The following is a 56,109-nucleotide window of genomic DNA, read 5'->3' as shown; positions in this document are numbered from 1 at the left end:
TCTTGGCGGTGATCTCGGCGATCTCGCGGGCACAGGCGAGCATCTTTTCGGTGGTGCTCTGCGCGTAGCTGGTGCGCAGGTTCATGGCTTCGGCCGGATCCTTGACGCCGGACAGGGCCTTGGCGTTGGCGACGCCTTCTTCGAACAGGGACTTGGCGGTGCCAACCTGCAGTTCCATGATGCGCTGGGAGTTCTCGATGGACAGCTGAGCCAGACGCATGGCGGCTTCGAGGTTCTTCTTCTGGATTTCGTTCAGTTGCTGTTCTTGCTTGGTAGCCATATTGATCCTTCCTCCACGAATTTTGTACTTTGGGCCTAGAGACGCCGGTCGGTTGCCGGTCGAGAACTCATGCGGAAAACAATATCACAGGCAACTGCCGCAAAAAGTGACAGACCTCAAAAAATCGCAGTTCGAACGACTGTATGTTGCACTGCAGCAACAGTCGTTCCGGTGCGAGCGTCATGCGCCGTCGGCGAGCCGCGCTCGCGCCTCGTCGGCGGAGTCCACGATCCCCGGGGCGAGATGGCGGGCGCTGAGCGCCTCGCCCAGCCGGGCTTTCAGGAAAGTGTTGGTGGCATAACGGGTTACGCGGCTGTAGCAGGTTTCCATGAGGCCCTCGATCATCGTCGCGTAGGCGTCGATGAGGGATTCGCGGATATCGAAGCCGTGGTAATTGACGATCACCGGCACCTTGCGGCCAAGGGGCAGAAGGCGCGCTTCGACGATCTGGCGGATGCGTTCGATGTCGGCGGCGTCGTGCAGGGCCAGGCTCTCGAAATCGACAAAAAAGATGTTTTGCGCGTCGTCGAACTGGAAGCGCGATTCGAGCGGCACGGCGGTGATGTCGGTGCGCAGCGCCATCGGCCCGTCCTGGAAGATGCGCGGGTCCATCGGCCGCGGGGTGCCGCGGATGACGGGCGCGAAATCCATGTGGGCGAGGATGTCCCGTTCGATGTCGATGCCGGGCGCGACTTCGATCAGTTCGACGCCGTCGGGGGTGAGCTCGAAGACGCAGCGTTCGGTGACGTAGCGCACCGGTTGCTGGCGACGCAGGGCTTCCTGGCCGCTGAAGGTGCGGTGCTCGACTTGGCCGACGAACTTGCGCGCGCGGCCTTCGGCGAGGATCTTCAGGCGCCCGTCCTGGAGGCCGACTTCGAGCCCGCCGGCGGTGAAGGTGCCGACGAACACCACTTTCTTGGCGTTCTGGCTGATGTTGATGAAGCCGCCGGCGCCGGTGAGCTTGGGGCCGAATTTGGAGACGTTCAGATTGCCCTGGGCGTCGGCCTGGGCGAGGCCCAGGATCGCGATGTCGAGGCCGCCGCCGTCGTAGAAGTCGAACTGACTGGGCTGGTCGATGATGGCGGCGGTGTTCACGGCGGCGCCGAAGTTGAGGCCGCCCTGGGGAATGCCGCCGATCACCCCGGGTTCGGCGGTGAGGGTGAGCAGATCGAGGATGCGCTCCTCGGTGGCCACCGCGGCGACGCCCTCGGGCATGCCGATGCCGAGGTTCACCACCGCGTTGGGGGTCAGCTCCATCGCGGCGCGGCGGGCGATGATCTTGCGCTCGCTCATTTCCATGGGTTCGAGGGATGTGACGGGCACCCGGATCTCGCCCGAGAAGGCCGGGCTGTATTGCTCGCGGAAGGTCTGCATGTGCCACTCGGGGCGTTCGGCCACCACCACGCAGTCAACGAGGATGCCGGGAATCTTGACCTGGCGGGGGTTGAGCGAGCCGGATTCGGCCACGCGTTCGACCTGGGCGATGACGATGCCGCCGCTGTTGTGGGCGGCCATCGCGATGGCCTGGGCTTCGAGGGTGAGCGCTTCCCTCTCCATCGTGATGTTGCCGTCCTGGTCGGCGGTGGTGCCGCGGATGATGCCGACGCTGATCGGGAACGCCTTGTAGAAGAGGTATTCCTCCCCGTCGATTTCCATGACGCGGACGAGATCTTCGGTGGTGCGGCTGTTCACCTTGCCGCCACCGTGGCGCGGATCGACGAAGGTGCCCAGCCCGACGCGGGTGAGGGTACCGGGCTTGCCGGCGGCGATGTCGCGGTACAGGTGGGTGATGACGCCCTGGGGCAGGTTGTAGCCTTCGATGCGGTTGGCGACGGCGAGCTCCTGCAGGCGCGGCACCAGGCCCCAGTGGCCGCCGATGACGCGGGCGACGAGGCCGTCGTGGCCCAGATGGTTGAGGCCGCGATCCTTGCCGTCGCCCTGGCCGGCGCCATAGACGAGGGTGAGGCCCTCGGGTTTGCCGCGGCCTTGCGGGTCGTGCTCGCGGGTGTCGAGGAAACGCTGCTCGAGGGCGATGGCGATGTTTTCGGGAAAACCGATGCCGACGAAACCTGTGGTGGCGATGGTGTCGCCGGAGCGGATCAGCTTGACGGCGTCGGCGGCACTGACGACCTTGCCGGTGTTGCGCCCCTGGGGGCGCACGAACGTGCTCTTGTTCTGGTTCATGGTTGGCTCCTCCTCGTGTGGCATCGCCGAACGATACCAAATGGATCGCGGCATCGGGAGGCGCCAGGCGGGGCTCAGAGTGTCCGGCGCAGCACCGGCAGGTGGTCGAGGAGGTAGGCGGCGATCAGCGAGAGACCGAACACGGCCAGTCCAACCAGCGGAATGGCCGCGGCGGGATGGAAGTCCAGCGGCCCGAGGCCGACCCGTTGCAGGATTTCGAGGAACAGCGGGTGGATCAGGTAGACGCCCATCGTGAGGCCGGCGATCCGCCCGGTGGCGCCGGGGCCGGCAAGCGGGCGCTGCCACGTCTTGAGCAGATACATGACGCTGGCCGACATGGGTATGACGGTGACGGACAGGTAGTCGTAGCAGTACAGCCCGTTGGCGAGGCCGGCACGGCTCGCCAGGGCGTAGCAGCCGGCGGCGGTGAGCAGGCTGCAGCCGATGAAGCCGCTCCAGGCCAGCGCGGGCGACACCGGACGGGTGTCGCTGGCGATGAGATGGCCGAGCAGGAAGTACGGCAGGTAGGACAGGAACCAGACGGGGAAGAAGCTCGCCGACTGGGCGTGCAGACGGCTGTGGATCAGGGCGAGTGCCGCCAGCACGAAGCCCATCGTGGTGAGCACGACGAGTTCGCGCCGCGAGGCGTGGGCTACCACCTTGCGCAGGAAGGGCACGAACAGGTAGAGCGGGATCAGCATGTAGAGGAACCACAAGTGGTAGTAGGGCTCGCCGCTGGCGAAGCGCAGGGCGAGCAGGCCCGGTGCGGGCGGCTTGCCCTTGGCGATGCCCTTGACCAGCGTCCAGCCGAGAAAGAAGGCCGACCAGAACAGGAACGGCCACAACACGCGGGACATCCGCTTGCGATAGAAGGTGCCGAGGCTCTCCTGCCTGGCGGGGCTGAGCAGCAGGGCGCCGCTGATCATCACGAAAACCGGCACGCACCAGCGGCTGAAGGCGCTGTAGAGATTGCCGGCCCACCAGTAGCCGGAGCCCAGGTCGGTGTCGACCACGCCGCTGACGGCGCTGTGGAGGATGACCACGGCCAGGATGGCGGCGATTCTCGCGTTGTCGAGCCAGATCATCGGGTGCGTGTTTCGTGGGCGGGTGAAAGCCGGGAGTGGCGAAGTCGGGAGTGGCCGGCATGGGCGCGGCGACGGATTTTATGCGCATGGGCCGCCCGGACGGAATGGGGTGCGGCGTATCCCGTGCGGTTTTTCGCAGCGACGCGCCGATTTGTTCCGGATGGGCTCAGTGGAAGTCGCGACTGCGGGGGCTCAGGCTGCCGAGCAGGGCCGAGCGGTCGACGATGCGCTTGGCGTGCAGGTGCACGACGCTGCCCTGGCGGGCGATCTGCCCGTAGATGCCGAGCAGGGTGGCGCCGAGGAGGATGCGGCGTTCGGCCTCGAGGAGTTCGGGGCGGACGATGACGTTGATCCAGCCGGTTTCGTCTTCGAGGGTGACGAACATCGTGCCCTTGGCGGTGCCCGGACGCTGTCGGCAGGTGACGATGCCGGCGCTGCGGGCGAGCTTGCGATCGGGGCAGTCGGCGATTTCGGCGGCGCTGAGGAAGCGCTCGTCGGCAAGGCGGCTGCGCAGGAAGGCGAGCGGATGGCGGCCGAGGCTGAAGCCGAGGCGGGCGTAGTCGGCGATGACGTCCTGGGTTTCGGCGGGGGCCGGGAGATCGGGCGGGGCGTCGGGAATGGGGGCGTCGTGGAGCAGGCCCGGCGCGGCCTGGCTGCCGGCGGCGGCCCACCAGGCCTGGCGCCGGTGTCCGGCGAGGCTGGCCAGTGCGCCGGCGGCGGCGAGGGTGCGCAGCTCGGCGGTGGACAGGTGGGCACGACGGGCCAGTTCATCCACGCGGGTAAAGGGGCCGGCTTCGCGGGCGCGGGCGATGCGCGTGGCGGCTTCCGGGTTGAAGCCTTTGACGAGGCGCAGGCCGAGGCGCGCGGCGGGGCGGGCGGGGTCGGCGCCGGAGGGTTCCAGGGTGCAGGTCCAGTCGCTGGCCTGGACGTCCGGGGGGCGGACCTCGACGCCGTGGCGGCGGGCGTCCTGGATGAGCTGGGCGGGGCCGTAGAAGCCCATCGGCTGGCTGTCGAGCAGGCCGCACAGGAAAGCGGCGGGTTCGAAGCGCTTGATCCATGCCGAGACATAGACCAGCAGGGCGAAGCTGGCGGCGTGGGATTCGGGGAAACCGTAGCTGCCGAAACCCTGGATCTGCCGGCACAGGGCCTCGGCAAACGCCGGAGCGTAGCCGCGACCGAGCATGCCGGCGGTGAGCCGGGCCTGGTAACGCAGCAGGTCGCCCTTGCGGCCCCAGGCGCCCATGGCGCGGCGCAGCTGGTCGGCCTCGCCGGCGCTGAAGCCGGCGGCCACCATGGCGAGCTGCATGACCTGTTCCTGGAAAATGGGAACGCCGTAGGTGCGCCGGAGCACAGGTTCGATCTCGGGCCGGGGATAGACGATGGGTTCCTGGCGGGCGACCCGGGCACGGGCGTCGAGGTAAGGGTGGACCATCCCGCCCTGAATCGGCCCCGGCCGCACGATGGCCACCTCGACGACCAGATCGTAGTAACAGCGGGGCTGCAGGCGCGGCAGCATGCTCATCTGGGCGCGGGATTCGACCTGGAAGACGCCCATCGCGTCGGCGCGGCAGAGCATGTCGTAGACCGCCGGTTCTTCGCGCGGGATGTCGAGGATGCCGAAGGGCGTGCCGCGCCAGCGGGCGATGTGCGCCAGGCTGCGACGGATCGCCGAGAGCATGCCGAGGGCGAGCACGTCCACTTTGAGCAGGCCGAGGGCTTCGAGGTCATCCTTGTCCCACTGAATGACGGTGCGACCCGGCATCGCGGCGTTCTCGACGGGCACCAGCTCGGCGAGCGGCCCACGGGAGATGACGAAGCCGCCCACGTGCTGGGAGAGGTGGCGCGGAAAGCCGACGAGTTCGTTGGCGAGTTCGAGCAGCAGTTGCACCCGGGGGCTGGCCGGATCGAGGCCGGCCTCGCGGATGCGCTCGGGCGCCACCTGGAGGCCGTCCCACCAGGCGAGGCGGCGGGTGAGCTGGTCGATCTGACCCGGGTCGAAACCGAGGGCCCGGCCCACGTCGCGCAGGGCGCTCTTGGGGCGGTAGCGGATCACCGTGGCCGCCAGGGCGGCGCGCTCGCGGCCGTATTTGCGGTAGATGTACTGGATGACCTCCTCGCGCCGGTCGTGTTCGAAATCCACGTCGATGTCGGGCGGTTCCTGGCGTTCGCGGGAGACGAAGCGCTCGAACAGCAGGGTGGCTTCGGCCGGGTCGACCGCGGTGACGCCGAGGGCGAAGCACACCACCGAATTGGCCGCCGAGCCGCGCCCCTGGCACAGAATTCCCTGGCTGCGGGCGAAGCGGACGATATCCTCGACGGTGAGGAAGAAGGCCTCGTAGCGGAGCTCGATGATCAGCGCGAGCTCCTTCCCGGCGCGCTGGCGGATGTCGGTGGGCACCCGATCCTGGCCGTCGGGCCCGGGCGGATAGCGCGCCTGCAGGCCCTGGGCGACGAGATGACGCAGGTGGCTGGCCGGGGTGGCGCCGGGGGGAACGATCTCCTCGGGGTACTCGTAGCGCAGCTCGGCGGGGCAGAAGGTGCATTGCGCGGCGATGGCGAGGGTCTCGGCGAGCCATTCGGGCGGATGACGACGGGCCAGCGCCGCGCGGGGCTGCAGGCGCCGTTCGGCATTGCCGGCGAGGCGGTAACCGGCTTCGTCGACGCTGACCCGGTGGCGCAGGGCGGTGAGCACGTCGGCGAGGCGGTGGCGGCTGGCGACATGCATCAACGGCGCGCAGGTGGCGACCACCGGAACGCCGGCCGCGGCGGCGGCCCGGGCGATGGCGTCGCGCCGGGTGTCGTCGTCGGGCCCGAGGTGGAGCGGGGCGGCGAGCCAGGCCTTGCCGGGAAAGCGTTGGGCGAGCCAGCGGGCATCGTCGGCCAGGGCCGGCGCGGGGGCAAGGCTGTCCGGCGCTACCAGCAAGGCCAGGCAGTCCGGCAGGCCGTCGGCCAGATCGGCACGGGTGAGGTGATAGCTGCCCTTGTCGGCGGCCCTGCGCCCGCGGCTGACGAGGCTGGCGATGCGGCCGTAGGCCCTGCGGTCGGTGGCGAGCAGGACGACGCAGGGGCCGTCGGCCAGGCGGAGACTGGTGCCGACGATGAGCTTGAGGGTGCCCTCGGGGTATTCCCGCCAGGCGGCCCAGGCGCGCACGATGCCTGCCATCGAACATTCGTCGGTGATGGCGAGGGCGTGGTAGCCGTAGGCGACGGCCTGGTGAACCAGCTCCTCGGGGTGGGAGGCCCCGGTGAGGAAGCTGAAACTGGAGCGGGCGTAAAGCTCGGCGAACGGAGGCGGGACATCGGGCATCCGTTAACTGTAAAAATAAACAGTTATAGATGCAAGCCCTACTTGAGGCGCGGGATGCCGTTCAGGGGCGTCCCGCGCGGCGCCCGTCAGGTGGCGAAGTCGAGGAAGGCCGCGGGCAGCACGCGTTCGGCGGTGACGAAGAGTTCGCGCTCTTCGAAGCGCACGTGATCGTGCAGGGCGAGGCCGAAGGGCGCGAGGCTGGCCCGGTCGCCTGCGCCGATGCGGGCGGCGAGCGCGCGCAGCAGGCGGTGTTCGTCGAGGGTGCGGGCCACCAGCGCGGCTTCGCCGGCGGCCTGGAGGCGCGGCAGCAGGTCGCCCTCCTCGGCCTGGAAGTGGGGCTCCAGTTCGTGGGCGAAGGTGCCGGGGACGGTGGCGATCAGGGCGTCGATGGCGTCGTCGTCGTGGGCGGCGGCGATGCGCTTGGCCAGGACCAGCGCGGTGTGATGATCGCGGGAGAGCTGGAGCAGGGCGGGGCGGCGTTTCATGGCGATGGCTCAGCGGAGACGGCGGTGGAGGGTGAAGGCGGCGCCGGCCAGCAGGGCGACGAGGCTGGTCAGGTCGAGGGCGCCACCGCCGCCACCACTGCCACTGCCGCTGGGCTGGACCGGCGCGTCGAGCACGGTCAGGGTGACGTCCTGGGCGCTGCTGCGGCCGGCGCTGTCGGTGAGGGTCAGGCGCAGGAGGTAGTCGCCGGCGATCGGGGCGGTGAAGGTGGTGCTCGGCGTGTCGGCGCCGAAGGTGCCGGTGGCGGGGCCGCCGAGCTGGCTCCACTTCCAGGCGACCAGCGTGGCGCCGGTGGCGGCGGCGCTGTCGCCGGAGCCGAGGGTGAGGGCGGTGCCGGCCAGGGCCGAGTCGGGCAGGGTGATCCGCGCGACCGGGTTGAGGGCGCTGCCGTCGATGGCTGCGGCCACCGCGGCGGCGCTGTCGAGCATGCCGGCGCCGCAGGTGCTGCTGGTGCAGTTGCACTGGCCGTCGGCGGTCACCGTGGGGCACGTCGGCAGAGTCGGGTCGACCGGAAAGCGGCTGGCGCTGCGCCGGATGCGGGTGGCGACCTCGGCCTCGCCGAGGGCGGGGTTGGCGGCGAGCATGAGCGCGGCGGTGCCGGCCACCAGGGGCACCGCGAAGCTGGTGCCGATGGTGACGTCGTGGATGCCGGTGTAGCCATTGGCGGTCGGGCCGTAAGTGCCGAAGTTGATGGTGTTGATGAAGGGGTACAGGCAGGGTTGGCCGGCGCCGGTGTAGACGCAGTTGCCGGCCGGCGCGCTGATGCCCACCTCGGCGCCGTAACTCGAATAGCCGACCTTGGTGCCGGTGTGGCGGACGCCGGCGACGGCGAGCACGCCGGGGCAGTTGGCAGGCTCCTCGACGGGACTGGTCTCGTTGCCCGAGGCGGCCACGACGAGGGTGCCAGCGGCGCGGATCTGGCCGATCGCGTCGATGTAGGCGGCACTGCAGGTGCCAGCGCCGGCGAGGCTCAGGTTGATGACCCGGGCGGGATTGGGGTTGGTGGGAACTCCCGTGACGGGCAGGCCGGCGGCCCAGCGCATGCCGGCGATGATGTCGGAGTCGAAACCGCCGCACTTGCCGAGGGCGCGCACCGGGAGGATGCGGCTGGCGCCACCGATGCCAGCGATGCCGCGGGCGTTGTTGCTCTCGGCGGCGACGATGCCGGCTACCTGGGTGCCGTGCCAGGAGCTGCCGTGGGTGGTGCTCGGGTTGCCGCACAGGCTGCGCAGGGCGGCGTTGGTCAGATCGGCCGACGACAGGTAGTCGCCCGGGTCGGAAGGGTCGGCATCGCGACCGCTCTGGCCGTCGCCGGAGAGGAGGTCGTCGGTGATGAAGTCGTAGCCGGGCACCAGCTTGCCGCCGAGGTCTTCGTGGTCGAGGCGCACGCCGGTGTCCACGACGGCGACGATCACGCCGGCGCTGCCGGGGCTGAGCTGCCAGGCGGCGAGGGCGTTGGTGGCGGCGGGTTGGGTGGGGCCGGCGGCCTGGAGATACCACTGGTTGGCGAACAGCGGATCGTTGGGCGCGGCGCGAATGGTCTTGATGCGGTCGGGCACGGCATATTCGACGTCCGCTTCCCGGGCGAGCCGGGCGGCGAGGGCGTCGGAGCTGAGCCCGCTGGCGCGCATCACGTGCAGGTCGGGCGCGGGCTGGCCGACCATCTGGGCGGCGATGCCCAGACGTTGGCCGAGGCGCTGCACGCTGTTGGCGGCCTGGATCTGCTTGAGCGGCGAAGCGGCCTTGAGCTTGACGATGACCCGTGCCTCGGCGGCGGTGTCGGCGCGCGCGGGGACGGCGGCCAGCAACCCGAGACCGAGGAAGGCGGTACAGAAGTGGAGCGCGGCTTTCATCGGAAACCCTTTTTCTGATCGAGATCGACGGTGCGGACGGCCGGATGGACGCGCAGCGCGGCGAGCGCCCGGCTGCAGTCCGGATCGGCGGGCGGGCAGTCGAGCTGGTAGGCGGCGCTGTGCGGGGCGATCGTCGCCACGAGCCGGACGCCGGCGCCGCTGGCCTGGGCGAGGAGGGTGAGGGTGGCCGGCGCCGCGGGGTTGATGGCTTCGCCGAAGCCGACGATCACCGCCGGCCCCCGTGGCGCCGCCGCCGTCGGGCCGGCGCAGGCCGGCATCCCCAGCAGGGCGCCCAGGACCAGCGGCAAGCCACCCGAGCGGCGCATCATCGTCGGGCCTTCAGCGCGGCGGACCGGGGCGGCGACGGGATTTGACCGGCGCCTCGGGCTCGGCGGGCTTGCCGTATTGCTTGAAGACGCGCTTGGCGTCCTGCTCGGCGCGCAGTTGGGTGCAGATCGACGGATCGTCGTCGTGGTCGCTGAAGTAGCCGTCGGCCTGGGCGCGCATCACCAGCTTGATGGCAGCGGCCTCGCTGAGTCCGAAGCGCTCGTAAATCAGGGTGGTCACTTCGTCCAGGTGTTCTTCGTAAGTCATTGTGATTCCAGTGCGATGAGGTGCGGTCGCGGCGCGGACGCTTGCCGGGCGCCGTCAGTCGCAAGGATAATGGCTTTTGCGATTCCCAACCCGACTGCGTCAGTCTGCCGAGGCTTTCCATGAGCACATCACCCGTCCTGTCCGCCCTTCACCGTTACCCCGTCAAGTCGATGCGCGGCCAGGCGCTCGATCGCAGCCCGGTCGGCCCGCGAGGTTTGCCCTTCGACCGCGACTGGATGGTCGCCACGCCGGACGGCCATTTCGTCACCGGCCGCCAGCAGCCGCGGCTGGTGCTGGTCGACGCGACGCCGGTTGCGGGCGGCGTGACCCTTTCGACGCCGGGGCGTGCGGATCTGTTCGTCCCTGACGCGGCCTTCACCGACGCCATCGACACCACGGTGTGGGGCGACAATTTTCCGGCCCGGCAGGGTGCGGCGGCGGCCGATGCGTGGATTTCCGATTACCTGGGCACGCCGCTCAAATTCTTGTGGACGGGTGCCCCGACCGCCCGGCGTGTGAAGGTGGCCCCCGCCGTGCCCTTGTCGTTCGCCGACGGGTTTCCACTGCTGCTGATCGGCGAGGCTTCACTGGACGACCTGTCCGGGCGGGTCGGCCGTGCCTTGTCGATGCAGCGCTTCCGTCCCAACCTGGTGGTGTCGGGCGCGGCGGCCTTTGCCGAGGACGGCTGGCAGCGCATCCGGATCGGCGAGGTGAACTTTCGAATCACCAAGCCCTGCGAGCGCTGCGTCTTCACCACCGTCGATCCCGAGGATGGCACCAAGGGCCGCGACCAGGAGCCGCTGCGTACCCTGGCCACCTATCGCAAGGCGCCCGCGGGCGTGATCTTCGGGCAGAACGTGATCGCCGAAGGCAGCGGGGAAATCCGCGTCGGAATGCCGGTCGAGGTGCTGGAATAGCCGGCGGGGAGCGCTTCCGGTGTTGGTAAAACGCGTCGAGAACCGCCCCGGAGCTTGATCTTGGTCAAGACCTCTGCACTTTTGGATACTGAAACATCTTGTCGCAATTTCATGGGTCGATGATTCGTCGGGTTCGTAGCCTGAGGAGTCGACGTGTTCGACAAGCTGAAAAAAAATGCGTGGCGTGTCGTGGCTTTGCTGGCCCTGGCGGTCGCAGCACCGGCCTTCGCCGATGATCCCCCGCCGACGCCCGAGGCCTTGGCGAAGATTCGCGCGGCCAACGGAGAATGCCTGAAGTGCCACTCCGAGGCGGGGCTCAAGCAGCCGCCCAAAGAGGGTCTCGACATCAAGAAGCTGCGCAATTAACTGGTCGATCCGGGTACCTACACGGTCTCCGATCACGGCCAGATGGCGTGTTCGAAGTGCCACGGCGACGGCTACGACGATCATCCCCACGCCCCCAAAGCCAAGGAAGACCTGGCCGAGTGCCAGGACTGCCACGCCCGCAAGGCGATGCGCATCGAGCGTCAGTTCGACAAGTCGGTGCACGCCGAGAACCTCAGCGACCGCTTCACCTGCGCCACCTGCCACGACCCCCATGTGATGACCCTGGCCGCCAAGCTGGGCGATCCACACAAGATCGTCGCGCAGGACAACAAGATCTGCCTCGACTGCCACGACTCCGACATCGCCTTCGCGAAGATGGCGCCCGAGAAGAAGAAGCGGCCGGCCATCGACGACATCCACGACTGGCTGCCCAACACCCGGTTGCACTGGAAGGCGGTGCGCTGCATCGAATGCCACACGCCGACCGACGACAAGCTGTCGCTCTCCCACGAAATCCAGAACAAGGACAAGGCGGAGAAGAAGTGCGCCACCTGCCATAGCGCCAACAGTTCGCTCAACGCGCGCCTGTATCGCCATCTGGCGAAGGAGGAGCAGCACAAGTACGGCTTCCTCAACAGCGTGATCCTGAGCAATTCCTACGTGGTGGGCGCGACCCGCAACCCTACCCTCGACATGATCCTGATCGGCCTGTTCGCGGCGACGGTGGTGGGGGTGGTCGGCCACGGCCTCGTGCGTGCCCTGATGAACAGCCTGCGCCGGAGGAAGAACCATGACTAAGCGCGTTTTCATGCTGCCCCTGTGGATCAGGCTGTGGCACTGGAGCAATGCTCTCGCGATCATCGTGCTGTCGGTGACCGGGATCAGCCTGCATTTTTCCGACCCCAACCTGCCGCTGGTCGAGTTCTCGCTGGCCGCGCGCATCCACAACGTGGCTGGCGTGTGCCTGGCCGGGCTGTGGGTGGCCTTCGTGATCGGCAACATCGTCACCGGCAACTGGTGGCAGTACATCCCCAAGCCGCCCGGCATCCTCGGGCGTTGCATCAAGCAGATGCAGTACTACGGCGGCGGCATCTTCAAGGGTGAGGCCGAGCCCTTCCCGCCGACACCCGAGGTCAATTTCAACGCGCTGCAGGCGATCACCTACTGGTCGATCATGTACCTCGTGCTGCCGGTGGTGATCGCCACCGGGCTGATCTTCCTCTACCCGCAGTTCGCCCCCGACACGCTGTTCGGCCTGGACGGCCTGCTGCCCGTCGCGCTCGTTCACTACCTGGGTGCGGCCGTGATCCTGCTTTTCATGGTGAGCCACATCTACCTCGGCACGATGGGGCCGAAGGTCTCGAGCCTGTTCAAGATGATGATCACCGGCTGGTACGAGCACTGATTTTTCAAACCAATAACGCCCCACAAGGAGAAACCGACATGAAGATCCGCAAGTTTGCCTTTGCCGCCTCGATTTCCGGCCTGTGCGCAGCCGGTCTGCTGCTGTCCGCCGACGCGCTGGCCCTGGATGCCGATGCCGCCCAGGCGCTCGCCAAGAAAGAGGGCTGCACCAAGTGCCACGCCGTCGACAAGAAGAAGGAAGCCAAGTCCCTGACCGAAATTTCCAAGTCGCTCAAGGGCAAGGCCGACGCCGAGGCCAAGCTGCTCCATCACCTCACCTCCGGCGAGATGGTCAAGTTCGAAGACGGCAAGGAAGAGGAGCACAAGATCCTCAAGACCAAGGACAAGGCCGAGATCAAGAATCTGACCGACTGGATCCTGTCCCTCGGCAAGTAAGCCAGCACAGCGGGGTGCCCATCTTGCAGGGCACTCCGGCCAGCATCAGCAGTAAAAGGGAGATCGAAAATGAAGTTCTTGCGACAGTTGTTCGCCGCGTGCGCATTGCTCGGGGCTCTGGCCGGCAGCTCGACTGCACTGGCCGCGGATGCGCCTTCCGCACCGGGCGCCAAGCCGCCCGCCAAGGATCTGGTGCTCAAGGGCGACGCCAAGTGCACGTCCTGCCACGATGAATCCGACGACGCCAAGCTCCTGCACATCGGCAAGACCAAGCACGGCACCGTCGCCGACGGCCGCGCGCCCAGTTGCACCAACTGCCACGGCGAGAGCGATCTCCATGTCAACAATCCGGCCAAGCTGAAAGAACGTCCGCCCACCGACCGCAGCTTCACCAAGGGTGCCAAGACGCCCGTGGCTGCGCGCAACGAGGCGTGCATCAGCTGCCACCGCAAGGATTCCAAGCGTTCCCACTGGGAGGGCAGCGCCCACGAGCGGGCCGATGTCGCCTGCACGTCCTGCCACCAGCTGCACACCGCCAAGGACAAGGTGGCCGACAAGCGCACCCAGCCCGAAGTGTGCTTCACCTGCCACAAGGAACAGCGCGTCCAGGTCAACAAGCCGTCGCACCACCCGGTACTCGAAGGCAAGGTGGCGTGTTCCGACTGCCACAACGCCCACGGCTCCGTCGGGCCCAAGCTGGTCAAGCGCGATAGCGTCGTCGAGACCTGCTACACCTGCCACATGGAAAAGCGCGGCCCCTTCGTGCATAGCCACGAACCGGTGAATGAAGATTGCGGCAACTGCCACAACCCCCACGGCACCGTCGCCGAGAGCCTGCTGAAGGTCCGTCCGCCCTTCCTGTGCCACCAGTGCCACACCCCGCACGGCGGCCAGCTCGCCCAGTTGCGCGGTCAGCTGCCGTTGCAGCCGACGGCCACCGCCAGCGGCAAGTCCGGCATCAACTACACCCAGGCGCGCGGTTGCCTGAACTGCCACACCCAGGTGCACGGCAGCAACAACCCGAGCGCGACCAATCCGACTCCGCAGTTCAACCTGCGTTGAGAGCAGTGGGGAGAACATCATGAGAACCGCGAAAACACATCCGGGTTTCAGCCTCAAGATCGTGGCGCTGGCCCTGCTGGCCGCTTTCGGCTCCGCCTATGCGGAAGACGACGAGGTTGCCGCCCTGATCCGCCCCGACAGCAGCGCCGCCGTCGGTGTCGCCGGACTGACCGGCGCCAACAACGAGCGTAGCTGGTTTGGCCAGTACAGCGGCTTGCGTCGCGACGACACCTATCTGCTGCTCGATCTCGATTACGTGAAGCGCGACGTCACCACCGGCACCTGGACCACCTTCCAGGGCCGCGATCTGGGGCTGGACACCCGCGAAATCCGCTTTGGCCAGCAGAAGCAGTGCGACTGGAAGTACTCGCTCGAATACAACGAGATGATTCGGCACGATCCGCGCACGATCAACAGCGGCCTCGCCGGCATCGGCACCAACGCGCTGACGGTAACCCGCATCGCCACGCCCGGCAGCGGCAGCGACTACAACCTAGATCTGAAGCGCAAGATTCTCACCGTCGGCGTCGAGAAGTGGCTCAGCGAATCGCTGCAATTCGAGGCCACCTTCCGCAACGAGGACAAGAACGGCACCCGCCTGTTCGGCAATGGCTTCAGTTGCACCCGTCCGACGAATCCGGCGACGAGTGGCGGGTCCGGCGCGTTGGCCCCCGGGGTCTGCATCCCCGCCGTCGGGAGCCAATTCGCACAGCTCATGCTGCCCGAGCCGATCAACTCGACGACGCAACAGTTCGAGGCCAAGCTGAACTATTCCAACGATAAGTTGTTCCTGAGCGGTGGCTATTACGGCTCGTTCTACAACAATCAGTTCACCTCGATGGGGGCGACGATCAATGGAAATCTGAATGATCCGCTGGGTAACCCGATCACGCCGCTGACGGATTTGCGGAATATCCTGCAGCTACCCATCGCGTTGCCGCCCGACAATCAGGCTCACCAGATCTACCTGACCGGCAACTACGCCTTCACGCCGACCACCAAGGCTAATTTCAAGTACGCCTTCACCCACGCCACCCAGACCGACAGTTTTGCAGCCTTCACCGGCGCGCCGAGCGGCCGCGGCAACTTCGGCGGTGAGGTGGACAGCGCGCTCTACCAGGCGGGCATCACCTCCCGACCGCTGCCCAAGCTGTCGCTGCTCGCCAACGTGCGCTACGAAGACCGCAACGACAAGACGCCCATCGAGTACTACAACCTCGAAAGCACCAAGGCCTTCACCAACGGCAACTACTCGCCCAAGCGCCTGGTCGGCAAGGCCGAGGCCAGCTACCAGTTGCCGGCAGGCTACCGTGCCACCGTCGGGGTGGATTACGAGTCGGTCGATCGGGGCGTGTTCGTACCGACGAGCGCGGTGGCCGGCCTCAGCGGCCTGCGCCAGAAAACCGAGGAGTCGGGTTACCGCCTCGAGCTGCGCCGCGCCATGACCGAGACGGTCAGCGGCGCCGTTGCCTATTCCAACAGCGACCGATCGGGTTCCAGCTGGCTGCAGCCCAACTCGGGCACAGGCGTCACCGCCGTCTCGGATGCGGCCATCTACGGTCGCACCGCGATCTTTCCGATGTCCATGGTCGATCGCAACCGCGAAAAGCTGAAGGCCACCGCCGACTGGTCGGCCACCGAGCGTCTGAGCGTGCAGTTCATGGCCGAATGGGGTGAGGACAAGTTCTCCGCGCCCACCACCAAAGGCCTGCGCGCCAGTTACATGGGCTTCTACGGCATCGATGCGGTGTATGCCCTGAGCGACGACTGGCGGCTCACCGGCTTCTGGTCGCGGGGCGACCAGACCATGCACATCGACCACTCGACCGGCTACATGGCCGCGCTGCGCAACCGCACCGAGACCTTCGGCCTCGGTGTGAATGGCAAGCCGAGCAGCCGCTTGGTCGTCGGTGGCGATTTGCTGCTGAGTGCCGACAAGGACAAGTACCAGCAGGATCTCGACGCCAGCGCCTCGGCGGCCAACCAGACCTTGCTGGCCACTTCCGGCGGCTTGCCCGATGTGACCTTCCGGCAATTCACGGTTCGAATGTTCGGCAAGTACGCCGTCGAAAAGAACTCGGCCGTGCGCCTGGACTTCATCCACCAACGCACCAAGCTCAACGAATGGACCTGGGGCTACAACGGCACGCCCTTCGTGTATTCCGACAACAGCACCGTCTACCTCAACCCGAGGCAGAGCGTGAGCTACCTCGGCGCGACTTACATCATCGCGCTGCCGTAAAACGGCCTGCCGCTCGCGGCCAGAACGCCCCCGGTCACCCCGGGGGCGTTTTGTTTCAGGTCGCGCGTTCCGCTGTCTGCCAAGCAAAAGCCCCCGCCGGAGCGGGGGCCTGGGCTGCGCCAAAATGCGCAGGAACGATCAGCGGGCGATCGGCTTGTAGCGGATGCGCTTCGGCTTGGCGCCTTCCTCGCCGAGGCGCTTCTTCTTGTCTTCCTCGTATTCCTGGTAGTTGCCGGAGAAGAAGGTCCACTGGGAATCGCCCTCGGCAGCCAGGATATGGGTGCAGATCCGGTCGAGGAACCAGCGGTCGTGGGAGATGATCAGCGCGCAGCCGGCGAATTCGAGCAGCGCGTCTTCCAGGGCGCGGAGGGTTTCCACGTCCAGGTCGTTCGACGGTTCGTCGAGGAGCAGCACGTTGCCGCCGGACATTAGCGTCTTGGCCAGGTGCAGCCGGCCGCGTTCGCCCCCGGAAAGGTTGCCGACGAGCTTCTGCTGGTCGCCACCCTTGAAGTTGAAGCGGCCGATGTAGGCGCGGCTGGGCATCTCGAACTTGCCGATGGTGAGGATGTCGGCGCCGCCGGCGAGCTCGTCGAACACCGTCTTGCTGCCGTCGAGGCAGTCGCGGGATTGGTCGACGTAGGCGATCTTGACGGTCGGTCCGATCACCACGTCGCCCGAGTCGGGCTTGTCCTGGCCGGTGATCATCTTGAACAAAGTGGACTTGCCGGCGCCGTTGGGGCCGATGATGCCGACGATGGCGCCCGGCGGAATGCTGAAGTTCACCTTGTCCATCAGCAGCTTGTCGCCAAAGCCCTTGGACACGTCGGTGAATTCGATGACCTTGTCACCCAGGCGCTCGCCCACCGGGATGAAGATCTCCTGGGTCTCGTTGCGCTTCTGGTATTCGACGCTGGACATTTCCTCGTAGCGGGCCAGGCGGGCCTTGCTCTTGGCCTGGCGCGCCTTGGGGTTGGAGCGCACCCATTCGAGTTCCTGCTTCATGGCCTTGATGCGGGCGCCTTCCTGCTTGGCTTCCTGTTCGAGGCGCTGCTCCTTCTGGTCGAGCCAGCTGGAGTAGTTGCCCTTCCAGGGGATGCCGTGGCCGCGGTCGAGTTCGAGTATCCACTCGGCGGCATTGTCGAGGAAGTAGCGGTCGTGGGTGACGGCCACCACGGTGCCCGGGAAGCGGCACAGGAACTGCTCGAGCCACTCGACGGATTCGGCGTCGAGGTGGTTGGTGGGTTCGTCCAGCAGCAGCATGTCGGGGCGCGACAGCAGCAGCTTGCACAGGGCCACGCGGCGCTTCTCACCGCCGGAGAGGGGGCCGATCTTCGCGTCCCAGGGCGGCAGGCGCAGGGCGTCGGCGGCGATCTCGAGCTGGGTTTCCACGTCGGCGCCGCTGGTGGCGATGATGTTCTCGTACCGGGCCTGGAGTTCGGCCAGCTTGTCGAAGTCGGCATCGGGCTCGGCGTAGGCGGCGTACACCTCCTCGAGCTTCTGCTTGGCTTCCATGACTTCGCCGAGGCCGGATTCGACCTCTTCGCGGACGGTCTTGTCCGGGTCGAGCTGCGGTTCCTGGGGCAGGTAGCCGATGGACATGTTGGGCTGCCACTGCACTTCGCCGTCGTATTCCTTCTCGACGCCGGCCATGATCTTGAGCACGGTGGACTTGCCGGCGCCGTTGAGGCCGAGCAGGCCGATCTTGGCGCCGGGGAAGAAGGACAGGGAGATGTCCTTGATGATCTGCCGCTTGGGCGGGACGACCTTGCTGACACGCAGCATGGACATGACGTATTGAGCCATTCGGGTGCTTTCCAGGAGGGGCAAATTGCAAAGACGCGATTTTACCCGACTGGGCGCGGACGTGCGGCGAGGCGGGGTCGGGCCCCTGCGTTCAGTGCGCGGCGCTGAGGCGACGCAGGATCGCGTCCTGTTCGCCGAGGGACAGGAAATAAGGGTAGAGGGTGCGCACGCTCGGGTCCGAGGTGCCGCCGTAGAGGCCGATCTGCTCGTCCATGTGGGCGAGTTCGAGATGGAGCAGCACCGCCGGGGCGCTGACCCGCGGACAGACGCGCTCTTCGCCGATGTACGAGAAGCCGATCATCCGCTGATAGAAGCCGGCGTGGCGAGGGTGGACTTCGATCACCACGTCGGTGACGCCGTGCAGCAGGCGACCGTGGATGTAAACCAGGTGCAGCAGGGCGCCGAGCACTTCCTTGGCGTTGTGGTGGGTGTCCATGGCGAGGCGGGTGAGCTCGCACAGGCGGGCGCCGCGCTGGCGCAGATTTCGCAGTTCGTCGGGGTAGAGGGCGTCGGCGAGGATGCCGTCCTTGCCGTCGAGGCCGAGGGTGATGGTGCCGAAGATCGCGCTGTCGTCCGATGCGACCAGGGTGATGCGGTCGGGACGGGTGGTATGCAGGTCGGTGTCGACCGGAGTCAGTCCGCGCCACTCGTACATCCGCTCGATCAGCAGGCGGACGGCCCGGTCGTGGCGGTGAGGGTCAGCGCATTCAACCGTGTAGGTCGTGGTCCGGCTGGCGCCGAACTCGAGGGCGTCGAGTTCGTCGAGGCGGGGCGCTGACATGGCGCGGAGGGAAGTATTCATCGCGGGTATGATGCCCCGCCCGAGGGGGCGGGCGGCCGCGGAGGAATTCACAGAAAATTGCAATTGGGTGTGGCGCGCGGTGGTGTTGCGCGTGACAAAGGAATTACTTCTCGAATGCCGCGGGGTTTCAGCTCACGAACTGGAGCTGGGCAAGGCGTGCGTAGAGCCCGTCCTGGGCCACGAGTTCGGCGTGGCGGCCCTGCTGGACAATGCGTCCGCCGTCGAGCACCAGGATGCGGTCGGCCTTCTGCACGGTGGCCAGGCGGTGGGCGATGACGAGGGTGGTGCGGCGGCGCATCAGCCCGTCCAGGGCGGTCTGCACCATGCGCTCGCTCTCGGCGTCGAGGGCCGAGGTGGCTTCGTCGAGAAGCAGCACCGGGCGGTCGGCGAGGATCGCCCGGGCGATGGCAATACGCTGGCGCTGGCCGCCCGACAGACGCACGCCCCGTTCGCCCAGATCGGTGTCGTAGCCGTCGGGCAGGCGGGCGATGAACTCGTCGGCGAAAGCCGCCGCGCAGGCAGCGCGCACGTCGTCGAGACTGGCGTCGGGGCGGGCGTAGCGCACGTTGTCGGCGACGCTGGCGGCGAAGATCACCGCGTCCTGGGGCACGAGCGCGATGCGCCGGCGCAGGGCGAGGGGATCGGTGGCGGTGAGGGCGACGCCGTCCAGCCGGACCACGCCCGCCTGCGGATCGTAGAAGCGCAGCAGCAACTGGAACACCGTGCTTTTGCCCGAGCCAGACGGGCCCACCAGGGCGACGGTTTCGCCGGGGGCAACGTCGAGGCTGAAGCCGTCGAGGGCGGGTGTGTCCGGCCGGCTGGGATAGGCGAAGCGCACGGCCTCGAAGGCCAGGGCGCCTCGGGCGGGTTCGGGCAGAGCCTGCGGATGCGCGGGGGCGACGATGGCCGGCGCGGTGCGCAGGATGTCGGTCAGCCTTTCGGTGGCGCCGGCGGCGCGTTGCAGGTCGCCCCAGACCTCCGAGAGGGCGCCGACGCTGCCGGCCACGAGGGCGGCGTAGAACACGAAGGCCGAGAGTTCGCCCGCGGTGAGGGTGCCGGCCAGCACGTCGTGCCCGCCCACCCACAGGATGAAGGCCACCGCACCGAAGACCAGCACCATCACCGCGGCCACCAGCCGGGCGCGGTTGGCGACGCGGGCGCGGGCGGTGGCGAAGCTGCGTTCGACCAGGCTGCCAAAGTCGTGCCGGTCGGCGTCCTCGTGGCCGTAGGCCTGCACGATGCGGATCTCGTGGATGGTCTCGTCGATGCGGTTGCCCAGGTCGGCCACGCGGTCCTGGCTCTCGCGGGCAAGGCGGCGCACGCGGCGGCCGAACAGGATGATCGGCACCACCACCAGCGGCACGCCGCCCACGGTGAGCAGGCTGAGCTTGAGGCTGGTGGTGAACAGCATCGCCAGCCCGCCCACCAGCAGCAACGCGTTGCGCAGCGCGATGGACAGGCTGGAGCCGATCACGTTCTCGATCTGGGTGGTGTCGGACGTGAGGCGCGAGATCACCTCGCCGGTGCGACCGGCCTCGAACCAGGCGGGGGGCAGGGTCAGCAGGTGATCGAAGACGCGCCGGCGGATGTCCGCCGTTACCCGTTCGCCGAGCCACGAGACGTTGTAAAAGCGCAGATAGGTGGCGCCGGCCAGTACCAGGATCAGCCCGCCCATGCTGGCGAGGGTGCGGTCGAGCCACGCCGGGTCGCCGGCCGAGAAGCCCTTGTCGATGACGGCGCGCAGCCCCTGGCCCACGGCAAGCATGGCGGCGGCGGCAACGACGAGGGCGATGGCGGCCACCAGGACGCGGCGGCGATAGGGGGCGAGAAGCGACAGAAGGGTGCGGAACATGGCGGGGCGGGATGACGCGCTGTAATGCGCAGTATGACGGAGCGGCGGTAAGCTTACGGCCTCCGTCACTCAAAAACACGTCCCATGCTCGCTGATACTCCTCTCACGGCCGGCGTCACGCTACTGATCGTCCTGCTGATGTTCGGCACCTGCTTCGCGGTCGGCAAGGGCCGCCATCGGTATGGTGTGCAGGCGCCGGCGGTGACCGGTCATCCCGCGTTCGAGCGCCTCTACCGGGTCCAGATGAACACCCTCGAGTGGGCGGCGATGACCTTGCCTTGCCTGTGGCTCTGCGCGGCCTACGTGAGCGACCCGGTGGCGGCGGCGCTCGGTGGACTGTGGCTGCTCGGGCGCGTCTGGTATGCCGTCGGCTATGCCCGCGAACCCGCGCTGCGGGCCAAGGGCTTCACCGTGGCGGCGCTGGCCTTTGGCGGGCTGGGGCTGGCTGCGGGGGGCGGTGTGGTGTGGCGACTGCTGGGGGCATGACGATGCAGCTGCGATGGATGGCCTTGTGGTTCGGCCTGGGTGCCAGCGCGGCCTGGGCGGATGGGGCGGCGAAGCTGCCGGCGCTGGGCGCCGACGCGTCGGCGCTGACGGTGTCCGGCATTTCGTCGGGCGGTTACATGGCGGTGCAGTTCCAGGTGGCCTATGCGCGGTTGGTTCGGGGGGCTGGCATCCTGGCTGCCGGGCCTTACGACTGCGCCGAAGGCAGCACCGTGCGTGCGCTCGCCAACTGCATGTCGCCGACCCGCTGGACGCCGCCGCCCACGCCGGCCGACGTGAAGCCCAAGATGGAGTCCCGCGCCCGCCTCGATCTCATCGACCCGCCGGCGGCGCTGGCCGACGACAAGGTATGGGTGCTGACCGGTGGCGCCGATCACACGGTGGCGCGGCCGGTGGTGGATGCCCTGGTGGCCTTCTACCGGCAGTGGGTGCCGGCGACGTCGATCAAGTTCGTGGCCTTGCCCAACGCCGGCCACGCGATGATCTCGGTGTCGGACGGCAAGCCCAATGCCTGCGACACATCGGCGCCGCCCTTCATCAACCGCTGCGGGGATTTCGATGCGCCCGGCGAATTGCTCCAGCACCTGCTCGGCAAACTGAACCCGAAAACCGTACCCGAGCCGGGCCACCTCGTCGTCTTCGATCAGCGCCCCTTCACGGGCGGCCTGCCGGCCGACATCAGCATGGGTGAGACGGGCTTCGCCTACGTTCCGGCGGTCTGCCGTGCGGGGGGCTGCCGGGTGCACGTGGCCTTTCATGGGTGCCGCCAGGGCGAAGACGCGCTGGGCCGGCGTTTTGCCGACGGCGCGGGCTACAACGCTTGGGCCGAAACCAACCGGCTGATCGTGCTGTACCCGCAGGTGGTGGCGCGCAGCGGCTGGGCGCCGGGTTCGATGCGCTGGCTCTACAACCCGAAGGGCTGCTGGGACTGGTGGGGCTACAGCGGCGTCGATTACGCCACCCGCAACGCGCCGCAGATCGCCGCCGTGCGCCAGATGGTGGCCCGGCTGGCAGAAGCGCCGGCGCGATGAGCGCGGCAATCCGGCCGCCGCCGGGTTGCCGCCGTCGCCGGCTTATTTCTCGACGAAGGCCCGCTCGATGACGTAGTCGCCGGGCGCGCCGATGTGCGGCGAGATCTGGAAGCCATAGGCGTCGAGCATCTTGCAGCAGTCGTCGAGCATCGCCGGGCTACCGCAGATCATCGCGCGGTCGCGAGCCGGGTCGAGCGGCGGCAGGCCGATGTCCTCGAAGAGCTTGCCGGTGGTGACGACGTCGGTCACGCGGCCCTGGTTGCGGAATTCTTCGCGGGTGACGGTGGGGTAGTAGATCAGCTTGCGCTTCACTTCTTCGCCGAAGAATTCGTTTTCGGGCAGCTCCTGCTCGATGAACTCGGCGTAGGCCAGCTCGGAGACGTAGCGCACCCCGTGCAGCAGCACGACTTTCTCGAAGCGCTCGTAGGTTTCCGGGTCCTGGATCACGCTCATGAACGGGGCGAGGCCGGTGCCGGTGGAAAACAGGTAGAGGTTGCGGCCCGGAAGCAGGTCGGAAAGCACCAGCGTGCCGGTGGGCTTCTTGCTCACCACGATGGGGTCGCCCGGCTGCAGGTGCTGGAGGCGTGAGGTGAGCGGGCCGTTCTGCACCTTGATGCTGAAGAATTCCAGGTGCTCCTCGTAGTTGGGACTGGCGATGCTGTAGGCGCGCGTCAGTGGGCGGCCCTCGACTTCGAGGCCGATCATGACGAACTGGCCGTTGTCAAACCGCAAGCCCGCGTCGCGGGTGACCTTGAAGCTGAACAGGGATTCGTTCCAGTGGCGGACTTCGAGAACGGTTTGGGTGCTGAGTTTGCTCATGGCCGGGCCTGCGCGGATGTTGTGATGCAGCAATTCTAGTCAGCCAAACAAATCTGTAAAATGGATTATATTGATATAGATATTCTATTTTGCAGATATGAAGTACACCCTCAGGCAACTGGAAATCTTCGCTGCGGTGGCCCGTCACGAAAGCGTGTCGCGGGCGGCGGCGGAGCTGGCCCTGTCCCAGTCGGCCACCAGCACCGCGCTGGGCGAGTTCGAGCGCCAGTTCGACACCCAGCTCTTCGACCGCATCGGCAAGGCGTTGCGTCTGAACGAACTGGGACGCGTGCTGCTGCCCCACGCGGTGCAGCTCATCGAGCACGCCGCCGAGATCGAGACGCTGCTGGCCCGCAAGACGGATTTCGGCCCGCTGCAGATCGGCGCGACACTCACCGTCGGCAATTACCTGGCCACCCTGATCGCCGCCGATTTCCTGCGGCGCCATCCCAGCGCGCAGGTGAAGCTGTCGGTGCATAACTCGGCGACCATCGTCGATCAGCTGGTGCACTACGAGCTGGATCTGGGCCTCATCGAGGGCCAGTGCCGCCACCCCGATCTGGTAGCCGAGCCATGGGTGGAGGACGAGCTGGTGGTGTTCTGCGCGCCCGGTCATCCGCTCGCGGCGGGTGGGCGGGCGAGCCTGGCCGACCTGGCGGCGCAAGACTGGATCCTGCGCGAGGCGGGTTCGGGCACCCGCGAAACCTTCGACCAGGCCCTGCGCCACTTTGGCGGCAGCCTCAACGTGCGTCTGGAGCTTGAGCACACCGAGGCGATCAAACGCGCGGTGGAAAGCGGGGTGGGCGTGAGCTGCATCTCACGCCTGGCGCTGCGCGAGGCGTTCCGCCGCGGCAGCCTGGTGGCGATCGAAACACCCGAGCTCGACCTGCGGCGGCAGTTTCAGTTCGTCACTCACAAACGCAAATACGTGACCGCCGGGATGCGCGAGTTCATTGCGCAGTGCCGCAAGATGACGGCCGGCGTCTCCCGCAGCGATCAGATCGCGCTGCCGTTCATCCCCTGATCCGGGCCGCCGGGGCTTGCCCACAGCGTGCAGAAACCCACAGCCAGCGTGGGCAAGGCTGTGGAAAAACTGTGGGGTCCGCTGTCATATGGCGGACACAAAAGGGTTTTTTACCATTGCTTAAAAATAGAGCAATTCTGTTTAAACGCCGTTTTGGATAGTTTTAATCTATTCACACAAAACCGGGGATAAGCTGTGGAAAACCTGTGCGCCGGAAACTCAGCATACTGATTCGAAAAGAAAAAACCACGTAGCCTCAATTTGGGGCAGGGGTCTCGAGGGGCTTCGAAGGCCGGGTTTTCCCCACCGGACGTGGGCAAGGGTGTGGAAAAACTGTGGGCGCGGGCTGCAACACCTTCTACGGAAAGGTTTTTGTGTTGCTGCCTAAAAATGAGGCAGCAGCGAGGGCGCGCGAGGCCGGTGTGGCGGTTAGAATCTGCGCCTTCCGATTTCTGCGCTACCGGTTCCGATGAATTCCGCCGTTCGCTACACCCTCCGCGCCGTCCAGCCGGCCGCCCATTTGTTCGAAGTCACGCTGCACCTCGCCGAGCCCGACCCGGCAGGGCAGGTGTTCAGCCTGCCGGCGTGGATTCCGGGCAGCTACATGATCCGGGAGTTCGCGAAGAACATCGTGAGCCTTTCCGCGAAGGCGGGCGGCAAGCCGGTCGAGGCGTACAAGCGGGACAAGCACACCTGGCAGCTGCCGGCCGGGGTGACGGGCCCCGTTGCGCTCACCTACACGGTGTACGCCTGGGACCTGTCGGTGCGCACCGCGCATCTGGATTCGACCCACGGCTTCTTCAACGGCACCAGCGTCTTCTTGTGTGCCCACGGCTGCGAGCACCTGCCGCACCGGGTCGACATCCGCCCGCCGGCGGGGCTTGAGGACGCCGGCTGGCGTGTCGCCACCAGCCTGCCCGAGGCGATGGGCGAGGCGGGCGCGGCGGAGCGCTACGGCTTCGGGCTCTACGCGGCGGAGAACTACGACGCGCTGATCGACCATCCGGTCGAGATGGGGCGTTTCTCGCTGGCCGAATTCGACGCCTGCGGCGTGCCCCACGCGGTGGCGATCACCGGCCGTCACGACTGTGACATGGCGCGGCTGGTGGAGGATCTGCAACCGATCTGCGAGGCGCAGATCCGTCTGTTCGGCGAACCGGCGCCAATGGCGCGCTATGTCTTCCTGGTGATGGCGGTGGGCGACGGTTATGGCGGCCTGGAGCACCGCGCCTCCACCGCGCTGCTGTGCAGCCGCGCCGATCTGCCCCACGTGGGCATGGAAGCCCCGTCCGACGGTTATCGGCAGTTCCTAGGGCTGTGCAGCCACGAGTATTTCCATACCTGGAATGTCAAGCGCATCAAGCCGGCAGCCTTCGTGCCCTACGATTTGCGCCACGAGAACTACACCCGCCTGCTGTGGGCCTTCGAGGGCTTCACTTCGTACTACGACGACCTGTTGCTGGTGCGCAGCGGGCGCATCGCCGCCAAGGACTACCTCGGCCTGCTCGGCAAGACCATCAGCCAGGTGCACAAGGGTAGCGGGCGGCGCAAGCAGAGCGTCGCCGAATCGTCCTTCGAGGCCTGGACCAAGTATTACCGCCAGGACGAGAACAGCCCCAACGCCATCGTGAGCTATTACACCAAGGGCGCGCTGGTGGGCCTGCTGCTGGACCTGCGCCTGCGGGCCGAGAGCCGAGGGGCGACCAGCCTCGACGGCCTCATGCGCGCCCTGTGGCAACGCCACGGCCAGACCGGCGTGGGGGTGGCCGAGGACGGCTTGTTCGCGCTGGCCGCCGAGTTCGGCGGGGTGGAACTGGGCGCCTGGCTGCGCGAGGTGGTCGAGGGCACCGGCGAGCTGCCGCTACAGGCCTGGCTCCAGCGTTTCGGTGTAACCCTGACCTGGGAGGCGGCGAGCGAGTCCCCAGGCATCGGCGTGCGCACCAGCGCCGACGGCGATCAGCTCAAGCTCGCCAACGTCTACGACGGCGGCTCGGCCCAGGCGGCCGGGTTGTCGGCCGGCGACGTGCTGGTGGCGCTCGATGGCATCCGGGTCGGCGCGGGCAATTTCGACAAGCTGCTGGCCCGCCGGCTGGCCGGCGATCGGGTAGAAATCCATGCCTTCCGGCGCGACGAATTGATGAGCTTCGACGTCGCGCTGCGTGCTGCACCGGCCGATGTGGCCAAGCTGTCGCTCGCCGACGACGCATCGGGCCCGGCCCGGGCCCTGCGCGAGGGTTGGCTGGGCGCCTGAGGCGGCGGGTCAGACCGCGTTGCGTGCCACCACGTGGAGGTAGGCGGCGAACAGCACCGAGGCTGCAACGGTGCTGGCCACCGCGGCCTGCCAGAATCCGGCCACGCCCTGGGGCGACAGCAGGTCGGCAACGCCATGAAAGGCCAGAAGATAGCCGCCGGCGAGCCCGATGCCCCAGAAGCAGACGGTGTGCACCAGCATTGGCCCGAAAGTGACCTTGTAGCCGCGCAGGGCATGGGCGGCAACGGTCTGGACGGCGTCGAAGAATTGGTAGACGCAGATGTAGATCACCAGCGACATCGCCAGGCCGTGCACCGCCGGGTCGGTGGTGTAGGCCGCGACGATCGGGTCGCGCACGAGCCATACGGCGACGCTCGCCAGCGTCGACAAGACGGTAGCCGCCAAGATGCCGACCCGCGCGGCACGCCGTGCTTCGCCGCCGTCGCGGGCTCCGAGGGCCTGGCCCACCAGCACCAGGGTGGCGATGGCGAGGGCCAGCGGCAGCATGTAGATCAAGGCCGACAGATTGCCGACGATGCGGTAGCCCGCCACCACCGTGGCGCCCAGCTTGGCCACCAGCAGCGCGATGAGGGTAAAGGAAGTGATCTCGACGAAGCTCGAGAAACCCATCGGCAACCCCAGGCGCAGGAGCTCGGCGAGCGCCCTGGCGCGGGGAGGCTGCCAATGGGAAAAAAGGTGGTAGGGCTGGTACGTCGGGCTGCGGATCACATGCACCAGGGCGGCGGCCAGGGCCAGCCAGCAGATGCACACGCTCGATACCGCGCAGCCCATGCCCCCCAGCGGCGCAAGGCCCAGATGGCCGTTGATGAGCGCCCACGAGAGCGGGATATGCACCGCGGTGGTGGCGAGGCTGATGAACATCAGCACGCGGGTGCGCCCCAGTGCATTGGTGAAGGCGTAGAAGGTGCGGTAGAGGAAAGCCGCCGGCAGGCCCCAGGCGATCGTCGCGAGGTAATCGCGGGCGCCGGCGTCCACGTCGGGCCCGACCTCGGAGAGTTGCATCAGCCAGTCGGGTTGGCGCAGGAACAGCATGGCCGGCACCGACAGCGCGAGGGCGAGCCAGAAACCTTGCTGCACCGCCGGCCCGATCTCGTCGTTGCGGCCGGCTCCGACCTGATGGGCGACGGTCGGTGCGACGGCCTGCAGGATGCCCACCATCAGCATCACCACCGAGATATAGATGCCGCTGCCGACCGCCACGGCGGCCAGATCGGTGGTGCCGTAGCGGCCGGTCAGCACGGTGTCGCTGACCATCTGGGTCATTGACGAGAGCTGGGCGATCAGCACCGGCCAGGCGAGGGCGACGATGCGGCGGAGGAGGTCGGCGGGCGATTTCATGGGCGGCGTAGTGTAGCGCGGCGGTCAGCCGAAATAGCCGTGCAGGAACCAGTCGTGGGGGGCACGGCGTTCGCGGAAGACCCACGCGAGGCTGAGATCGGGGCGGCGGATGACGTAGTAGTCGCGCGCCACGGCTGCGCCGGCACCGTCCCACCAGCCGGATTCGATCCGCTCGGGGCCCGCGACGAGGCTTTCTGGGGGCGGAGGCGGCAGCGGGCGTGGTTCGGACAGCAGCCAGAGGGGGCGCGGCGACGTGGGCAGGGGCGCGGGGCCGGCACGGGCGACCTGCTGCGGCTCGACCCAGCGTGAGGCGTGTTCGGGGCGGTGGTCCGGGTGGGGGGCCAGGCTGCGCACGGCGTCGGCACCGAGGCGCGCCCGCAGGGTGGCGAGCAACAGGCCGGGATCGCCGTCCTCGCCGGTCCTGGCGTCGAACAGATCGCTGCGCGGCGGGGCCAGGGGCCGGGGCGCATCGGCTTCAAGACGCAAGGCGTCGACAGGGGCCGGCAGGGGCTGGTGGCTGAGGTGTTCGCGGGCCAGCAGCTGGCAGCGCGCCATGTCGCGGGACAGGCTGCCGAGCACGATGTCGAGGCGGTGTTCGCGTTCGATGCCCCGGTGCAGGCTGCCCAGGCGTTCGAACTCCAGCACCAGCGTGAATCGCTCCAGGCCCGCATGGCGGGCTTCCAGCCAGCCGGCGAGACCGCCGAGCAGCCGGCGGGTGGCAAACAGTAGTACCTCGACCTGTTCGCTGGGGGCCGGCAGCGGCAGGCGGCTGACAAAGCGCTCGGGCGGCGCGAACCACGGACGCGGATCGGGTGTGCGGCCGTAGGCGCGATCGAGTAGATCGGTGATCGCCTGGGCCTGGCGACGGGCGAGACCGCTGCGGGGCAGGCGGCGGATCTCGCCGAGACGACGCGTGCCGATGCTGGCGAGGAGGTCGAGGCTGTCTGCGCCGAGGCCGGGCTCGTCGGCAAGGAGGGTCAGCGGCAGCGCATCGAGGGCGGGCTCCAGTTGGTCCCCTTCGAACAGGCTGCCGGGCGCGGCGCGGGCCAGCCAGCGGGCGGCGAGCGGGGTTGGTGCGGCGGCCAGACGACCGTCGAAGCCGAGTTCGGCGAGTCCGGCTTCGATGGCGGCGCAGAGGGGCGCGAGGCCCCCGAAGAGGCGCAGGCTGGCCCGCACCTCGAGGAGCAGGGTGGCCGGTGGGTCGAGGCTGACCGATGGCGTGAAGCGCCCGGCCCAGCAGGCGAGGTCGGCCAGGGTGGCGAGTTCCTGGGAAATGTCCCGGTCGATCACACGTAGTCCGGGGGCGAGCGCCAGGGCGCCGGCGCGACGCTGGCCGGGCTCGACGCCGAGCGCCCGCGCGGCGGCATCGACCGCCATCACCCGTTGGCGGGGATGGGGGGCGAGGATCGCCAGCGGAGCGGCGTCAGCGCGTCCCCGCGCGAAGATCTGCAGGGCCAGATCGGGCAGGTGAAGGGCGCACCAGAGCATGGACGGAGGCGCCGCCGGCAGGGCGGGCAGGCAGGGCGGCGGGGGCGAGTGGCCCGGTGGGGCCGGGCAGGTCGAGGGCGATCGGGCCGGCGAGTTGCGGGCCGCGCCGTTTGAGGATGTGGAGGTCCACCCCGCCGATTCGGGCGCGCAGGGCAAGGCGCAACACTGCCGGCGAAGCCTGATTGGCGAGGCTGTCGGGGCGGATCAGGAACAGGGGAGTGGCACTTTCTTCTGCGGCCAGCTGAAGGCGGCGCAGCGCGGCCATGTCTGCGTCGGCGAGCCACAGCACGACGGCCGCGCAGCTGTGCGAGTCGAGCGCCTGGCGGGCGGCCCAGCGGGCATGGGCAGGGCTGTCGGCGCGGACGAACAGGAGACGCTCGAGAGGCACGCTGGCGGCGGCCAGGGCCGGCGCGTAGGGGGGCTCGGGTGGCGCCACGCAGACTGCCCAGCGCTTGGCTGGCGTTCGGGCAAGCAGGGGCAGGAGAAGCGCGAGTTCGCCGACACCGGTGCGGGGCACCAGGATTTCGGTGAGGGCGCCCACCGGCCAGCCTCCTCCGGGGAGGGCGGCATCAAGACGGGCGTGGCCGGTCGAAAGCCCCGGGGCGGACGGCGCGGCCAGCCGGTCACCTCGCCAGACGAGGTGAGCGAGCTTGTCTGGCGGGCTGGCGGGGACGGAGGCGAGGGCGGCCATGCAGGGTCTCGACAGACGGAATGAACACACGCAGGGGCGGGACCGGCGCTGCCCGCCGGATCGCCCTGCATCGAAAGCGAGGCGGCGCCGGCAGGCGGTTGCCGAGCCCTCAGAGATTCTCGCTGCGAATCAGCCCGACCGCGAGCCCTTCGATTTCCAGCGCCGCATGACGGGTGTCCACGACGATGGGCTCGAAGTCCGGGTTGGCGGGCAGTAGCTGGACGATCGGCCCCTTGCGCTCCAGCCGCTTGACGGTGACGTCGTCCTCGACGCGGGCGACGACGATCTGGCCGTCGCGGACGTCGCTGGTGCGATGCACCGCGAGCAGGTCGCCGTCGAGGATGCCGGCGTCGCGCATGCTCTGGCCGCGCACCTTGAGCAGGTAGTCGGCGCGGGGGGTGAACATGCTGGGATCCACGTGGTAGCGGCTCTGGATGTGTTCGGCGGCGAGGATCGGGCTGCCTGCGGCGACGCGCCCGATCAGCGGCAGGCCGAGGGCTTCGACCAGTCGAATGCCACGCGCACGCCCCTCCTCGAGGGCGATGGCGCCTTTGGCGGCCAGGGCGCGCAGGTGGGTTTCGGCGGCATTGGGGGAGCGGAAACCGAATGCCGTGCAGATTTCTGCACGGGTCGGCGGGCGTCCTTCGTGCTCGACGGTATCGCGAATAAGTTGCAGGATTTCTTGCTGACGGGTGGTGAGCTGATCGGCCATTAGATATACTCCGGAAGTATTATGTAATTATATACAGGAATAAATTCCTGGCAAGTTGTCATTTTTTCAGCGCACCGATAACAGGGCGTGACAAACATCAATTTCCGATGACAAAACGCTTGAGGCCGCGACGCTGGTAGTCTATTTCTTGAAAGAACGCCCGCTCCCGAAGAGGTCGCGCAGGCAGGCGGGAGCCGCAAGAAGAAACGCAGGAAAACAACAAGAGAACAGCACGCGTCGCATTACCCAACCAGCGCGGTCCGCCATGCCGGACCCACCCCGCGGAGGAGATTTCCATGCTTGTCAGCCCCCAACACGCTTCGGGTAGAGTTCTCAAGGCGCCTCGGTTAGAATCTTCCGCCGAAGCGGCTGTGCCCGTGGAAGGCCAGCCTGCCCCGCTCTTTTCCCTGCCCGACGCCGATATGGAAATGTTCGATCTGGCCTCGGTGCTGGGCACTCACCACGTGGTCCTCTATTTCTATCCCCGTGACAACACGCCGGGCTGCACGCGTCAGGCCATTGATTTCAGCGATCACGACGCCGATTTTGCGAAGGAAAAATGCATCGTGATCGGCGTCAGCCCCGACGATTGCCTGACCCACGCCGATTTCCGCGATCAGCACGGCCTGTCGGTCGAATTGCTTTCCGACGAGGACGGCGAGGCGTGCAGGCTGTACGGTGTCTGGCAGACGGCGCAGGTGGATGGTGTGACGAAGCGCAGCGTGCGCCGTTCGACCTTCATCATTTCCAGTGATGGCGTGCTTCGTCACGTGATGCACGACGTCAACCCCCGGGGACATGCCGCGGAAGTCTTTCAGCTGGTAAAGCAACTCAACTCAAGGAACCTAAATGGAAATCGCCAAAAACACGGTCGTCACGCTTGATTACACGGTCAAGGATCCGGATGGCAACATGATCGACGACGGTCACCACCCGCTGGTGTACCTGCATGGCGGTTACGACGGCATCTTCGCGGCAATCGAAGAGGCTCTGCAGGGCAAGAAGGTCGGCGAGAACCTCAAGATCAAGCTTTCCCCCGACGATGCCTTTGGCGAATTCGACGAAGAACTGGTGCTGGTCGAGGACGCTTCGCTGTTCCCCGACAACATCGAGGTCGGGATGTCCTTCGAGCGCGTGGGCGAAGACGGCGAGGACGAGATGATCTATCGCATCACCGACATCGCCGACGGCAAGGTCGTCGTCGACGGTAACCACCCGCTCGCCGGCACCGCCCTGATCTTCGACATCACCGTGAAGAGCGTGCGCAAGGCCAGCGACGAGGAAATCGGCCACGGCCACGTGCACGGCGAAGGCGGCCACCACCACTGAGTGCCGGCGGCTCCGGGCGCGACGCAGGTCGGCTCCGGGGCGTCGATCACCGATTGAGCGGACCGCCTGGCGGTCCGTTTTCTTTGAGATGAACAGACTGGACATGGAAGCGCAGACGCCGGCCTTGTTGAAGGTCGAGGCCCTGCGCGTCGAACTCGGGGGCCCCGACCGGCCCGTGCGGCCGGTGGACGGCATCGGCTTCGAGGTGCCGGCCGGGCAGACCCTGGCGCTGGTTGGCGAGTCGGGCTGCGGCAAGTCGATGACCGCACTGGCCTGCATGCGGCTGTTGCCCGCCGGCGGACGGATCGCCGGCGGCGCCGTGCATCTGGTCGGCGAGGCCTTGCAGGATCTGCCCGAGACGCGGATGCGCGAGGTGCGCGGCAACGATCTTGCGATGATCTTCCAGGAGCCGGCCACCAGCCTCAATCCGGTGATGACCGTCGGAGACCAGATCGGCGAGGTGCTGGTGCGCCATCGTGGCCTGCGCGGGCAGCCGGCGTGGAGCGAAGCCGAGCGGCTTCTGGCGGCGGTCGGGATTCCCGACCCGGCACGGCGGCTGGCCGAATACCCCTTCCAGCTGTCGGGCGGAATGAAGCAGCGGGTGATGATCGCCATCGCGCTGGCCGGCGACCCGAAGGTGCTCATCGCCGACGAGCCGACCACCGCCCTCGACGTGACCATTCAGGCGCAAGTGCTGGATTTGCTGGCCGAACTGCAAAGCCGCCGCGGCATGGGCATCCTGCTCATCACCCACGATCTTGGCGTAGTGGCACGGATGGCGCATCGGGTCGGGGTGATGTACGCCGGCGAACTGGTCGAGACGGGGCCGCGCGAAGCGTTCTTCGGGGCGCCGCTGCATCCGTACTCGCGCAAGCTGTTTGCCGCGCTGCCCACTACCGCGCTACGTGGCAAGGCGCTGGAAACCCTCGGCGGGCAGGTGCCACGGCTCGACGAGCGGCGTGCCGGCTGCCGATTTGCCGAGCGCTGTCCGCAGGTCCACGACCGTTGTCGCAGCGAGGCGCCTGGCTTGCATGGGGTGGGAGAGCAGGCGGTGCGCTGCCATCTCTACGATCCGGCCAGTCGCCAGGCCTGGGTTGCCGAGCCACCACTGGATGCGGCACCGTCCCCCCGCCACGGGGAGGCAGGGCAGGGGCTCGACGTGCAGGCCCTGACGGTGCATTTCCCGGTACGCAAGGGCTTGTTCCGCCGGGTGGTGGGGCATGTGAAGGCGGTCGATGGGGTGTCGTTGCATGTCCCGGCCGGGCAGACCCTGGCGCTGGTCGGCGAGTCGGGCTGCGGCAAGACCACGGCCGGCAAGGCGCTGCTGAGTCTGGTGCCGGCCAGCGGTGGCAGCGCCCGTTACGGCGAGCACGACTTGCTGAACCTTTCGCCGCGTGAGTGGCAACCGCTGCGGCGCGATCTGCAGATGATCTTCCAGGACCCTTTCGGATCCCTCAATCCGCGGATGCGGGTCGGCGAAATCCTCGAAGAGGGCATGCAGGCGCTGGGGGTGGAGCGCGACGCCACGGCACGCGGCGTGCGGGTGGATGCGCTGCTACGGCGGGTCGGCCTCGATCCGGCGATGCGCCATCGTTTCCCTCACGAGTTTTCCGGCGGCCAGCGCCAGCGCATCGCCATCGCACGGGCCCTGGCCGTGTCGCCCAAGCTGATCGTCTGCGACGAGCCCACCAGCGCCCTCGACGTGTCGGTGCAGGCGCAGATCCTCAATCTGCTACGCGATCTGCAGGCCGAATACGGGCTGTCCTACTTGTTCATCACCCACAATCTGGCGGTCGTGGATTATCTGGCGCACCACGTGGCCGTGATGTACCTGGGCAGGATCGTCGAGCGTGGCAGCGTCGAGGAGGTGCTGCGCGATCCGCGCCACCCTTACACCCGGATGCTGCTTGCTGCGGTGCCGCGGATCGAGACGGCGGGTGCGCCGCGGCAGACGGTGACGATGCGCGGTGACATGCCGTCGCCGCTCAATCCACCGGCGGGATGTCATTTTCACCCCCGCTGCAGCGAAGCGCGCGACGAGTGCCGCACGCGTTACCCCGACGAAAGGCGGCTGTCACCGACCCGCATCGTGCGTTGCCATTTCAGCTGACGCAGGACGCGGCGCAGGAGCTTTGCTCAGCGGTGTTTTTTCGAGGCGGCCGGCGCCGGCTTGGCGGCCTGGGGTGTTGTCCTGGCAGGGGCAGCGGACTTGGCGGCGGTGCCTGCCTTGCTGCCGGCCCGGGCACCGGCCGCGGGCTCGGGCGTGCGTCCGCTCTTGCCGCCATGGGCCTTGCCGGCACTCGGCTCGGCGACGGTGACCTTGCGTTCGACGACCATCGGCTTGCCGTTCTTGCCGCGCACGACGGTGTGCTGGATCAAGGTGCGGGGCGGCGGTGGGGGAGGGGGCTCGACTGCGCCGGCCTGCGGACGATTGGGCATCAGGCTGGCGAGACTGATCCGCTCCCCCTCGCTTTCCGAAGGTACGATCAGCATGTAACCGGTGCCGATGCGCGCGCGCGGAGACAGGCCATTGACCTGGCGCAGACGGCTGGCCGAGATGCCCAGCTTGTCGGCCACGCCTTCGAGGGCTTCGCCTTCGCGCAGCTCGTAGGTCTTCCAGCTGGCGTTGGCGGGGTCGTGCTTTTGCAGATTGATGAGAAAAGCTTCGAGCTTGTCGGCCGGGATCACCAGCGACTGGGCACCGTTGCCCGGCAGCACCGGCCGCTTGTAGCCGGGATTGAGGGCGAGGATTTCGTCCACCTGGGTTTCGGCCAGCCGCGCGGCGGTGGCCAGGTCGAGGGGAACGCGGCTCTCGACGGTGACGAAATAGGGCCGATTGGGAATCGCCGGGAGGGTGATGCCGAAGAGTTCGGGCTGAGCGACGATGTTCTTGAGTGCCTGGAGCTTGGGGACGTAATAGCGCGTCTCGCCCGGCATGTTGAGATGCTGGTATTCGGTCGGCAGCCCGGCGGCGCGGTTCTTGGCCACGGCACGGCCGACGGCGCCTTCGCCCCAGTTGTAGGACGCGAGCGCGAGATGCCAGTCGCCGTGCATCTCGTAGATGGCCTGCAGGTAATCGAGGGCGGCGTTGGTGGAGGCGATCACGTCGCGCCGCTCGTCCACCCACCAGTTCTGTTCGAGGCGGTAATTCTTGCCGGTGGAGGGAATGAACTGCCACAGGCCGGAAGCCTGCGCCGACGACAGCGCCATCGGGTTGAAGGCACTCTCGACCATCGGCAGCAGGGCGAGCTCGGTGGGCATCCCGCGACGCTCGAGTTCCTCGACGATGTAATAAAGATAGCGCTGACCGCGGGTGAAAATCTGACGCAGGGCACCGGGGCGGTTGATGTAGTAGATCTGCCGGTCGGTGACCAGATCGGTGTTCAGATCGGGCATCGAGAAACCGCGGCGGATGCGCTCCCAGAGGTCGTCGGTTTCGACGGTGAGGTCGACGGTGGGCACGCGGACGTGCTGTTCGCGGATCTCGAAAACCTGGGGAGGCTGGGCGGCGGGCTCGTCGAGCAGACTGGTGCTGGTGACGAGCCGTGGCCCGAAGTCGTCCGGGCCGTCGGCCAGCAGCGGACCGGCACCCAGAAGCGACAGGCACAGCGCGATAACTCTCGGGGACATCAGGATTCGTCGCGCGAAAAGCAAAGGCGGGATTCTAGCCGTGTGCGGCGGGGGGGGTCAAACGGGCTTCAACGCAATTCAAACGAGTCTTTACCCCCCGAAAACACGGGCAAGACTTCGGTGAGCGGCCGGAATCCGTTAAAGTACCGCCTGTGCCCGATGCGTTCGAACCCGTCGGCACGCTTATTGCATAAACCTCCGCAGGAAATCATTTCGAGACCATTCCGTGAAAGCGCTGCTGATAGAGGACACGCTGACGAGTGCCACCCTGGTGTCCCACCAGTTGCGCAAGATGGGGATCGAGCCGATCCTGGCGCGGGATGGAGAAAAGGGTATCGAGCTGTTCAAGGCGCAGCGGCCCGACCTGATCCTGCTCGACATCATCATGCCGGGAATGGACGGCTTCGAGGTTGCCCGGCGGATCCGCCAGCTCGAGAAGGACGGCGAATGGACGCCGATCATCTTCCTGACCGCCCGCACCAGCGACGCCGATCTTGAAAAAGGCATCAGCGTCGGCGGCGACGATTATCTGATCAAGCCGGTCTCCGAAACCGTGCTGGCCGCCAAGGTAAAGGCCATGCAGCGCATCGCCCAGATGCGTTATTCGCTGCTGGTGTTGACCCGCAAGCTCGACGACGCCAACCAGGAACTCACCCGCCTGTCGTCCCTCGACGGCCTGACCGGTATTTCCAACCGTCGTCAGTTCGACGAGTGTCTGCTGCGCGAGTGGCGGCGCGTGGGCCGTCAGGCCAAGCCGTTGTCGATCCTGTTGTGCGACGTGGATTACTTCAAGCAGTTCAACGACGGCTACGGCCATCAGGTCGGCGACGAGTGTCTGAAGGCGGTGGCACGGACCCTGCAATCGGCGCTGCGTCGTCCGGCCGACATGGTGGCGCGTTACGGCGGCGAGGAGTTCGCGGTGATTCTGCCGGACACCGATCTCACCGGTGCCAAACGGGTCGCCGAGGCGATGCGCGCCGCCGTGGAGGGGCTGCGCATCACCCACCGGTTTGCCGAATCCGGCGGCGTGGTGACGATCAGCATCGGTGTGGCGACGATGGTGCCGACCCGCGGCGAGGCGGAATCGGCCGTGTTGCTCAAGCGCGCCGACGACGCGCTGTACCGCGCCAAACAGGCCGGCCGCAACCGGGTGGTCGCAGCGGCGGGGCTGTCCGTGGTCTGAGCGCCGCTATTTCAGAAGCGGTTCTTCCACTCGCGGATTGCCGCGAAAACCTCTACTGGCGTGGTCAGACCGCGTCCGACCTGGGCTTCGGCCTGGCGGACCACTGCGGCCTCGTGGCTGCGCAGGAACGGATTGGTGAGTAGTTCACCAGCCAGCGGAAACGGAACCGTGGGGCGATCGGCCGCGCGTTGCGCCTTGCAGGCTTCGATGCGCTCGGCGATGGCGGGATTGGCCGGTTCGACCGCGGCCGCGAAGGCGAGATTCGATAGCGTGTACTCGTGCGTGCAGTAAACCTGGGTATCGCCGGGCAGCGCAGCGAGTTTGGCGAGGGATGCGTACATCTGCGCCGGTGTGCCTTCGAACAGGCGGCCGCAACCGGCGGCAAACAGGGTGTCGCCGCAGAACAGGGCGCCGCCCCCCACGTAACCCACATGGCCCGCAGTGTGGCCGGGGAGATCGAGCACCGCGAATTCGAGGCCGAGGCCGGGCAGCGAGACCACGTCGCCTTCGCCGACCGGGTGGTCGATGCCGGCGATCCGTTCGTGGGCAGGGCCGAACACCGGGACCGGCGCCTGGGCCAGCAAGGCGCTCACGCCGCCGGTGTGGTCCGGGTGGTGATGGGTGATCAGGATGGCGTCGAGACTCAAGCCTTCGGCGGCGAGGTAGTCGAGCACCGGCGTGGCATCGCCCGGATCGACGACCGCTGCCCGCGTGCCGGCGCGCAGCAGCCAGATATAGTTATCGTTGAAAGCGGGAAGAGGGATAATGTTCATTTTCCCATTGTACCTGCTTCATCCCGCGTCTTCCCGCCACCCGTCCTCCGCATTCAACGATGACCCAGCCCGAATCCTTCCCTGGCCTCCATGCCTGGCTCGACACGCCGCTGGGGCGCTACGTGATGGCCTGGGAGACGGCGCAGGTCGATGGCCTGGTGGCCGACATCTTCGGCTACAACGCCGTGCAACTGGGGGTTCCCGAGTTCGATTTCCTGCGTGCCAACCGGATGCCTTTCCGCTTTCGGGCGGGGGCCGGGGACGTTCAGGTCGAGGCCGACTACGCCGCACTGCCGTTTGCCGCCGGTAGCGTCGATCTGGTGGTGCTGCCCCATGTGCTGGAGTTCGCCGCCAATCCGCATCAGGTCCTGCGCGAAGTCGAACGGGTGCTGGTGCCGGAGGGGCACGTGGTGATCACGGGTTTCAACCCGGTCAGCCTGTTCGGCCTCAAGCGCCGGCTGGCCGGGCACAGCGGGGCTTACCCGTGGCGTGGGCAATATCTCAGCACGCGGCGCCTGAGGGATTGGCTGGCCTTGCTGAGCTTCGAGACCGGCGGTCAGGCGTCGGGCTGTTTCGTCCCGGCGCTGGCGCAGCAGAAATGGCTCGAGCGCCTGCGCTGCCTCGATTGGGCCGGCGGGCGCTGGTGGCCGATCGGTGGCGGGATTTACCTCATCCACGCCATCAAGCGGGTACAGGGGATGCGGCTGATCATGCCGAAATGGGATCGCAAGGCCCGCGCGCGCGCGCTGGCGCCACTGATCCAGAAAGCGGGTGGCCGCCCCAAGGGCTGTACCCGAAAAACGACCGACGAGAGAGATTTTGGACGAGATTGATATTTTCACCGACGGGGCCTGCTCGGGTAACCCGGGGCCCGGCGGCTGGGGGGCGATCCTGCGCGCGGGCCCGCACGAGAAGGAGCTGTGGGGCGGCGAGCCCGCGACCACCAACAACCGGATGGAGCTGCTGGCCGTGATCCGCGCCCTCGCGGCGCTCAAGCGGCCCGTCACGGCGCGGGTCCACACCGATTCGCAGTACGTGCAGAAGGGTATTTCGGAGTGGATCCACGGCTGGAAGGCGCGGGGCTGGAAGACCGCCTCGAAAGCGCCGGTCAAGAACGAAGACCTGTGGCGTGCGCTCGACGCGGAAGCCGCACGACATCAGATCAAGTGGCTGTGGGTCAAGGGCCACGCCGGCCACGTCGAAAATGAACGGGCGGATGCGCTGGCCCGGCGCGGCGTGGAGGCCGTGCGCAAGCGCGGAAAAATCGTAGATTCAGAGGAAGCACAGCCATGAGACAGATCGTTCTCGATACCGAAACCACCGGCCTCGACTGGAAGACCGGCGATCGCCTGATCGAAATCGCCGGTGTCGAGCTGCTCGACCGCAAGCTCACCGGCAAGCACTATCACGTCTATGTGAATCCGCAGCGCGACATCGACGCCGGCGCGGTGGCGGTGCACGGCATCACATCCGAGTTTCTGGCCGACAAGCCGCTATTCAAGGACGTGGCCGCCGAGTTTTCGGCCTTCGTCGCCGACGCCGAACTGGTGATCCACAACGCGCCCTTCGACGTGGGCTTCCTCAACAACGAGCTGGGCATGCTGGGCCTGCCGCTGCTGACGACGATCTGCCCCACCGTGATCGACACGCTAAAGCTCGCCAAGGAACAAAACCCGGGCAAGAAGGCGTCGCTGAACGCCTTGTGTACGCTCTACGAGATCGACAACACCCACCGTACCCTGCACGGCGCGCTGCTCGACGCGGAGTTGCTGGCCGACGTCTATCTGGCGATGACCCGCGGCCAGGAGAGCCTCATCATGATGCTCGACGAGCCCGCGCCGCAGGTGGAGGAGGGTGACGGCGGCGCCATCCTGGAGCGCCCGCCGCTGCGCGTGCTGCGGGCGAGCGCCGACGAGTTGACTGGCCACGACACGGTGCTGGCCGAGATTGCGAAGGCCAACAAGGGCCATTGCCTGTGGCTGCCCAAGGCGCCGCCGGCGGCGTGACGTGAGGCCGGCTCAGCGCTGGAGCAGCCCCGCGGGTAGCCCCCCGTTTTTTTCGAGACGTCTGAGGGTGGGCGCGAGATCCAGACCGGTCGCGGCCTTGAGTTCGGCCGCCCGCTCGCGCAGCGCTGCCTGACCGACGGCAACGGGATCACCCGCCACCGCCAGCGCCACGACGTTGCCACTCTCGACTTCCGGCAGGGCCAGCACGCGGCCATCGAAAGCCTTCTGGAGGCGTTGTAGCTGGGTCTTGAATCCACGCAACTGGCCGAACAGATTGACCGCCACCACACCCTTCTGCGACAGACGCGCCCGACACGCCGCGTAAAACGGCAGCGCCGCCAGCGCGCCGGCGCGGGCGTTGGCGTCGAAGCCATCGACGACGATCAGATCCCACTGGTTGCGGTCTTCCGCCACGAAGGCGGCGCCGTCGCCGATCACGACGCGCAGGCGCGCGTCCTCATCGGGTAGTTTGAAGCACTGCCGGGCAACGGCGTGCACCTCGGGGAGAATCTCGATCACCGTGGTGCAGGCGTCGGGCAGATGACGGTGGATGAACTTGGCGATCGAGCCGGCACCGAGCCCGATCAGCAGCACGCGCCGCGGCCAAGGCGGTGGACGCAGCAACAGGCCAGCCATCATTTCACGGGTGTAGCTCAGTTCGAGCGCGTCGGGCTTGCGGATGCGCATGGCGCCCTGAACCCAGTCGGAACCGAAATGCAGGTAGCGGACGCCGGATTCCTCGCTGATGTCGATGGGATGCATTTTTCAAAAAAGAGTATACTGCACCGCAACCAAAAGGTGGCCCCGGCGTCGAAGGGTCTGAAGGAGATGAATGATGAGCACTTTCGAAAATTTCAACCAGGAGCTGGCCGCCATCGATCTGGAAATCGCGCGGCTGGCGCAGTTGTGCGACGTGCCACTGCTCCAGCCCGGTGTCGCCGAGGCGGTGCTGCGGGGCGACACCAGCCTGTGCAACCAGCGTAACGAGATTGCATGGCAGAAGATGCGTGGCTTGCTGGTGCTGCATTACCACGTGGTGCAGGAAGCGGCCGCCACCGATGGCGTCGAGGCGGCCGCGGAAAGCGTGCGGCTGGCGCTGCTGAGCGTGCAGGAACGGATGCGCCCGAAGCAGCAGTGAGCATCAGTTGCTCCGCGCCGGCGAATAATGCCGCGACTGGTAGCGGAACAGCGGGCGGCGTCCGGGTTCGACGTCGATCCGGACCCACCCCATGAAGGGCGAACCGAAGGTCTCGACGCGCGTCAGGGCTTCCACCGGAAGATCGGTGGTGGGGTCGCGCAGCGGGTGGTCGATGCGGTGCACGTGGCTATCCCCGTGCACCAGCACCACCTCCCCGGAGAACGTGCGCATCTCGGCCAGAAGCTGTTCCAGTAACGCGCGGTAGCCGCGGCTGGGCCGGCCTGCGCTGAAATCTTCGAGATCCGGGTTGCCCTGCTGGATGATCACGACGCCTTCCAGCCCCTGGGCCCGTGCCCGCGCGAAGGCGGCCCCGAGCCAGGCGCGCACGGCGGCGCTGCGGCGCACGAATTCGTCGCTCGGCGTGGATGTGCGTCCGAAATTATTGTTGCTGCCGGGCACGTTGAGCGTGACGAACAGCACCGGGCCGATCTGCCAGCGAAGGTGCTCGGGCCAGCCGTTGAAGATGGGATCGTCGGCCTGGGTCTCGACCGCCATCGTATTGCGGCCGAGGCTTCGGTGCGGCTCGGCGAAGAACAGCTGGCGCAGCCGCGCCAGGCGCTCCAGCGGCGCGAAGCCGCCGTTGCTGGCACGGTGACAGTCGGTCCAGTCGTTGTCCCCCGGCACGAAGACGAAGGGATGATGGCTCTCCTGGAAAACCGCCAGACGTTCTTCGTACACGGCATCGTCGCAGCGTTCGCCACCGCTCTTGACGTCACCGTCGTGAACGACGAAGCGCAGCGGCTCGGCGTTCATCTCGGCGATCAGTGCGGGAAGCTGACGGCGTTCGAAACCGTTGTAGGGCGTGTCGCCGAATACGCCGAAGCTGAACGGTTCCGCGGCACCCGCCGGCGGCGCGAAGGTGAGGATCAACCCGACGAGGGCGGCAAGGCGACGCAGCTGGCCGGACATCAGGCGCTCAGCCGTTTGAGTTCGTACAGGGCTTCGAGGGCTTCGCGCGGGGTAAGGGCGTCCGGGTCGATGTCGGCCAGGGCGCCGAGCACCGGGTGCGACATGGTCTCGGGCTCCTCGGATGGCAGACTGGCGAACAAGTCGGCCTGCGGGCCGCCGCTGATTTCGCGGTTTTCCAGCGCACGCAGGCGTCGCTTGGCGTCGCGCACCACGGTGCCGGGGATGCCGGCGAGCGCCGCCACCTCGATCCCGTAGCTCTGGCTGGCCGGGCCTTCTTCCAGTGCGTGCAGGAAGACGATGCCGTGGTTGTGCTCGACGGCATCGAGGTGCACATTGGCGCACTCCGGGTAATCCTGCGACAGCCGGGTGAGCTCGAAATAATGGGTGGCGAACAGCGTCCAGCAGCGGTTCTTCTCGAGCAGGTGACGGGCGATCGCCACGGCCAGCGCCACGCCATCGAAGGTGGAGGTGCCACGGCCGATCTCGTCCATCAGCACCAGGCTCTGATCGGTGGCGCCGTGGAGGATGCTGGCCGCTTCGGTCATCTCGACCATGAAGGTCGAACGCCCGGAGGCGAGGTCGTCCGACGCGCCGATGCGGGTGAAGATGGCGTCCACCGGCCCGATGCGCGCGGCGCTCGCCGGCACGAAGCAGCCCACGTGGGCGAGCAGCACGATGAGCGCAACCTGCCGCATGGTGGTCGATTTACCGCCCATGTTGGGGCCGGTGATGAGCAGCATGCGGCGGGTCGGGTCGAGCCGGCAGTCGTTGGCGATGAAGTTTTCCACCTGCCGTTCGACCACCGGATGACGACCCGCATTGATCTCGATGCCCGGCTGATCCGAGAACTGCGGCTGGGCGTAGCCGTAGCGCGCGGCGGCCTCGGCAAAGGCCGAGAGGCCGTCCAGCACCGCGCAGGCCCGGGCGATGCGCTGGAAGCGCGGGATGTCGGCGGCGAGCTTGTCGAGGATGTCCTCGTAGAGCAGCTTCTCGCGGGCGAGGGCGCGCTCCTGGGCCGATAGCGCCTTGTCCTCGAAGGCCTTGAGCTCCGGCGTGATGAAGCGCTCGGCGTTCTTCAGGGTCTGGCGGCGGCGGTAGTCGTCGGGCAGCTCGATCTTGGCGGCGTTGGCGGCGGAGATCTCGATGTAGAAACCGTGGACGCGGTTGAACTCGACCTTGAGGTTGGGCACGCCGGTGCGCTCACGCTCGCGGGCTTCGAGTTCCAGCAGGAAGGCGCCGCAGTTGGTCTGGATGCCGCGCAGCTCGTCGAGATCCGCGTCGAAGCCTTCGGCGATCACGCCGCCATCACGGAGCACGGTGGACGGCTCGGGCGCGATGGCGGCGACGAGCAGGCCCAGCGCGTCATCCGGCGTGGCGAGTTCTTCCATCATTCGCTGCAGCAGCGGTGCGGTGGGCGTGCCGAGGGCGGCGCGGAGTTCGGCGAGGCGGCCGAGGCTGTCGCGCAGGGCGGAGAGATCGCGCGGGCGGGCGCTGCGCAAGGCGACGCGGGCGGTGATGCGCTCCACGTCCGACACGCCGCGCAGGATGCGGCGGGCGGTTTCGGCCGGGCCTTCACCCAGCTCGGCCACGGCGGCGTGGCGATGGGCGGCGATGGCGCGGTCGCGCAGCGGATGGTGCAGCGCGTGGCGCAGCCAGCGCGAGCCCATGCTGGTGGCGCAAGTGTCGAGGAGCGACAGCAGCGTGGGCGAAGCCTCGCCGCGCAGGGTTTCGGTGAGTTCCAGATTGCGCCGGGTGGCGGCGTCGAGGCGCAGGTAGGCCGAATCGCGCTCGGCGGTGAGCGCGGTGATGTGGGCCAGGGCCTGACGCTGGGTGGCGCGGGCGTAGTCGAAGAGCGCAGCCGCCGCGGCCAGGGCGACGGGCATCTCGTCGGCGCCAAAGCCGGCCAGATCGCGGGTGCCAAAGTGGCTGGTGAGCAGGCGGCGGGCGGTCTCGGCGTCGAACTGCCAGTCGGCCAGCCGGCGCAGGCTGGGGGCAAGCTGATCGAGCAGCGGCAGACGCAGGCCGTCGGGGATCAGCACCTCGGCCGGGCGTAGGCGCTCGAACTGGGCAGCCAGTTGCGGCGCATCGCATTCGAGCACCCGGAAATCCCCGTTGGCGAGGTTGAGCCAGGCCAGGCCTAGTACGCCCCGGTGGAGGTTGACGGCGAGCAGCGGCGCGTCGGCCTTGTCGTCGAGCAGCGCGGCGTCGGTGAGCGTGCCGGGCGTGACGATGCGCGACACCGCGCGCTCCATCGGCCCCTTGGTGGCGCCCGGGTCGCCCACCTGCTCGGCGATCACCACGGATTCGCCCAGCTTGACGAGGCGCGCGAGGTATTGCTCGACCGCGTGATGGGGCACACCGGCCATCTTGATCGGCTGCCCGGCAGACGCGCCCCGCGTGGTGAGGGTGATGTCCATCAGCCGCGCGGCCTTCTCGGCGTCCTCGAAGAAGAGCTCGTAGAAGTCACCCATCCGGTAGAAGAGGAGCGTGTCCGGGTGATCCCTTTTAATGCGGAGGTACTGCTGCATCATCGGGGTGTGGGTGCTGATCTCGTCGTCCGTCAGGCCCTGAAATCTTTCCGTTTTATTGTTCAAGCCGTTGATCCTGCTTACAAATTCATGTCGGTGGTGCCGATGACCTTGCCAGTCACTTCTTGGTCGCCGCGCAGTGAAACTGAGGCTTTCGGTGTCGCTTCCTTTGCGATACCGCGGGGTGCGGCAATTGCTCCAAAGTCACACCATGACCACCTTCGACGCGCGCGGCCAAGCTCCTTGCACCCGGGGAAATCCTTGCTCTCGACAAGTATCCTGGCCGGCGTCTGCGGGGATTTGCCCAGTACCGGACTTGGGTCTAGCGCTGTAGAAGCCCGTCGACGGTGCTGGGCGGCAGGTAAAGATCGGTCGCCGGCCGGAGATGTCGATTTCGGCCGCGATTGTCGCATGGGAGGGGCTGAAACGTCGCCGGCATGCGCCCGGGCGATGGAGCAGGCCCACAAGGGAAAGGTGCCGCCCTGCACGGTGACGGGCATCTGGACTACCTCACGTGGCCACGTTACGCGTGGAAATCAGCGCCGCGGGATGTGATGGTCGAGCGCCCGGCGAAGTTTCGGTAGCGGCGGTTGGATTTTTTCTGAAACGTGCCAACGGCGCCGACGATGTTAGCCGGCAGTCAGCCGCCTGCCTGGGGGGCCTGATCGAAGATCGGCGATGAGCCGCCTGCCTGGGGGCCTGATCGAAGATCGGCGATGAACCGCATCCCAACCGCACCTTCGAGCCTCGGTATGTCGATGAGAGCGGAGCGAGTGTCCGCATCGCTCAGCCCGACACTCGCCGTCCGAACGTCCAGCGGCGATTCAGGTTGTAGTTCACCAGCCACGCGGGCAGAACGCTAGAAACTTGGCAGAGCTGGAGGGGCAGATGCGGGAAGGTGCGATGGGTAAGCATGAAGGTGAACGTACTCACGCAAAGCGCCAGCAACGATACGGCGTTGAATTTCATCGCTCTGACGTGCAGCCCTTCGTGCTTGGGTTGGGCACCAAAAGTCCACCAATCGTTGAGCATGAAATTGGAGAGGATGGCGATCTCTTCCGCACACGGCGACGCCAGGTATTTGTTCAGCCCCACCGCGAGCAGGATCGTGAACGCGGTGAGATTGACCGCGACGCCCGAGGCGCCGACCGTCGCAAAGCGAATCGCGGTCTGCGATGCGGATATCCGGTGTGCCAGAGCGTATCGCACGAACTCGGTCACGTCCGACAGTTGCAGCTTGGACACCCCTTCAGTGCGGTCCACAAAATCGACTGGAACCTCGCGCACGCGTGCCCCTGCCTCGAGGGCGGCGCCCAGCAAGGCCACCTGGAATACGTAGCCCTTCACATTCAGCGTACTCAGATCGATCTTTCGCAACACCGAGCAGCGAATTGCCCGGAACCCCGCCGTGCAGTCACGCACGCCCTGCAGGCGCGCGCCATGGCGTGCCACGAGATTGCCGCCCAGGGAGTTGAGGCGGCGTTTCCAGCCCCAATTGGCCGGAATGCTGCCGCCCTTGACGTAGCGACTGCCGATCACGAAGTCGGCCTCACCTTTGCGCAGCGGGGCCAGAAGGCGAGGCAGATCCGCAGGTTTATGGGAAAAATCCGCATCCATCTCGAACACGACATCCGCCCCTAGCTGTTGAATCGCGTGGCGCATGCCTCGAATGTAGGCCGCGCCGAGCCCGGCCTTGCGTCCTTCGAGCAGGTGCAGGTTGGGAATTCGGCCCTGAAGCCGGCGCACCTCGTCGCCGGTGCCATCAGGCGAATGGTCGTCGACCACCAGCACGTGGGGGTCGAGGCCGGCATCCTCCTCGACGAGCTGTTCGCAGTGACGCTCGATGGCATGCAGCAGCGAGGCGATGTTCTTTCGCTCGTTGTAGGTGGGAACGATGATGACGATGCGCATGGGATTAGCTACCGCAACGATAAAAGCGGAAGGTGCGGGGCTGGAAGCCCGGCGCCTGGAGGGTCAGAGTCTTGAGAAACAGGGCGCCGCCGCACTTCCACTCCAGCTCACTGCACGACAGGGGGCCCCCTTGTCGGGTCGAGGTGAGGTAGAGGCCGTGGGGTCGGACGCCGGCGGGCTTCTCATCCCGGATGTCGTACTGGCTCGGTCGCGTGGTCGTGGGAATCGTCACAACGGGATGGTCCGGTGAGTAGAAGCTGAGCAGGGACGCCGTCGTGTAGTGGTCGGCGAGAAGGGGCTCGCCATCACGTCGGAAGCTGAGCAAGGCCTCCACGACCGCCTGGTTCGAGTAGAAGCGGTTGAACGGGTTGAGCTTGGCGGGCAATCCGAAGGCAAGCGGAAACTTGACGATGGCGGTCAGCAGCAGTGCGAGCACGAGACCGAACACTGCGGTCCGGATGAGCCTGCGCTCGGCCAGATACGCGCCGGCAAGAATCGTGGCCGCCGGAAACGCGATGGCCACCCAGTTGAGCTCAACTTTGCGAAAGAGCCCTTTCCAGGCAAAGAAGGCCAGCGGGAACAAGCACGCCACCGCGAGATAGCGACGACTCTCCGAAGCGTTCCTGAGGGCGCGCGTCGCCGCCATGAGCGCAACCCCCAGGAGAACGGGGGAGAACACCGCAAAGGTGCCGCCCACGAAGCCGGCCCACTCGCGCCAGTCGATGCCGTGGCCTTCGTCCGCACCATGGCGGTACTGGAACGCAAAACTCACCCAGTCGTGTTCGGCGTTCCAGATCAGAACCGGCGAAAACACCGCCAATGCGACGGGAGCAGCCAGCCAGTTGCGCCCCTGGGTCAGCTTGTCGCGACGCCAGACGGCCAGGAACAGCAACAATTGAGCCGGAAAGAGAATCGCCGTGTATTTCGACAGCAGCGCAAGCCCGATGGCCACGCCGGTGAGCAGTGGCCAGCGGAGTGCGTCGCTCTGCAACATGCGGTGGCCGGTGTAGAGCGCCACGGTCCAGAAGAGCATCAGTGGCGCATCAGGCACCGCGGCGAAGGCCCCGATGTGCGTGGCGGGCATCGCCAGGAAGATGACCAGCGACAGCGCGGCGGCCCGGTCGCCGGCAGTCTCCTGCGCCAGTCGCCAGATAAGCCAGGCCGTTGCCGTGAAGCAACCGACCGGCACCAACCGGACGGCAAGCTCGTTCGTCGCCCCGGTAGTCGTGAGCCTGAGTAGCCACGCGATCATCGGGGGATGGTCGAAGTAGGAAAGAGCGAGGTGGCGGCTCCACGACCAGTAATAGGCCTCGTCGCCCATCAGCGGAATACGGGCGTTGTAGGCGGTTTGAAGTGCCGCGAGTAGAAGGAGCAGTCCGACAACCCAGCCGGATCTACCCTGCAGTCCGAAATGTTTCACGAGCCAACGAGGTCGCGGTCCTGGGATCAGGCGCGTCCAGTAGTTATTTTGTTGCTCGAAAGATACAAATCGAACCTTAAGATATTCTTAATATTAGATTTTTGTTGACTTTATTTAAATTGACAGGATTTTGAAGGGTTGGGTGTGTTTCGAGATGATTAAGTCGACGCTGAGACGAAAGTCATGCAACAGCCCCTGCGGCTTGCTCAAGCGTGGTGGACGCCGCTGACGCGCCGCTGCCGCACAGGCATAGTGACTGATCTCTCGTCATCCAAAGCCGGGCCATGTACAACCCCGTCCTCAAAGATCCACCGCAGATCGTTCGCAACCGCATCAGACGCATTGCCAGGCGCGCGGGCATCGAGCACTTGCTTGGTCCGCGGATACTTCATGTCTTGAAACTGGAGAGTCTCGACAAGGCGAAACTGGAAGAGCTTGAAGCGATCGAGTCCATGCTGCAGATCGTTAGCCTCTATGAGCCGGTTTGGGGCCGCCCAGGTCAGCCCGACGCTGAGTACCCCAGAGAAGGGGTTCCACCCTTTTCGTAGGTGTCGCCCAGGTCTCGCGCGCTTGCGACGCGAATCGCACCGCGCAGCTCACGGTGCGGCGATTCTTAATCGCTGTCGGCAGCCGTTTCGCCCCAGCGGGGCTGGTTTGGGACGCTCAGCCCGAACAGGTCGAGGGCTCGACCGACGCTATGGGCGACGAGTTCGTCCACCGAGGCGGGGCGATGATAGAGCGCCGGCACTGGCGGGAAGACGATGCCGCCCATCTCCGTGACCGCCACCATGTTGCGCAGGTGCCCCAGGTGGAGCGGCGTTTCGCGCACCATCAGCACCAGCCGGCGGCGTTCTTTCAGCACCACGTCGGCGGCTCGGGTGAGGAGATTGTCGGTGATGCCGTGGGCGATGGCGCCGAGGGTGCTCATCGAGCACGGCGCCACCAGCATGCCGAGGGTGGCGAACGAGCCGCTGGAAATCGCGGCGCCGAGATTCTGCACCGGGTGCACCACATCGGCCAGGGCTTCGGCGGCGCCGGGCGGGACGTCGGTTTCCATCGCGCGGGTAAGCTGGGCGCCCTTCGAGATGACGAGATGCACCTCCACGTCGAGCGGGCGCAGGAGCTCGAGGGCCTTGATGCCGTACTGGAAGCCGCTGGCACCACTGATGCCGACGACGAGGCGTGGGGTTTTCATATTGGGGTCTTTCGGAGGCGTTGGGCTTTCTGGCCGCGGCTAAATGCTGCCATTTCCTGACGGCCTTGCCTACGGTTGTATAATGTTGGGCTTCCTGTTTTAACCCTTCGGAACCCGCCGTGCACAAGAAAATCCTGATCCTCGATTTCGGCTCCCAGGTCACCCAGCTCATCGCCCGTCGCGTGCGCGAACAGCAGGTGTACTGCGAAATCCACCCCTTCGACGTGTCCGACGACTTCGTCCGCGCCTTTGCGCCCCAGGGGATCATCCTGTCCGGCGGCCCGAATTCTGTCTATGAGGCCACCGAATGGAAGGCGCCGGCGGCGGTGTTCGAGGCCGGCGTGCCGGTGCTGGGCATCTGCTACGGCATGCAGACCATGGCCAGCCAGCTCGGCGGCAAGGTCGAGAGTTCCGGTAAGCGCGAGTTCGGCTACGCCGAGATCCGCGCCCGCGGCCACTCCGAGCTCTTCCGCAACATCCAGGACCGCAGCAACAGCGATGGTCACGGCCTGCTCGACGTGTGGATGAGCCACGGCGACAAGGTCACCGAACTACCGCCGGGCTTCAAGGTCATCGCCTCCAACGAGTCCACGCCCATCGCGGCCATGGCCGACGAGGCGCGCAAGTTCTACGCAGTGCAGTTCCACCCGGAAGTGACCCACACCCTCAAGGGCAAGGAGATGATCGCCCGCTTCGTGCACGAGATCTGCGGCTGCCAGCACGACTGGAACATGCCCGACTACGTGAACGAAGCCATCGAGAAGGTGCGCGCCCAGGTGGGTTCGGACGAGGTCATCCTCGGCCTCTCCGGCGGCGTCGATTCGTCGGTCGTTGCCGCGCTGCTGCACAAGGCCATCGGCGATCAGCTCACCTGCGTGTTCGTCGACAACGGCCTCTTGCGCCTCAACGAGGGCGAGATGGTCATGCAGATGTTCGCCCGCAACCTGGGTGTCAAGGTCATCCACGTGGATGCATCCGCGCAGTTCATGGGCCACCTGGCCGGCGTGACCGATCCGGAAGCCAAGCGCAAGATCATCGGCCGCGAGTTCGTGGAAGTGTTCCAGGCCGAAGCCGCCAAGCTGCCCAGCGCCAAGTGGCTGGCCCAGGGCACCATCTACCCTGACGTGATCGAATCCGCCGGCGCGAAGACCGGCAAGGCCCACGCCATCAAGAGCCACCACAACGTCGGCGGCCTGCCCGAAACCCTCAACCTCAAGCTCCTCGAGCCGCTGCGCGAGCTGTTCAAGGACGAGGTGCGTGAGCTGGGCATCGCCCTGGGTCTGCCCCACGAGATGGTCTATCGCCACCCGTTCCCCGGCCCGGGCCTGGGTGTGCGCATCCTCGGTGAGGTCAAGAAGGAATACGCCGATCTGCTGCGCCGCGCCGACGCGATCTTCATCGACGAACTGCGCGCGGCCGACTGGTACGACAAGACGAGCCAGGCCTTCGCGGTGTTCCTGCCGGTGAAGAGCGTCGGCGTGATGGGCGATGGCCGCACCTACGAATACGTCGTAGCCCTGCGCGCCGTGCAGACCCAGGACTTCATGACCGCCCACTGGGCTGAACTCCCCCATGGCCTGCTTGGCAAGGTGAGCAACCGGATCATCAACGAAGTGCGTGGCATCAACCGAGTCGTCTACGACATTTCCGGCAAGCCGCCTGCAACGATCGAGTGGGAATGATTCGGTAGCGTTTCATAGGGTCCCACAACGACCCGCCAACCGCCAGAGGCCCTTGATTTTTCAAGGGTCTTTGTCTTTTTGTCGTCCCATGACGTGCATACAAATCCCACACTTTTCAACGGTAAAAATGACGGTATAGTTTGGGGTGTGCTGATCAGCGAACCGTTTACCGTCTTGATGCTCTGACGGTAAACGCGAATCCCGTGGAGGACAAGGCGATGGCCCTGAGCGACATGAAACTGAAGAACCTCAAGCCCCAGGAAAGGGCTTACAAGGTTCCAGACCGTGACGGCATGTACGTAGTGGTTTCGCCAAAGGGCACCGTGACCTTCCGCTATGACTACCGCTTGGCGGGCCGGCGCGAAACCCTTAGCTTGGGCCAGTACGACGAGTTCCAAGCCAGCCAGCCCAAGCGTGACCCTGAGACCATCAAGTACGGCGATCCCTTGTCGCTGGCCGATGCGCGCGAACTTCTGGCGCGGGCGAAGAATGCCGTCAGCCGCGGCGAGTCGCCGGCACGAGACAAGGCTGACGGTAAACGGGAATTGCGGGAATCGGGCACCTTCAAGGCGTTTGCCGACATTTGGCTGCGCGACGCCGGCTTGGCCGACAGTACAGTAGCGATGCGCAAGAGCATTCTCGACCGTGACGTACTGCCCAAGTTGGGCAAACGCAAGCTCGAAGAAATCACGTCCAGCCAGGTGTTCGACTTGTGCGAGAAGATCAAGGAGCGGGGAGCGCCGGCGACGGCGGTGCATGCCCGCGAAATCATCCAGCAGGTTTACCGTCACGCCATGGCACGCGGCCTCAAGATCGAGAATCCGGCCGAGAATGTGAAAGCCTCGGCCATCGCGACGTTCAAGCCGCGGGAGCGGGCGCTGACGCCGGGGGAGATCAGGACTTTCTTCACTGTCCTGGATAGCGTCGGGACGCTGCCCACCTTCAAGCTGGCGCTTAAGTTCATCCTCCTGAGCATGTGCCGCAAGGGGGAACTGCTTCAGGCGACGTGGAAAGAGGTTGATTTCGAGGCGGCCACTTGGACAGTCCCAGCCGAACGCATGAAGGCCCGTCGGCCGCACGTGGTCTACCTGAGCCAGCAAGCGCTCGATCTGCTGGTAGGGCTCAAGACGTGCGCGGGCAGCAGCCCGTACCTGCTCCCCGGCAGATACGAGACCGACAAGCCAATGAGCGAGGCGACCCTCAATCGAGTGATTGCCGCTGTGGTCGAAAAAGCCCAAAAGGAGGGCCATGAACTACCGCATTTCTGCGTTCATGACCTGCGCCGGACAGGCTCGACGCTTTTGCATGAGGCGGGCTTCAATACCGACTGGATCGAGAAGTGCCTGGCACACGAGCAGCGAGGCGTGCGCGCCGTCTATAACAAGGCTGAGTACGCCGAGCAGCGCCGGGAAATGCTGCAAAGCTGGGCCGACATGGTTGATGGATGGATTGCCGGGGCCAAAGTGGTACCCCTACGCACTGGGAGGGTGGCGTAGGTTCGTGCCTTTGCCTTATCCAATGGATATGACTCTTCCAGCCTCAGCCTTGGTGGTGGCAATGCAAGTCGGGATCAGGCTGAGTCAGGCTGAGGCGTTGAAATCTGTACGGTCCGATGTAGGCTGAAAGCCAGGAGGCCGAAATGAGAAAGCTCGTTGTCATCGGATTCGTCATAGCGGGGTTGGCCATTGGTTTGCTGTCGGCGCTGGGTGAGACGTGGGCCGTCAAAGTGTTCATGATGGTTCTTGGCGGCCTTATCGGCGCAACCGCTGGTGCGGCCCTGTCCAGAATCGGTCTAGGCAGTCGCGCGACGCCTCGTCGGGACGGCGCCCTCCGCGGGCTCGGTACCTCCTCCGAAGACCTCATGGACAACTACTGGCGCGACGAGGGTCATCCACAGTTCATGAAGCCGCCATCCCCGGACAGCAAACAGTTCGGCGGAACTGGCGGAATGGCCGATTGATCACTCGTCCTTTCGAAGCAGATCTTTCACCACTTCCTTCGCATTGTCGATCGATGCTGCGCCATCATCGACTACCTGCTTGCCCGATTGCTTGAGCAGGGATTTCTTGGTGGCCAAGGTGCCATCTGCGGTATCGACGATCTCTGCCTTTCGGTCAAAGGTGGATCTGGCCGAAGCGGTTTCATTCCTGATGGCCTTGCCCTCAGTCTGTACGTCGTTTCGCAGCGAAGGCGGGCTCGTGTCCGAGTGAGCGCTCGGCGTGGGTCGGTTGGAGCGCGCAACTGTCGCGCGGTGCTGTTGATCCGAGGCCGAGAGATCGGGCGCCAGGGTCGGGTCCGAGGCATGCCGGTCGTGCAGGACGCGCACGTCGTCGAACGAAGTGGGTAGAGCCGTGCCATCGGAAAACACCCGGTTTGGCCTGAGGCCTTGGCGAGCGAGTTCTGCCTCAAACATGGAGAGCGCCGAGGCGCTGTCGCCGCCATACTGCTCGGCGTAGCGCAGGAACATCTCCAGGTTGTGCGGGTCCTGGGCGATATCAATGGAAAGGGATTCTCCGCGGTCCCTGGCCAGTGAGAGGCGCTCCGCAAAGGCCGTTCTTTCGGCGAAAGTGGCATCGGCCCGCTCGGCTCGAGACATAGCGCTGGCGAGCCGCGACGACATTTCCTGGGCCTCGCGGGAGTCCTTGGCGAAACTGTTGATGAGGCTCGAATCGCGCGACACCCGATCGCCAAACTGCTTGAACTCCGCAATCTGCTCTTGTGTGAGGCTGTTGAGTACCTTCTGCTGGGCAGCCGATAGACCCGACATGTAGTTCTTCCCGGCGCGGGCCTGAAGTTCCGCGCCCGCTACGGGGGTATTGATCCCCAGGTGGCCAGTAGCACCGAAGGCGATCTGCGCCACTTGGCTCTGGGTCAAGCCCGTGCTGTCCGCCACGTTTTTCGAGATCTGATCCAGCCGGTTGAGTGTCTCGCCCATCTGCTCGAAGCTGCTTGAGACTGTGCCGCTGCTGCTGCGCAGGGATCGCAGTTTTGCCAGGCCTTGTGTAAAAGTCTCGGTGAGAGCCGCCGATCGCTCGGTATTTGCGGAGATTGCCTCGCCGCGCGCAGCATCGGCTTGCCGACTGGCCTGCACCACATCCTGCTCGGACACACGCATCGAGACCATCCGCGACGCAAAGCCCTGGTTGCGCAGCAGGCTGACGGCCGTCCGTCCGGTCAGCACATTCGACGAGAAGGTGTTCCCGCTCAGGTCGTTTTGCCAGCTGTGCATGAAGGCCGAGGTGCGGTTGGGCGCCAGGTGCATCTGGTCCATCCCCACGTTCCCCATGGAAATGTTGCCGACGGTCGAGGCCGAGGTGCCACCCGAGATCATCGCCTGCAGGCCCGACAGGCCGCCGACCAGCGCCGTCCCGAAGTTCTCCATGCGCTTCAAGGCCGCCCAGGCGATGAAGGGGATACTCATCGCCAGGTACCCGACGACGGCTTCGCCCGAGATCGCACGCGAATAGATCGTTGAGGCGGTCTGTAGGGCCAGCGCCTTGGTGCCGGTACCGAGGTCCGCCGCGGCCGCCAGATCGTAGGCCGCGTAGATCGAAGCCATGTAGTTGAGGATGGCGTAGAGCGGGGGCCAGAGCTGGATCCAGATCAGCACCGCCGCGTAGCCCTTGAAGGCGATCATGGTCTCGCGGCCGCTGGTGAGCAGCAGGAGCAGGACGAAGAGCGGGAACATCGCGTAGGTCACCGCCTCGACCACGTTGCGGAACACCGGCAGGGCCTGCTCGGCCACTTTGCCGTAGTTGAGCCAGGTCGCATTCTGCTGGGCCACGGCCTGCGCCCGGCCGACCGCCAGCACCATGGCCGCCGGATCGTTGACCTTCTGGCCGACGATCTTGCTGGTGTCCTCGATCGCATTGAGCACCGCGTTCTGCCGGATGAGGTCGGCAGCCGTGGCCGCGGCGGTGGCGATGCTGTTCTTGAGATAGGCTTGTTGGATCTGCCCGGCAATGACGGCTGCGGCAGCGGCACCGGGCAGCGTCGGGTTGAGCTGGAAGGCGAGCCGCCCCTGGATGCGGGTGATCTGCGCCGGCAGTCGCCCATTTAGGCTCTGGTAGACGGTCGGGCAGGTGTCGACGCCGACGCTGCCGCCCGCGGCGGTCAATGTGCTGAAGCGCGCCGGATTGGGCGAGGCCATCAACGGCCAGACATCGTCGGACGTGGAGAACGTGGCCGGATCGAGGGTGCCGTCGATCAGGTCGTAGGTGGTGCAGTTGTGGATGAAGTTGATGAGGTCGGTGCGGAAGGCTGGGTCCTGGAACACCACGTTGCCGGTTTCGCGGATCAGGCGGTTGCCGAACATCAGGCCGTTCTGCTGGTAGGAGAGCTCGGCGGGCAGGGCGCCGATGCCCGGAATGACCTGGAAGGCCGTCTCGAAAAGCCCGGTCAGTGTGTTGCCGATGGTACTTGTGAGGCTGCCCAGGACGGCCACCCCGAAGGGCACGTTGTCGACCATCTTGACCGCGGAGCCGCCCGTCTTGTCGACGATGCCCACGGTGACCTTGGGTACGATCAGCACCGAGAACACCAGCACCACCGTGCCCAACCACTTCCAGCCCTGCAATTTCTCGGGGGCGAAAGCGTAGGCGATGAGCGCCGCGACGAAGCCGCAGAAGGCGACAGCGGCGACCGCCGACAGGTAGTCGCCCGATACATGGATTGCCGCGGCGGCATTGAAGACACCAAACAGGCTATCGGCATTCTGGTAGGCGTAGATTTCCCACATGGCGCTCTGTCTCCTCGCGCGATTCCGTCGGCGCTACTGCGACAGATAGGCGGCCTGCTGGCCGAGCATGTCCATCACGTGCTGCGGCATGCTGGAGCGCAGCTGGCGCTCGAGCTGTTCCAGGTGGCTAGCCACCGCCCGGAAGGAACCCACCTTCTGGTAGAGCAGGTTCTTTTCTTGCGACAGCTGCAGGAGCATCGCCTGGGCACGCTGGCGGATCTGGTTGGCCTGGTCACGTTGCGTCTGCTGCAACGTGTAGTTCTTGTCCAGGGCGGCCATGCCCAGACGCAGGTTGCGCTCCAGAAAAACGTAGGCGTAGTCGGCGGCGATGACGTCGCGGTACTGGGCGATCAGGCTGTCGGAGAGGCCGGAGCCTGGGATGCTGGTGCCGATGGAGAGCATCTTGTAGACCGGCTCTGTGGTCTGGTTCACGAACCCGACCTCAGTCGAGTTATTGGGAATGGCGGTCCGCGTAGCGATCTTCTCGGCGATGGAACGCATCATCGCCTCGACCTTGGCGGTGAAGGGCGTGTGGGTGTACCCGGTGTTCAGCGTCACCACGTCGCAGTTGGTGTAGTCGTTGCACTTCAGCATGTGCTGGATGACATCCGTGCCGCCCGCCGCGCTCTGGCCGTACAGCAACTGACTGATCGACGTGAGGGTGGGCGCGATCGGCTCGGGGTCGCGCGCCGATTCCTCCGGGTAGTAGATGATGGTGCCGACCAGGCTCATGATCAGCTCGCGCTCCTGATCGTCCAGGTAGGAACCCGTGTACTGAAGTGCCTTCCAGGTCAGGTTGCCGACGAAGGGGGCCTTGTTCTTCACATTCGGATCGGTGGAGGAACGTGCCGACGCCAGGATGCTGGGCCGGTCCGAGCCACAACGCCGGCGTGCCGCATCCCGGTCGCTCTCCAGGCCCATCTCGACGGCGAGGTCGGCGCAGGTTTCCTGCGAGCTGTAGCCGACGGATTCGGCGGCCGTGCTGACGATGGCTTTGGCAGTCTCGCACGAGTTGATGCGCGCATTGTTGATCCAGGTCTCCAGCCCTTTGGCCCACTTGGTGAGTCCTCCCAATAGGGGTGAGACCGCTTCGAGCGCCAACTGGAAGGCAATGCC

General features: G+C 66.5%; 49 protein-coding genes (1 of these 49 only partly in view). 23 read left to right on the top strand and 26 right to left on the bottom strand.

All coding sequences use genetic code 11. From position 1 onward, the window contains the following. The 8 genes from ACE3P2_RS04305 to ACE3P2_RS04270 all read right to left on the bottom strand — a co-directional run. Nucleotides 1-280, bottom strand: the 5' portion of a protein-coding gene (locus ACE3P2_RS04305) for a phasin family protein (protein WP_374261448.1). 224 nt of this gene lie to the left of the window's left edge; 280 of the gene's 504 nt are visible here — the first part of the coding sequence; it begins with the start codon at nt 278-280; its stop codon lies beyond the left edge, outside the window. Nucleotides 281-460: 180 nt separating this feature from the next. Next, a complete protein-coding gene (locus ACE3P2_RS04300; RefSeq protein ID WP_374261446.1) occupies nt 461-2,464 on the bottom strand; it encodes an acyl CoA:acetate/3-ketoacid CoA transferase in 2,004 nt (667 codons plus the stop codon). A gap of 74 nt (nt 2,465-2,538) precedes the next feature. Further along, a complete protein-coding gene (locus ACE3P2_RS04295; RefSeq protein WP_374261444.1) occupies nt 2,539-3,549 on the bottom strand; it encodes an acyltransferase in 1,011 nt (336 codons plus the stop codon). A gap of 166 nt (nt 3,550-3,715) precedes the next feature. Next, nucleotides 3,716-6,856 carry an error-prone DNA polymerase gene (locus ACE3P2_RS04290; protein WP_374261442.1) on the bottom strand — a complete coding sequence of 1,047 codons (3,141 nt, stop codon included), beginning with the start codon at nt 6,854-6,856 and terminating at the stop codon, nt 3,716-3,718. Nucleotides 6,857-6,942: 86 nt separating this feature from the next. Further along, nucleotides 6,943-7,341 (bottom strand): hemerythrin domain-containing protein, encoded by a 399-nt coding sequence (locus ACE3P2_RS04285; protein ID WP_374261440.1) that lies wholly within the window; start codon nt 7,339-7,341, stop codon nt 6,943-6,945. Nucleotides 7,342-7,350: 9 nt separating this feature from the next. Then, a complete protein-coding gene (locus ACE3P2_RS04280) occupies nt 7,351-9,213 on the bottom strand; it encodes a S8 family serine peptidase (RefSeq protein WP_374261438.1) in 1,863 nt (620 codons plus the stop codon). Next, nucleotides 9,210-9,542, bottom strand: coding sequence for a hypothetical protein (locus ACE3P2_RS04275; RefSeq protein WP_374261436.1), 333 nt, complete (start codon nt 9,540-9,542; stop codon nt 9,210-9,212). The genes ACE3P2_RS04280 and ACE3P2_RS04275 overlap by 4 nt, the downstream gene beginning before the upstream one ends. A 10-nt stretch (nt 9,543-9,552) precedes the next feature. Continuing rightward, a complete protein-coding gene (locus ACE3P2_RS04270; RefSeq protein ID WP_374261434.1) occupies nt 9,553-9,807 on the bottom strand; it encodes a hypothetical protein in 255 nt (84 codons plus the stop codon). Nucleotides 9,808-9,926: 119 nt separating this feature from the next. Here ACE3P2_RS04270 and ACE3P2_RS04265 point away from each other — a divergent pair, with 119 nt between their 5' ends. The 7 genes from ACE3P2_RS04265 to ACE3P2_RS04235 all read left to right on the top strand — a co-directional run bounded on the left by ACE3P2_RS04265 (nt 9,927) and on the right by ACE3P2_RS04235 (nt 16,155). Continuing rightward, a complete protein-coding gene (locus ACE3P2_RS04265) occupies nt 9,927-10,724 on the top strand; it encodes an MOSC domain-containing protein (RefSeq protein WP_374261432.1) in 798 nt (265 codons plus the stop codon). Nucleotides 10,725-10,877: 153 nt separating this feature from the next. Next, entirely contained in the window at nt 10,878-11,090 is a 213-nt protein-coding gene (locus tag ACE3P2_RS04260; RefSeq protein ID WP_374261431.1) for a hypothetical protein, read from the top strand. Between the two features lie 42 nt (nt 11,091-11,132). Then, entirely contained in the window at nt 11,133-11,849 is a 717-nt protein-coding gene (locus tag ACE3P2_RS04255; RefSeq protein ID WP_374261429.1) for a cytochrome c3 family protein, read from the top strand. Beyond that, nucleotides 11,842-12,456: a cytochrome b/b6 domain-containing protein gene (locus tag ACE3P2_RS04250; RefSeq protein WP_374261427.1), complete on the top strand. Its 615-nt coding sequence runs from the start codon at nt 11,842-11,844 to the stop codon at nt 12,454-12,456. Before ACE3P2_RS04255 ends, ACE3P2_RS04250 begins: the two co-directional genes overlap by 8 nt. A gap of 38 nt (nt 12,457-12,494) precedes the next feature. After that, on the top strand, nt 12,495-12,851 hold the full coding sequence (locus ACE3P2_RS04245; RefSeq protein ID WP_374261425.1) for a c-type cytochrome: 357 nt from the start codon (nt 12,495-12,497) through the stop codon (nt 12,849-12,851). A gap of 69 nt (nt 12,852-12,920) precedes the next feature. Further along, nucleotides 12,921-13,913 (top strand): DmsE family decaheme c-type cytochrome, encoded by a 993-nt coding sequence (locus ACE3P2_RS04240; protein WP_374261423.1) that lies wholly within the window; start codon nt 12,921-12,923, stop codon nt 13,911-13,913. A 19-nt stretch (nt 13,914-13,932) separates the two neighbouring features. Then, nucleotides 13,933-16,155: an MtrB/PioB family decaheme-associated outer membrane protein gene (locus tag ACE3P2_RS04235; protein ID WP_374261421.1), complete on the top strand. Its 2,223-nt coding sequence runs from the start codon at nt 13,933-13,935 to the stop codon at nt 16,153-16,155. A gap of 138 nt (nt 16,156-16,293) precedes the next feature. Here ACE3P2_RS04235 and ettA read toward each other — a convergent pair whose 3' ends face one another. The 3 genes from ettA to ACE3P2_RS04220 form a co-directional block, all read right to left on the bottom strand. Further along, nucleotides 16,294-17,958, bottom strand: a complete 1,665-nt coding sequence (gene ettA / locus ACE3P2_RS04230) for an energy-dependent translational throttle protein EttA (RefSeq protein WP_374261419.1) — start codon at nt 17,956-17,958, stop codon at nt 16,294-16,296. A gap of 91 nt (nt 17,959-18,049) precedes the next feature. Further along, nucleotides 18,050-18,760: a long-chain N-acyl amino acid synthase gene (locus ACE3P2_RS04225; RefSeq protein ID WP_374261417.1), complete on the bottom strand. Its 711-nt coding sequence runs from the start codon at nt 18,758-18,760 to the stop codon at nt 18,050-18,052. Between the two features lie 127 nt (nt 18,761-18,887). Further along, nucleotides 18,888-20,612, bottom strand: coding sequence for an ABC transporter transmembrane domain-containing protein (locus ACE3P2_RS04220; protein ID WP_374261415.1), 1,725 nt, complete (start codon nt 20,610-20,612; stop codon nt 18,888-18,890). Between the two features lie 84 nt (nt 20,613-20,696). Between ACE3P2_RS04220 and ACE3P2_RS04215 the strand changes: the two genes are divergently transcribed. Further along, nucleotides 20,697-21,098, top strand: a complete 402-nt coding sequence (locus ACE3P2_RS04215) for an MAPEG family protein (RefSeq protein WP_374261414.1) — start codon at nt 20,697-20,699, stop codon at nt 21,096-21,098. Further along, complete coding sequence (locus tag ACE3P2_RS04210) at nt 21,095-22,147, top strand: poly(3-hydroxybutyrate) depolymerase (protein ID WP_374261412.1); 1,053 nt, start codon at nt 21,095-21,097, stop codon at nt 22,145-22,147. The genes ACE3P2_RS04215 and ACE3P2_RS04210 overlap by 4 nt, the downstream gene beginning before the upstream one ends. Before the next feature lie 42 nt (nt 22,148-22,189). On the opposite strand, the gene ACE3P2_RS04205 is transcribed toward ACE3P2_RS04210, so the two are convergent. Then, a complete protein-coding gene (locus ACE3P2_RS04205) occupies nt 22,190-22,966 on the bottom strand; it encodes a ferredoxin--NADP reductase (RefSeq protein ID WP_374261410.1) in 777 nt (258 codons plus the stop codon). A gap of 97 nt (nt 22,967-23,063) precedes the next feature. On the opposite strand from ACE3P2_RS04205, the gene ACE3P2_RS04200 reads away from it, so the two are divergent. After that, nucleotides 23,064-23,990 carry a LysR family transcriptional regulator gene (locus tag ACE3P2_RS04200; RefSeq protein WP_374261408.1) on the top strand — a complete coding sequence of 309 codons (927 nt, stop codon included), beginning with the start codon at nt 23,064-23,066 and terminating at the stop codon, nt 23,988-23,990. A 469-nt stretch (nt 23,991-24,459) separates the two neighbouring features. Further along, nucleotides 24,460-26,241 carry a M61 family metallopeptidase gene (locus ACE3P2_RS04195; protein WP_374261406.1) on the top strand — a complete coding sequence of 594 codons (1,782 nt, stop codon included), beginning with the start codon at nt 24,460-24,462 and terminating at the stop codon, nt 26,239-26,241. Nucleotides 26,242-26,250: 9 nt separating this feature from the next. Here ACE3P2_RS04195 and ACE3P2_RS04190 read toward each other — a convergent pair whose 3' ends face one another. The 4 genes from ACE3P2_RS04190 to lexA form a co-directional block, all read right to left on the bottom strand. Then, nucleotides 26,251-27,600 carry an MATE family efflux transporter gene (locus ACE3P2_RS04190; RefSeq protein ID WP_374261404.1) on the bottom strand — a complete coding sequence of 450 codons (1,350 nt, stop codon included), beginning with the start codon at nt 27,598-27,600 and terminating at the stop codon, nt 26,251-26,253. 24 nt (nt 27,601-27,624) lie between these two features. Continuing rightward, a complete protein-coding gene (locus tag ACE3P2_RS04185; protein WP_374261402.1) occupies nt 27,625-29,088 on the bottom strand; it encodes a DNA polymerase Y family protein in 1,464 nt (487 codons plus the stop codon). Then, nucleotides 29,024-29,779: a translesion DNA synthesis-associated protein ImuA gene (gene imuA / locus ACE3P2_RS04180; protein WP_374261400.1), complete on the bottom strand. Its 756-nt coding sequence runs from the start codon at nt 29,777-29,779 to the stop codon at nt 29,024-29,026. Before imuA ends, ACE3P2_RS04185 begins: the two co-directional genes overlap by 65 nt. 109 nt (nt 29,780-29,888) lie before the next feature. Next, nucleotides 29,889-30,491: a transcriptional repressor LexA gene (gene lexA, locus ACE3P2_RS04175; RefSeq protein ID WP_374261398.1), complete on the bottom strand. Its 603-nt coding sequence runs from the start codon at nt 30,489-30,491 to the stop codon at nt 29,889-29,891. 296 nt (nt 30,492-30,787) lie between these two features. Between lexA and ACE3P2_RS04170 the strand changes: the two genes are divergently transcribed. The 3 genes from ACE3P2_RS04170 (at nt 30,788) to ACE3P2_RS04160 (ending at nt 33,930) form a co-directional block, all read left to right on the top strand. Then, on the top strand, nt 30,788-31,375 hold the full coding sequence (locus tag ACE3P2_RS04170; RefSeq protein ID WP_374261396.1) for a peroxiredoxin: 588 nt from the start codon (nt 30,788-30,790) through the stop codon (nt 31,373-31,375). Continuing rightward, on the top strand, nt 31,341-31,820 hold the full coding sequence (locus ACE3P2_RS04165; RefSeq protein WP_374261394.1) for a peptidylprolyl isomerase: 480 nt from the start codon (nt 31,341-31,343) through the stop codon (nt 31,818-31,820). Before ACE3P2_RS04170 ends, ACE3P2_RS04165 begins: the two co-directional genes overlap by 35 nt. An 88-nt stretch (nt 31,821-31,908) precedes the next feature. Next, complete coding sequence (locus ACE3P2_RS04160; protein WP_374261392.1) at nt 31,909-33,930, top strand: dipeptide ABC transporter ATP-binding protein; 2,022 nt, start codon at nt 31,909-31,911, stop codon at nt 33,928-33,930. 26 nt (nt 33,931-33,956) lie between these two features. Here the strand turns inward: ACE3P2_RS04160 and ACE3P2_RS04155 are convergent, their stop codons facing one another. After that, nucleotides 33,957-35,450 (bottom strand): transglycosylase SLT domain-containing protein, encoded by a 1,494-nt coding sequence (locus ACE3P2_RS04155; protein WP_374261390.1) that lies wholly within the window; start codon nt 35,448-35,450, stop codon nt 33,957-33,959. A 226-nt stretch (nt 35,451-35,676) separates the two neighbouring features. On the opposite strand from ACE3P2_RS04155, the gene ACE3P2_RS04150 reads away from it, so the two are divergent. Beyond that, nucleotides 35,677-36,633 (top strand): diguanylate cyclase, encoded by a 957-nt coding sequence (locus tag ACE3P2_RS04150; protein ID WP_374261388.1) that lies wholly within the window; start codon nt 35,677-35,679, stop codon nt 36,631-36,633. 11 nt (nt 36,634-36,644) lie between these two features. On the opposite strand, the gene gloB is transcribed toward ACE3P2_RS04150, so the two are convergent. Continuing rightward, nucleotides 36,645-37,406: a hydroxyacylglutathione hydrolase gene (gene gloB, locus ACE3P2_RS04145; RefSeq protein ID WP_374261386.1), complete on the bottom strand. Its 762-nt coding sequence runs from the start codon at nt 37,404-37,406 to the stop codon at nt 36,645-36,647. 59 nt (nt 37,407-37,465) lie between these two features. Between gloB and ACE3P2_RS04140 the strand changes: the two genes are divergently transcribed. Genes ACE3P2_RS04140 through dnaQ form a run of 3 tightly spaced genes read left to right on the top strand, consistent with a single transcriptional unit; the run spans nt 37,466 to nt 39,412 of the window. After that, the gene (locus ACE3P2_RS04140) at nt 37,466-38,239 is read left to right on the top strand and encodes a class I SAM-dependent methyltransferase (protein WP_374261384.1); all 774 of its coding nucleotides are present in this window, start codon (nt 37,466-37,468) and stop codon (nt 38,237-38,239) included. Beyond that, complete coding sequence (gene rnhA / locus ACE3P2_RS04135) at nt 38,226-38,699, top strand: ribonuclease HI (protein WP_374261382.1); 474 nt, start codon at nt 38,226-38,228, stop codon at nt 38,697-38,699. Before ACE3P2_RS04140 ends, rnhA begins: the two co-directional genes overlap by 14 nt. Continuing rightward, nucleotides 38,696-39,412, top strand: a complete 717-nt coding sequence (gene dnaQ, locus ACE3P2_RS04130) for a DNA polymerase III subunit epsilon (RefSeq protein ID WP_374261380.1) — start codon at nt 38,696-38,698, stop codon at nt 39,410-39,412. The genes rnhA and dnaQ overlap by 4 nt, the downstream gene beginning before the upstream one ends. Before the next feature lie 12 nt (nt 39,413-39,424). On the opposite strand, the gene ACE3P2_RS04125 is transcribed toward dnaQ, so the two are convergent. Continuing rightward, nucleotides 39,425-40,174: a fused MFS/spermidine synthase gene (locus ACE3P2_RS04125; protein WP_374261378.1), complete on the bottom strand. Its 750-nt coding sequence runs from the start codon at nt 40,172-40,174 to the stop codon at nt 39,425-39,427. Nucleotides 40,175-40,247: 73 nt separating this feature from the next. Here ACE3P2_RS04125 and ACE3P2_RS04120 point away from each other — a divergent pair, with 73 nt between their 5' ends. Further along, nucleotides 40,248-40,550 (top strand): hypothetical protein, encoded by a 303-nt coding sequence (locus ACE3P2_RS04120; protein WP_374261376.1) that lies wholly within the window; start codon nt 40,248-40,250, stop codon nt 40,548-40,550. A 3-nt stretch (nt 40,551-40,553) separates the two neighbouring features. Here ACE3P2_RS04120 and ACE3P2_RS04115 read toward each other — a convergent pair whose 3' ends face one another. The 4 genes from ACE3P2_RS04115 to ACE3P2_RS04100 all read right to left on the bottom strand — a co-directional run bounded on the left by ACE3P2_RS04115 (nt 40,554) and on the right by ACE3P2_RS04100 (nt 47,279). Next, on the bottom strand, nt 40,554-41,519 hold the full coding sequence (locus ACE3P2_RS04115) for a hypothetical protein (protein WP_374261374.1): 966 nt from the start codon (nt 41,517-41,519) through the stop codon (nt 40,554-40,556). Beyond that, nucleotides 41,519-44,050: a DNA mismatch repair protein MutS gene (gene mutS, locus ACE3P2_RS04110; protein WP_374261538.1), complete on the bottom strand. Its 2,532-nt coding sequence runs from the start codon at nt 44,048-44,050 to the stop codon at nt 41,519-41,521. Before mutS ends, ACE3P2_RS04115 begins: the two co-directional genes overlap by 1 nt. 783 nt (nt 44,051-44,833) lie before the next feature. Next, a complete protein-coding gene (locus ACE3P2_RS04105; protein ID WP_374261373.1) occupies nt 44,834-45,958 on the bottom strand; it encodes a glycosyltransferase in 1,125 nt (374 codons plus the stop codon). A gap of 4 nt (nt 45,959-45,962) precedes the next feature. Then, entirely contained in the window at nt 45,963-47,279 is a 1,317-nt protein-coding gene (locus tag ACE3P2_RS04100; protein ID WP_374261371.1) for an ArnT family glycosyltransferase, read from the bottom strand. A 383-nt stretch (nt 47,280-47,662) separates the two neighbouring features. On the opposite strand from ACE3P2_RS04100, the gene ACE3P2_RS04095 reads away from it, so the two are divergent. Next, nucleotides 47,663-47,926, top strand: a complete 264-nt coding sequence (locus ACE3P2_RS04095; RefSeq protein ID WP_374261369.1) for a hypothetical protein — start codon at nt 47,663-47,665, stop codon at nt 47,924-47,926. A gap of 65 nt (nt 47,927-47,991) precedes the next feature. On the opposite strand, the gene ACE3P2_RS04090 is transcribed toward ACE3P2_RS04095, so the two are convergent. Next, nucleotides 47,992-48,573 carry a UbiX family flavin prenyltransferase gene (locus tag ACE3P2_RS04090; RefSeq protein WP_374261367.1) on the bottom strand — a complete coding sequence of 194 codons (582 nt, stop codon included), beginning with the start codon at nt 48,571-48,573 and terminating at the stop codon, nt 47,992-47,994. 119 nt (nt 48,574-48,692) lie between these two features. Here ACE3P2_RS04090 and guaA point away from each other — a divergent pair, with 119 nt between their 5' ends. The 3 genes from guaA (at nt 48,693) to ACE3P2_RS04075 (ending at nt 52,215) form a co-directional block, all read left to right on the top strand. After that, the gene (guaA, locus tag ACE3P2_RS04085) at nt 48,693-50,255 is read left to right on the top strand and encodes a glutamine-hydrolyzing GMP synthase (RefSeq protein WP_374261365.1); all 1,563 of its coding nucleotides are present in this window, start codon (nt 48,693-48,695) and stop codon (nt 50,253-50,255) included. 218 nt (nt 50,256-50,473) lie between these two features. Then, nucleotides 50,474-51,751, top strand: coding sequence for a tyrosine-type recombinase/integrase (locus tag ACE3P2_RS04080; protein ID WP_374261363.1), 1,278 nt, complete (start codon nt 50,474-50,476; stop codon nt 51,749-51,751). Nucleotides 51,752-51,894: 143 nt separating this feature from the next. Next, nucleotides 51,895-52,215, top strand: a complete 321-nt coding sequence (locus ACE3P2_RS04075) for a hypothetical protein (protein ID WP_374261361.1) — start codon at nt 51,895-51,897, stop codon at nt 52,213-52,215. Here ACE3P2_RS04075 and ACE3P2_RS04070 read toward each other — a convergent pair whose 3' ends face one another. Both ACE3P2_RS04070 and ACE3P2_RS04065 read right to left on the bottom strand, forming a co-directional pair. Then, entirely contained in the window at nt 52,216-54,993 is a 2,778-nt protein-coding gene (locus ACE3P2_RS04070; RefSeq protein ID WP_374261359.1) for a conjugal transfer protein TraG N-terminal domain-containing protein, read from the bottom strand. Nucleotides 54,994-55,026: 33 nt separating this feature from the next. Continuing rightward, on the bottom strand, nt 55,027-56,109 hold a 1,083-nt coding region (locus ACE3P2_RS04065; RefSeq protein WP_374261357.1), incomplete at its 5' end, for a conjugal transfer protein TraH.

Source organism: Zoogloea sp. (assembly GCF_041911615.1).
Classification (GTDB): Bacteria; Pseudomonadota; Gammaproteobacteria; order Burkholderiales; family Rhodocyclaceae; genus Zoogloea.
The sequence above is the reverse complement of the archived record's forward strand: the minus strand, read 5'-3'. Positions and strand labels throughout refer to the sequence as shown.

What these genes read in the sequence shown, in the direction of transcription:
- ACE3P2_RS04095 (WP_374261369.1), top strand. Translation starts at nt 47,663, where the DNA reads ATGTACAACCCCGTCCTCAAAGATCCACCGCAGATCGTTCGCAACCGC.
- ACE3P2_RS04120 (WP_374261376.1), top strand. Translation starts at nt 40,248, where the DNA reads ATGAGCACTTTCGAAAATTTCAACCAGGAGCTGGCCGCCATCGATCTG.
- ACE3P2_RS04100 (WP_374261371.1), bottom strand. Translation starts at nt 47,279, where the DNA reads ATGGGCGACGAGGCCTATTACTGGTCGTGGAGCCGCCACCTCGCTCTT.
- ACE3P2_RS04290 (WP_374261442.1), bottom strand. Translation starts at nt 6,856, where the DNA reads ATGCCCGATGTCCCGCCTCCGTTCGCCGAGCTTTACGCCCGCTCCAGT.
- ACE3P2_RS04170 (WP_374261396.1), top strand. Translation starts at nt 30,788, where the DNA reads ATGCTTGTCAGCCCCCAACACGCTTCGGGTAGAGTTCTCAAGGCGCCT.
- ACE3P2_RS04165 (WP_374261394.1), top strand. Translation starts at nt 31,341, where the DNA reads ATGGAAATCGCCAAAAACACGGTCGTCACGCTTGATTACACGGTCAAG.
- ACE3P2_RS04200 (WP_374261408.1), top strand. Translation starts at nt 23,064, where the DNA reads ATGAAGTACACCCTCAGGCAACTGGAAATCTTCGCTGCGGTGGCCCGT.
- ACE3P2_RS04115 (WP_374261374.1), bottom strand. Translation starts at nt 41,519, where the DNA reads ATGTCCGGCCAGCTGCGTCGCCTTGCCGCCCTCGTCGGGTTGATCCTC.
- ACE3P2_RS04220 (WP_374261415.1), bottom strand. Translation starts at nt 20,612, where the DNA reads ATGTTCCGCACCCTTCTGTCGCTTCTCGCCCCCTATCGCCGCCGCGTC.
- ACE3P2_RS04125 (WP_374261378.1), bottom strand. Translation starts at nt 40,174, where the DNA reads ATGCATCCCATCGACATCAGCGAGGAATCCGGCGTCCGCTACCTGCAT.
- ACE3P2_RS04280 (WP_374261438.1), bottom strand. Translation starts at nt 9,213, where the DNA reads ATGAAAGCCGCGCTCCACTTCTGTACCGCCTTCCTCGGTCTCGGGTTG.
- ACE3P2_RS04075 (WP_374261361.1), top strand. Translation starts at nt 51,895, where the DNA reads ATGAGAAAGCTCGTTGTCATCGGATTCGTCATAGCGGGGTTGGCCATT.
- ACE3P2_RS04245 (WP_374261425.1), top strand. Translation starts at nt 12,495, where the DNA reads ATGAAGATCCGCAAGTTTGCCTTTGCCGCCTCGATTTCCGGCCTGTGC.
- dnaQ (WP_374261380.1), top strand. Translation starts at nt 38,696, where the DNA reads ATGAGACAGATCGTTCTCGATACCGAAACCACCGGCCTCGACTGGAAG.
- ACE3P2_RS04190 (WP_374261404.1), bottom strand. Translation starts at nt 27,600, where the DNA reads ATGAAATCGCCCGCCGACCTCCTCCGCCGCATCGTCGCCCTCGCCTGG.
- ACE3P2_RS04275 (WP_374261436.1), bottom strand. Translation starts at nt 9,542, where the DNA reads ATGATGCGCCGCTCGGGTGGCTTGCCGCTGGTCCTGGGCGCCCTGCTG.
- ACE3P2_RS04195 (WP_374261406.1), top strand. Translation starts at nt 24,460, where the DNA reads ATGAATTCCGCCGTTCGCTACACCCTCCGCGCCGTCCAGCCGGCCGCC.
- ACE3P2_RS04225 (WP_374261417.1), bottom strand. Translation starts at nt 18,760, where the DNA reads ATGAATACTTCCCTCCGCGCCATGTCAGCGCCCCGCCTCGACGAACTC.
- ACE3P2_RS04300 (WP_374261446.1), bottom strand. Translation starts at nt 2,464, where the DNA reads ATGAACCAGAACAAGAGCACGTTCGTGCGCCCCCAGGGGCGCAACACC.
- ACE3P2_RS04265 (WP_374261432.1), top strand. Translation starts at nt 9,927, where the DNA reads ATGAGCACATCACCCGTCCTGTCCGCCCTTCACCGTTACCCCGTCAAG.
- ACE3P2_RS04255 (WP_374261429.1), top strand. Translation starts at nt 11,133, where the DNA reads ATGGCGTGTTCGAAGTGCCACGGCGACGGCTACGACGATCATCCCCAC.
- lexA (WP_374261398.1), bottom strand. Translation starts at nt 30,491, where the DNA reads ATGGCCGATCAGCTCACCACCCGTCAGCAAGAAATCCTGCAACTTATT.
- gloB (WP_374261386.1), bottom strand. Translation starts at nt 37,406, where the DNA reads ATGAACATTATCCCTCTTCCCGCTTTCAACGATAACTATATCTGGCTG.
- ettA (WP_374261419.1), bottom strand. Translation starts at nt 17,958, where the DNA reads ATGGCTCAATACGTCATGTCCATGCTGCGTGTCAGCAAGGTCGTCCCG.
- ACE3P2_RS04160 (WP_374261392.1), top strand. Translation starts at nt 31,909, where the DNA reads ATGAACAGACTGGACATGGAAGCGCAGACGCCGGCCTTGTTGAAGGTC.
- ACE3P2_RS04215 (WP_374261414.1), top strand. Translation starts at nt 20,697, where the DNA reads ATGCTCGCTGATACTCCTCTCACGGCCGGCGTCACGCTACTGATCGTC.
- ACE3P2_RS04140 (WP_374261384.1), top strand. Translation starts at nt 37,466, where the DNA reads ATGACCCAGCCCGAATCCTTCCCTGGCCTCCATGCCTGGCTCGACACG.
- mutS (WP_374261538.1), bottom strand. Translation starts at nt 44,050, where the DNA reads ATGATGCAGCAGTACCTCCGCATTAAAAGGGATCACCCGGACACGCTC.
- ACE3P2_RS04205 (WP_374261410.1), bottom strand. Translation starts at nt 22,966, where the DNA reads ATGAGCAAACTCAGCACCCAAACCGTTCTCGAAGTCCGCCACTGGAAC.
- ACE3P2_RS04090 (WP_374261367.1), bottom strand. Translation starts at nt 48,573, where the DNA reads ATGAAAACCCCACGCCTCGTCGTCGGCATCAGTGGTGCCAGCGGCTTC.
- ACE3P2_RS04235 (WP_374261421.1), top strand. Translation starts at nt 13,933, where the DNA reads ATGAGAACCGCGAAAACACATCCGGGTTTCAGCCTCAAGATCGTGGCG.
- imuA (WP_374261400.1), bottom strand. Translation starts at nt 29,779, where the DNA reads ATGGCCGCCCTCGCCTCCGTCCCCGCCAGCCCGCCAGACAAGCTCGCT.
- ACE3P2_RS04210 (WP_374261412.1), top strand. Translation starts at nt 21,095, where the DNA reads ATGACGATGCAGCTGCGATGGATGGCCTTGTGGTTCGGCCTGGGTGCC.
- ACE3P2_RS04270 (WP_374261434.1), bottom strand. Translation starts at nt 9,807, where the DNA reads ATGACTTACGAAGAACACCTGGACGAAGTGACCACCCTGATTTACGAG.
- ACE3P2_RS04070 (WP_374261359.1), bottom strand. Translation starts at nt 54,993, where the DNA reads ATGTGGGAAATCTACGCCTACCAGAATGCCGATAGCCTGTTTGGTGTC.
- ACE3P2_RS04250 (WP_374261427.1), top strand. Translation starts at nt 11,842, where the DNA reads ATGACTAAGCGCGTTTTCATGCTGCCCCTGTGGATCAGGCTGTGGCAC.
- ACE3P2_RS04185 (WP_374261402.1), bottom strand. Translation starts at nt 29,088, where the DNA reads ATGCTCTGGTGCGCCCTTCACCTGCCCGATCTGGCCCTGCAGATCTTC.
- ACE3P2_RS04080 (WP_374261363.1), top strand. Translation starts at nt 50,474, where the DNA reads ATGGCCCTGAGCGACATGAAACTGAAGAACCTCAAGCCCCAGGAAAGG.
- ACE3P2_RS04105 (WP_374261373.1), bottom strand. Translation starts at nt 45,958, where the DNA reads ATGCGCATCGTCATCATCGTTCCCACCTACAACGAGCGAAAGAACATC.
- ACE3P2_RS04295 (WP_374261444.1), bottom strand. Translation starts at nt 3,549, where the DNA reads ATGATCTGGCTCGACAACGCGAGAATCGCCGCCATCCTGGCCGTGGTC.
- ACE3P2_RS04240 (WP_374261423.1), top strand. Translation starts at nt 12,921, where the DNA reads ATGAAGTTCTTGCGACAGTTGTTCGCCGCGTGCGCATTGCTCGGGGCT.
- ACE3P2_RS04285 (WP_374261440.1), bottom strand. Translation starts at nt 7,341, where the DNA reads ATGAAACGCCGCCCCGCCCTGCTCCAGCTCTCCCGCGATCATCACACC.
- ACE3P2_RS04155 (WP_374261390.1), bottom strand. Translation starts at nt 35,450, where the DNA reads ATGTCCCCGAGAGTTATCGCGCTGTGCCTGTCGCTTCTGGGTGCCGGT.